Origin of the sequence: Bradyrhizobium sp. SRL28 (genome assembly GCF_018596315.1) — a bacterium.
Lineage (GTDB): Bacteria > Pseudomonadota > Alphaproteobacteria > Rhizobiales > Xanthobacteraceae > Bradyrhizobium.
The window spans coordinates 57,056-114,726 of sequence record NZ_JAHEAG010000016.1 but is presented as its reverse complement, the minus strand read 5'-3'; the positions used below and the strand labels follow the sequence as shown (position 1 = coordinate 114,726).

49 protein-coding genes and 2 pseudogenes (1 of these 51 cut by a window edge) are annotated in these 57,671 nt (G+C 60.6%); 32 read left to right on the top strand and 19 right to left on the bottom strand.

Annotated elements, in window-relative coordinates:
- Window positions 1–262: 262 nt before the first annotated feature.
- The 7 genes from KIP88_RS26635 to KIP88_RS26605 all read left to right on the top strand — a co-directional run bounded on the left by KIP88_RS26635 (window position 263) and on the right by KIP88_RS26605 (window position 8,895).
- Entirely contained in the window at window positions 263–1,063 is an 801-nt protein-coding gene (locus KIP88_RS26635; protein ID WP_214491050.1) for an acetoacetate decarboxylase family protein, read from the top strand.
- A 141-nt stretch (window positions 1,064–1,204) separates the two neighbouring features.
- Entirely contained in the window at window positions 1,205–2,008 is an 804-nt protein-coding gene (locus tag KIP88_RS26630) for an acetoacetate decarboxylase family protein (RefSeq protein ID WP_214491049.1), read from the top strand.
- A 175-nt stretch (window positions 2,009–2,183) separates the two neighbouring features.
- Window positions 2,184–4,136: an FUSC family protein gene (locus KIP88_RS26625; RefSeq protein ID WP_249791047.1), complete on the top strand. Its 1,953-nt coding sequence runs from the start codon at window positions 2,184–2,186 to the stop codon at window positions 4,134–4,136.
- The gene (locus tag KIP88_RS26620) at window positions 4,136–5,083 is read left to right on the top strand and encodes an HlyD family secretion protein (RefSeq protein WP_249791035.1); all 948 of its coding nucleotides are present in this window, start codon (window positions 4,136–4,138) and stop codon (window positions 5,081–5,083) included. Before KIP88_RS26625 ends, KIP88_RS26620 begins: the two co-directional genes overlap by 1 nt.
- Window positions 5,084–5,088: 5 nt before the next feature.
- Window positions 5,089–5,292 carry a DUF1656 domain-containing protein gene (locus KIP88_RS26615; RefSeq protein WP_214491046.1) on the top strand — a complete coding sequence of 68 codons (204 nt, stop codon included), beginning with the start codon at window positions 5,089–5,091 and terminating at the stop codon, window positions 5,290–5,292.
- 141 nt (window positions 5,293–5,433) lie between these two features.
- The gene (locus tag KIP88_RS26610) at window positions 5,434–6,018 is read left to right on the top strand and encodes a helix-turn-helix domain-containing protein (RefSeq protein WP_214491045.1); all 585 of its coding nucleotides are present in this window, start codon (window positions 5,434–5,436) and stop codon (window positions 6,016–6,018) included.
- 33 nt (window positions 6,019–6,051) lie between these two features.
- Window positions 6,052–8,895 (top strand): winged helix-turn-helix domain-containing protein, encoded by a 2,844-nt coding sequence (locus KIP88_RS26605; RefSeq protein ID WP_214491044.1) that lies wholly within the window; start codon window positions 6,052–6,054, stop codon window positions 8,893–8,895.
- An 89-nt stretch (window positions 8,896–8,984) separates the two neighbouring features.
- On the opposite strand, the gene KIP88_RS26600 is transcribed toward KIP88_RS26605, so the two are convergent.
- Both KIP88_RS26600 and KIP88_RS26595 read right to left on the bottom strand, forming a co-directional pair.
- Window positions 8,985–11,843, bottom strand: coding sequence for a winged helix-turn-helix domain-containing protein (locus KIP88_RS26600; protein WP_214491043.1), 2,859 nt, complete (start codon window positions 11,841–11,843; stop codon window positions 8,985–8,987).
- Between the two features lie 58 nt (window positions 11,844–11,901).
- A complete protein-coding gene (locus KIP88_RS26595; RefSeq protein WP_214491042.1) occupies window positions 11,902–14,730 on the bottom strand; it encodes a winged helix-turn-helix domain-containing protein in 2,829 nt (942 codons plus the stop codon).
- A 529-nt stretch (window positions 14,731–15,259) separates the two neighbouring features.
- Here KIP88_RS26595 and KIP88_RS26590 point away from each other — a divergent pair.
- The 10 genes and pseudogenes from KIP88_RS26590 (at window position 15,260) to KIP88_RS26550 (ending at window position 25,980) form a co-directional block, all read left to right on the top strand.
- Window positions 15,260–18,124, top strand: a complete 2,865-nt coding sequence (locus KIP88_RS26590) for a winged helix-turn-helix domain-containing protein (RefSeq protein ID WP_214491041.1) — start codon at window positions 15,260–15,262, stop codon at window positions 18,122–18,124.
- 80 nt (window positions 18,125–18,204) lie between these two features.
- Window positions 18,205–19,135: pseudogene (locus KIP88_RS46660) on the top strand (thiamine pyrophosphate-binding protein); the annotation flags it as partial.
- Window positions 19,136–19,147: 12 nt separating this feature from the next.
- Window positions 19,148–19,957, top strand: coding sequence for a thiamine pyrophosphate-dependent enzyme (locus tag KIP88_RS46655; RefSeq protein ID WP_374226519.1), 810 nt, complete (start codon window positions 19,148–19,150; stop codon window positions 19,955–19,957).
- A gap of 91 nt (window positions 19,958–20,048) precedes the next feature.
- Window positions 20,049–21,290, top strand: coding sequence for a threonine/serine exporter family protein (locus tag KIP88_RS26580; RefSeq protein WP_214491040.1), 1,242 nt, complete (start codon window positions 20,049–20,051; stop codon window positions 21,288–21,290).
- Between the two features lie 358 nt (window positions 21,291–21,648).
- A complete protein-coding gene (locus KIP88_RS26575; protein ID WP_214491039.1) occupies window positions 21,649–22,380 on the top strand; it encodes a sensor histidine kinase in 732 nt (243 codons plus the stop codon).
- 303 nt (window positions 22,381–22,683) lie between these two features.
- Entirely contained in the window at window positions 22,684–22,980 is a 297-nt protein-coding gene (locus KIP88_RS46650; protein ID WP_249791032.1) for a hypothetical protein, read from the top strand.
- Between the two features lie 115 nt (window positions 22,981–23,095).
- The gene (locus tag KIP88_RS26565; protein ID WP_214491037.1) at window positions 23,096–23,245 is read left to right on the top strand and encodes a hypothetical protein; all 150 of its coding nucleotides are present in this window, start codon (window positions 23,096–23,098) and stop codon (window positions 23,243–23,245) included.
- Window positions 23,246–23,803: 558 nt separating this feature from the next.
- Window positions 23,804–23,989 (top strand): hypothetical protein, encoded by a 186-nt coding sequence (locus KIP88_RS26560; protein WP_214491036.1) that lies wholly within the window; start codon window positions 23,804–23,806, stop codon window positions 23,987–23,989.
- Window positions 23,990–24,154: 165 nt separating this feature from the next.
- Window positions 24,155–25,489, top strand: a complete 1,335-nt coding sequence (locus tag KIP88_RS26555) for an NAD(P)/FAD-dependent oxidoreductase (RefSeq protein WP_214491035.1) — start codon at window positions 24,155–24,157, stop codon at window positions 25,487–25,489.
- 41 nt (window positions 25,490–25,530) lie between these two features.
- Window positions 25,531–25,980, top strand: a complete 450-nt coding sequence (locus KIP88_RS26550; protein ID WP_214491034.1) for a hypothetical protein — start codon at window positions 25,531–25,533, stop codon at window positions 25,978–25,980.
- Between the two features lie 81 nt (window positions 25,981–26,061).
- On the opposite strand, the gene KIP88_RS26545 is transcribed toward KIP88_RS26550, so the two are convergent.
- The 16 genes from KIP88_RS26545 to KIP88_RS26470 form a co-directional block, all read right to left on the bottom strand.
- On the bottom strand, window positions 26,062–26,847 hold the full coding sequence (locus KIP88_RS26545) for an enoyl-CoA hydratase (RefSeq protein WP_214491033.1): 786 nt from the start codon (window positions 26,845–26,847) through the stop codon (window positions 26,062–26,064).
- Window positions 26,848–26,925: 78 nt separating this feature from the next.
- Window positions 26,926–28,152 carry a CaiB/BaiF CoA-transferase family protein gene (locus KIP88_RS26540; RefSeq protein ID WP_214491032.1) on the bottom strand — a complete coding sequence of 409 codons (1,227 nt, stop codon included), beginning with the start codon at window positions 28,150–28,152 and terminating at the stop codon, window positions 26,926–26,928.
- 10 nt (window positions 28,153–28,162) lie between these two features.
- Window positions 28,163–29,098: an alpha/beta fold hydrolase gene (locus tag KIP88_RS26535; protein WP_256473444.1), complete on the bottom strand. Its 936-nt coding sequence runs from the start codon at window positions 29,096–29,098 to the stop codon at window positions 28,163–28,165.
- A gap of 32 nt (window positions 29,099–29,130) precedes the next feature.
- Window positions 29,131–29,883, bottom strand: coding sequence for an enoyl-CoA hydratase-related protein (locus KIP88_RS26530; protein ID WP_374226518.1), 753 nt, complete (start codon window positions 29,881–29,883; stop codon window positions 29,131–29,133).
- 155 nt (window positions 29,884–30,038) lie between these two features.
- Window positions 30,039–31,259 carry an acyl-CoA dehydrogenase family protein gene (locus KIP88_RS26525; protein ID WP_214491029.1) on the bottom strand — a complete coding sequence of 407 codons (1,221 nt, stop codon included), beginning with the start codon at window positions 31,257–31,259 and terminating at the stop codon, window positions 30,039–30,041.
- A gap of 193 nt (window positions 31,260–31,452) precedes the next feature.
- Window positions 31,453–32,430, bottom strand: coding sequence for a 3-hydroxyacyl-CoA dehydrogenase NAD-binding domain-containing protein (locus KIP88_RS26520; protein ID WP_214491028.1), 978 nt, complete (start codon window positions 32,428–32,430; stop codon window positions 31,453–31,455).
- A gap of 1 nt (window position 32,431) precedes the next feature.
- Entirely contained in the window at window positions 32,432–33,262 is an 831-nt protein-coding gene (locus tag KIP88_RS26515) for a 3-hydroxyacyl-CoA dehydrogenase (protein ID WP_249791031.1), read from the bottom strand.
- A 364-nt stretch (window positions 33,263–33,626) separates the two neighbouring features.
- Entirely contained in the window at window positions 33,627–33,935 is a 309-nt protein-coding gene (locus tag KIP88_RS26510; protein ID WP_214491026.1) for a hypothetical protein, read from the bottom strand.
- Window positions 33,936–34,442: 507 nt separating this feature from the next.
- On the bottom strand, window positions 34,443–34,682 hold the full coding sequence (locus KIP88_RS26505; RefSeq protein WP_214491025.1) for a hypothetical protein: 240 nt from the start codon (window positions 34,680–34,682) through the stop codon (window positions 34,443–34,445).
- Window positions 34,683–34,711: 29 nt separating this feature from the next.
- A complete protein-coding gene (cyoD, locus tag KIP88_RS26500; RefSeq protein ID WP_214491024.1) occupies window positions 34,712–35,107 on the bottom strand; it encodes a cytochrome o ubiquinol oxidase subunit IV in 396 nt (131 codons plus the stop codon).
- Window positions 35,104–35,736, bottom strand: a complete 633-nt coding sequence (gene cyoC / locus KIP88_RS26495) for a cytochrome o ubiquinol oxidase subunit III (RefSeq protein WP_214491023.1) — start codon at window positions 35,734–35,736, stop codon at window positions 35,104–35,106. The genes cyoD and cyoC overlap by 4 nt, the downstream gene beginning before the upstream one ends.
- Complete coding sequence (cyoB, locus tag KIP88_RS26490; protein WP_214491022.1) at window positions 35,733–37,715, bottom strand: cytochrome o ubiquinol oxidase subunit I; 1,983 nt, start codon at window positions 37,713–37,715, stop codon at window positions 35,733–35,735. The genes cyoC and cyoB overlap by 4 nt, the downstream gene beginning before the upstream one ends.
- The gene (gene cyoA / locus KIP88_RS26485) at window positions 37,712–38,590 is read right to left on the bottom strand and encodes a ubiquinol oxidase subunit II (protein ID WP_214491021.1); all 879 of its coding nucleotides are present in this window, start codon (window positions 38,588–38,590) and stop codon (window positions 37,712–37,714) included. The genes cyoB and cyoA overlap by 4 nt, the downstream gene beginning before the upstream one ends.
- Before the next feature lies 1 nt (window position 38,591).
- A complete protein-coding gene (locus KIP88_RS26480) occupies window positions 38,592–39,608 on the bottom strand; it encodes a heme o synthase (RefSeq protein ID WP_308163646.1) in 1,017 nt (338 codons plus the stop codon).
- Between the two features lie 1,796 nt (window positions 39,609–41,404).
- Window positions 41,405–41,746: a hypothetical protein gene (locus KIP88_RS26475; RefSeq protein ID WP_214491019.1), complete on the bottom strand. Its 342-nt coding sequence runs from the start codon at window positions 41,744–41,746 to the stop codon at window positions 41,405–41,407.
- A 295-nt stretch (window positions 41,747–42,041) separates the two neighbouring features.
- Complete coding sequence (locus KIP88_RS26470; RefSeq protein WP_214491018.1) at window positions 42,042–42,251, bottom strand: hypothetical protein; 210 nt, start codon at window positions 42,249–42,251, stop codon at window positions 42,042–42,044.
- 122 nt (window positions 42,252–42,373) lie between these two features.
- Between KIP88_RS26470 and KIP88_RS26465 the strand changes: the two genes are divergently transcribed.
- From KIP88_RS26465 to KIP88_RS26455, 3 genes are all read left to right on the top strand, one after another.
- Window positions 42,374–42,718, top strand: coding sequence for a hypothetical protein (locus KIP88_RS26465; RefSeq protein ID WP_308163645.1), 345 nt, complete (start codon window positions 42,374–42,376; stop codon window positions 42,716–42,718).
- 85 nt (window positions 42,719–42,803) lie between these two features.
- A complete protein-coding gene (locus KIP88_RS26460; RefSeq protein ID WP_308163644.1) occupies window positions 42,804–43,160 on the top strand; it encodes a hypothetical protein in 357 nt (118 codons plus the stop codon).
- Window positions 43,161–43,171: 11 nt separating this feature from the next.
- On the top strand, window positions 43,172–43,843 hold the full coding sequence (locus KIP88_RS26455) for a TetR/AcrR family transcriptional regulator (protein ID WP_214491016.1): 672 nt from the start codon (window positions 43,172–43,174) through the stop codon (window positions 43,841–43,843).
- A 1-nt stretch (window position 43,844) separates the two neighbouring features.
- On the opposite strand, the gene KIP88_RS26450 is transcribed toward KIP88_RS26455, so the two are convergent.
- On the bottom strand, window positions 43,845–44,507 hold the full coding sequence (locus KIP88_RS26450; RefSeq protein WP_214491015.1) for a TetR/AcrR family transcriptional regulator: 663 nt from the start codon (window positions 44,505–44,507) through the stop codon (window positions 43,845–43,847).
- Between the two features lie 246 nt (window positions 44,508–44,753).
- Between KIP88_RS26450 and KIP88_RS26445 the strand changes: the two genes are divergently transcribed.
- The 12 genes and pseudogenes from KIP88_RS26445 to KIP88_RS26395 all read left to right on the top strand — a co-directional run.
- A complete protein-coding gene (locus KIP88_RS26445) occupies window positions 44,754–45,584 on the top strand; it encodes a sensor histidine kinase (protein ID WP_308163643.1) in 831 nt (276 codons plus the stop codon).
- Entirely contained in the window at window positions 45,581–46,714 is a 1,134-nt protein-coding gene (locus KIP88_RS26440) for an efflux RND transporter periplasmic adaptor subunit (RefSeq protein WP_214491013.1), read from the top strand. Before KIP88_RS26445 ends, KIP88_RS26440 begins: the two co-directional genes overlap by 4 nt.
- Window positions 46,711–47,781 carry an efflux RND transporter periplasmic adaptor subunit gene (locus KIP88_RS26435; protein ID WP_214491012.1) on the top strand — a complete coding sequence of 357 codons (1,071 nt, stop codon included), beginning with the start codon at window positions 46,711–46,713 and terminating at the stop codon, window positions 47,779–47,781. Before KIP88_RS26440 ends, KIP88_RS26435 begins: the two co-directional genes overlap by 4 nt.
- 2 nt (window positions 47,782–47,783) lie before the next feature.
- Entirely contained in the window at window positions 47,784–50,936 is a 3,153-nt protein-coding gene (locus KIP88_RS26430; protein WP_214491011.1) for an efflux RND transporter permease subunit, read from the top strand.
- Window positions 50,937–50,949: 13 nt separating this feature from the next.
- Window positions 50,950–51,468, top strand: coding sequence for a hypothetical protein (locus tag KIP88_RS26425; RefSeq protein WP_214491010.1), 519 nt, complete (start codon window positions 50,950–50,952; stop codon window positions 51,466–51,468).
- A gap of 230 nt (window positions 51,469–51,698) precedes the next feature.
- Window positions 51,699–52,850, top strand: coding sequence for a DUF3734 domain-containing protein (locus tag KIP88_RS26420; RefSeq protein WP_214491009.1), 1,152 nt, complete (start codon window positions 51,699–51,701; stop codon window positions 52,848–52,850).
- 34 nt (window positions 52,851–52,884) lie between these two features.
- The gene (locus KIP88_RS26415; protein ID WP_214491008.1) at window positions 52,885–53,676 is read left to right on the top strand and encodes an acetoacetate decarboxylase; all 792 of its coding nucleotides are present in this window, start codon (window positions 52,885–52,887) and stop codon (window positions 53,674–53,676) included.
- Between the two features lie 94 nt (window positions 53,677–53,770).
- Window positions 53,771–54,559, top strand: coding sequence for a 3-hydroxybutyrate dehydrogenase (locus KIP88_RS26410; RefSeq protein WP_214491007.1), 789 nt, complete (start codon window positions 53,771–53,773; stop codon window positions 54,557–54,559).
- A gap of 150 nt (window positions 54,560–54,709) precedes the next feature.
- Window positions 54,710–55,072, top strand: coding sequence for a hypothetical protein (locus tag KIP88_RS26405; RefSeq protein WP_214491006.1), 363 nt, complete (start codon window positions 54,710–54,712; stop codon window positions 55,070–55,072).
- Between the two features lies 1 nt (window position 55,073).
- Window positions 55,074–55,228 (top strand): annotated as a pseudogene (locus tag KIP88_RS46645) (glutathione S-transferase family protein); the annotation flags it as partial.
- 133 nt (window positions 55,229–55,361) lie between these two features.
- Entirely contained in the window at window positions 55,362–55,829 is a 468-nt protein-coding gene (locus tag KIP88_RS26400) for a metallophosphoesterase family protein (RefSeq protein WP_214491005.1), read from the top strand.
- 1,086 nt (window positions 55,830–56,915) lie between these two features.
- Window positions 56,916–57,671, top strand: the 5' portion of a protein-coding gene (locus KIP88_RS26395) for an ABC transporter substrate-binding protein (RefSeq protein WP_249791042.1). 519 nt of this gene lie beyond the right edge of the window; the window shows 756 of its 1,275 coding nt (coding positions 1–756); the start codon lies at window positions 56,916–56,918; its stop codon lies off the right edge, out of view.

The window sequence follows — 57,671 nt, the reverse complement described above, 5'->3', positions numbered from 1 at the left end:
CGAGCGGTGGTGTCACTGAGTCTGCCTCGGCGGCGCATGCTCCAATCTAGCCGGGGACGCGGGGCGGCCGCTTGTTCGTGCACGCTCCGACTTGCACGTTCGTGCGGCGATTGGGTTGCTTTCACGGACAGCGACGTCGCATCAGCAGAAATCTTCAAGTTGTCGCACGGGCTTACAAGCGACAGGAACCCTGCTGCGCCTAAGCTCTTCAGGGACAATGCCGGGTGACGTCGCGACCAGGCTGTCGGGGAAGGTTCTTCAGATGCTCAAGGGCTTTACGGTCCCGCGGTCACCTCTGGGGACGGCGTCGTTAACACCGCCACCTCCATGGCACTACGCTGGTGAGGTGCTGGCCGTGGAGTTCTGGAACGACCCGGATGTGTCGGCTGACATTCTTCCCAGAGGCGTCAAGCTGGATGCCCTCTGCTGGGGGCGCTCTGTCGCGCTCTTCGTCGATTGTCAGTTCACCGCGAGCGGCGACGAGTACCTTGATCCAGCGCGATATCAGTGCCGCGAATTCATCGTTCTCCTCGATGCAACGTGGCAGGGGTCACGAATAGCCTGGTGCCCGTACGCCTACGCCGACAACGATGCGGCGATCATGAGAGGCTGGATCCAGGGTTATCCGAAGAAGTTAGGCGTCGTGCACCAGACCCGCAGTTTTTCCGCCGCCAGCGCGGCTTCGGCACCGCTCGCCAGCAAGAGCAGATTTGCCGGTTGCGTATCCTCCCGTGGACAGCGGCTGGCAGAAGCTCGCGTGATACTGCGCGAAAGGGCAGATCATCTTGTTGGCCTGCTTGATCGGCCGATTGTGGCGCGTCGATATTTTCCGCGGCTTTGTGCTGGCATGCACGACAAGCCGGCCGTGGATGAGCTCGTTCGGTGCATGATGGACAATTTCCTGATCTCGAACCTATGGGTCGGTGAAGGAGAGCTGAGTTTTCCTGAAGCTCACGGCGAAGAGCTCGACATGTTGGGGCCGATCAAGGTCGGTCGCGGCTTCCGGTTCTCGTTTTCCTGTTCGATCTCCGATTGCGAGATTTTGGCCGACTTGACCGTCTAGCGATCGTCTTGCCGGCCCAAACAGGGAATGCACTGAAAGCAGTTCTTCTAACCGCAAGAACAGACAAGCCGACGCAAGCCGATAAAATCAATTGCGGCTGGCTTCGATAGGCTATCCGTCGATAATGCGCAGGAGTTGAAAATGCTGAAGGGCTTTACCGTTCCCAAGTCGCCATTCGGTCAGGCGGCACTGACCCCACCGCCGCCCTGGCACTACTCCAGCGACGTTGTGGGTGTTGAGTTCTGGACCGACCCCGAGGCGACGGCCGCGACGCTGCCGAGCGGTCTCACTCCCGATCCGAAGTCGAACGGCCATGCCGTCATAATGTTTCTGGATTGGCAGTTCACCGCGCAGGACGACGAATTTCTCGATCCGGCCCGTTATCAGTATCGCGAGGCATTTGTGCTGCTCGACGCGATGCATCGCGACACACCCGTGATGTGGTGCCCTTACATTTATGTCGACAACGATGCCGCGTTGGCGCGAGGGTGGACGCAAGGCTTTCCCAAGAAAATGGGTAGCATTTTCCAAACGCGCACATTTGCCGCGGCAAGCCCTGCCGCAGCGCCGATCATGCCCGGTGGCCGATTTGGCGCGAGCCTTTCCGCGCACGGCCAGCGTCTGGCGGAAGCCTGTATTACCCTGCGGAAGCCTGTCGAAAACGGATTGTCGCTTCTGAACCGGCCGACGGTCCTGCTGCGATATTTCCCGAGCCTGGCTGCCGGATATCAGGACAAGCCGGCGGTCGATGAGCTGGCGATGTCGCTCACAGACAATCTCACGGTCGCCGACGCATGGGTAGGGGAGGGTGAATTGAATATTCCTGACGCGCAAGGCGAAGAGCTGCACGCCCTCGAGCCAAGGCGCATCGAGTCCGGATTCCGTTATTCGCTCGCCTACTCCGTCACGGACCTGACGATCCTGGGGGACCGCACGCGCAAATAGCCTGAACAACTCTCCCGCCTTGCGGCGAAGCGTGCAGTCCCCTCGCTTTGCCGGGACGGCCTCCTCGGATCCCCCGTCCCAAGGAGGCCCTCCGCGAGGGAGTGTTTCTGGAAAAAGGATAACGCGAACGGCGCCCGAATACCTGGTCGACGGTTCATTCACGAAAGAAGCGCAGATGGTGATACCAGTTCACATATGGGGACATGCGCTGCGCATATGGCTGGCAGCGGTGACTGCGCTCTACGTGGCGTTCTGGCTGCAGCTTGGAGGAGCGGCATCGGCCGCAGTGACTGTCGCTATCCTGGCGCAGCCCACACGCGGGGCCGCACTGGCGAAAGCCGTCAACAGGATTGCCGCGACGTTCATCGGCGCTGCGATGTCAATCGTGATCGCGGGTCTCTTTCCCGGCGAGCGTGTCGGCCTGCTTGCGGCTTTCATTCTCTGGATATGCATTTGCGTCTTCGTCGGGAGCTACTTCCGCGGCTTTCGGGCCTATGCCGCCGTTTTGTCCGGCTACACCGTCGGAATTATTACCGTCGTCAATATCGATACGCCGCAAAAGGTGTTCACAACGATGACCGATCGCGTGGCCGCGATCACGATTGGTATCCTTTGCGTGACACTCATCAACGATCTCTTCGGTTCGCCGCCGGTGTGGCGAGGGTTGGATCGCCGGATCACCCAGGCCTGGCATGATGTGCGCGACTACGCGCGCGACGTGTTAGGCGGAGCCAGGGACGATTCGGAAAGAGCAGGGGTGCTTTTCGCACAGATTGCCGGCTTGAGGGATGAGGTGGATATCGTCGCTCACGACATGGCAGATGGGCGACATCGGGCAGGTGGCGCCCGGAGCGCGATGCTGGCGCTGGTCGAGATTGTCCAACAGGTTCGATTGCTGGGCTTGCTTGAGCGTGGCGATCCTTTGGCCGTAACCATCAGAGACCAATGTCTTGCTGCGCTCGATGGCGATCGCTCAGAGGCGCTGGCGTTGCTGGCCAGGCTACGCGACGACGAAACGTCGCGTCCTGACGTGACTATCGCGGCCATAGGGCAGATTCAGCAGGGCCTTCGCTGCGTGGAAGCCATGGCTCAGCTCAAGGACGGGCAATTATCCCTGCGCGAAGGGAGCGAGCCGGCTCGTGATGTGCGATTGCCACATCGCAAGGAGTTCTTCTTTGCGCTGCAAAATGCGATTCGTATCGGGATTGCGGTGTCAGCGGGAGCGCTTTTTCTCGTGCTTGCAGGATGGCCGGCGTCCGTTTCGGCTTTGATGATCACCGCAAACCTGTGTGCTTTGAGCACGACAATGCCAAATCCGTCGAAATTCGCGGTCGCCGCCATGGTGAGCTTCGCGCTCGCCGCGCCAAGCGCCGGTATCGTTCACTTCTATCTTCTCACCGACTCACAGGACTTTGTCCGGCTTGCGATTGCGATCGCGCCGGTGCTGATTTTTGGCTGCCTGTTCAGCGCCAATCCGAAGATCGCTGGTATCGGAACCACAATGAACGTCATTTTCCTGGTTTTGTTGGCGCCATCCAACCCTCAATCGTTCAACGCGCTTAGCCTCTTTTCGCAATGCATGTTCGTGGCGTTTGCCCTCGGCGTCGTATTTCTGGCGTCCCGCCTGGTGTGGCCAGTATCGGAGCTCGACAAGCAACGGGCCGTCGTCAGGGCGACGAAGGAAACATTGGCGGCGTCGATGACCGGCAGGAAATACAGCCTGCCGGTGCTGAGCATGGTGCTGGCCTCCAGGATTTCCGACTATGTTGCCGCGGCCACTAACAAGGATAGGTCGCATCCGGAAGTGCTTAAGGGCCTCCTCGCGACCAACGACCTGTCGCTCGCGTCGGCTGCGGCCTACGCTCACCTGGAGCAGAGCTCGGACGATCCGGCCATCCGCTCCGGGCTTGGCCCGTTGCAACGGGCTCTTCAGGCCGGAAATAGCCGGCGCCTTTACGCCGGCGCCAGATCAATTCTTCGACGCAAGCGGGAAGGCAAGGCCGGGCTGCAGGAAACAATGTTGGCCGCGGTAACTGACCTATGGTCCGCGGGCGTGGTGCTGGAGCGCGAGGGGCGCAGGATCCGGCATTTCGCCGGCCGGGGCTTCGTCAACAAGGGAGAGGGGTGATGGGCGTAGCGACAAAGAAGCGAATAGCGGTCAACCTGCTCCGATATCTTGCGACCGGCGTGCTTGTCGCAGCAGCGCTTGTTGCTGCGGGCTATGGCTGGCGCGTTTATGTGACGGCGCCATGGACGCGCGATGGTATGGTCCGTGTCCAGGTCGCAAATGTGGCGCCGCAGATTTCCGGCAAGATCGTGGAGATACGAATCTCCGACAACCAGCACGTCCACAAGGGCGACATACTCTACGTCATCGAAAAATTTGATTTCGAGGTCGCGCTGGAGAATGCAAAAGCGACCATCCTGAGCCGTGAGGCTGACCTCGAAGTCAAGAAGGCACAGAACGCCCGGCGGGCGATTCTTACGACACTGTCCACCTCGATTGAGGAGAAGCAGATATTCGACGGCAATGCGAAGATGGCGGATGCCGCCCTCTTGAGCGCCAAGGCCGCGCTTGCGCAAGCCGACATCAATCTCCAGAGGACGGAGGTGCGTTCGCCTGTCGACGGCTACGTCACGAACCTCCTGATGCGGGTCGGCGACTCTGCGCGGGCCGGAACGCCCAATGTTTCGGTGATCGACGAGCATTCCTACTGGATCGACGCGTACTTCGAGGAAACGAAGATCGCCAACATCCGTGTCGGAGAGGACGTCGAGGCGACGTTGCTTGGCTATGAAATGCCGATCAAGGGCGGGATCGAGAGCATCACGGGCGGTATCAGTGCCGCGAACGCCGCAAGCAGCACGCAGGGCCTTCCGAACGTTGATCCGATATTCACCTGGGTTCGTCTCGCGCAGCGCATTCCGGTGCGGATCAGGATCGACCAGGTCCCGCAAGACGTGCCGCTCGTTGCAGGAATGACCTGCAGCGTTTCCGTTGTCGGCAGGAAGAAAGCTCCTGCACCGAAGCCCGATCGAGGAATCTTCGATCGGCTCATAAGCCGACTTGGGTGAAGCCGATGCGTGCGCCAAGGGATATCGAACTGGGCGGCGTCCTGATTGACCCCTTTGTGAGGTGTCTGTTCCTCGCCTTGATCATCCTGATCGTAATCCGGTTTGTCGTCGGCCGCCTCGGATTGAGGTCGATGTTCGCCAACCCGCCCCTTGCGGAGGCGGCCCTCTACGTCTGCATCCTCGTCGGCCTTATGGCGTCCTGGATCTGAGTGCAGCCTGAGGGCAGGCTAAATAGCTCCTCGGCTTGTCGTCGACCGTTTATGCTATTGATATTTCGACGTTATTTTATGTTGCGCTGCAATTAATAGTTCAGAACGCTACTTAACAAGCCAAACAGGACCGCTTGCACCATGCTCTTGCCGGGCCGGAATTCTCGTCGAGGGATTGATATGGAAGGGTCGCAGAGTACTGCATCGAATTCTTCGCCAGCCGCTCTCCGGTTCGGCTATCTGGCGGGCAGCCTGGCCCAGCTCCTTGAAGTGGTGAGGCGCGAGTTCGAGCACGATCGCGAGGCGGCGAAGGCGTCGCTGGCCACGGCATCGACCATCCTGCAATCGGAGATCGAACGCCATTCCGGCGCGAAGCGATCCAGGACGGCCGGGCTGGCCGGCTGGCAGATCGCGCGGGTGCGAACCTTCATCGAAAAGAATCTGCACCGTACCATTCATACCCAGGACCTCAGCGCTGTCGCGCGGCGGACCCCGGCACACTTCTCGCGGTCGTTCAAGCTAACCTTCGGAGATCCGCCACATGCTTACGTGGTCAAGAGGCGGTTGGAGAGAGCTTGCCATCTGATGCTAACCAGTTCAGCCTCGCTGAGCGAAATCGCGCTGGGCGTTGGATTTTCGGATCAGGCGCATCTGTGCAGACTATTCCGGCAAGCCTTTGGGCATAGTCCAGCCAGTTGGCGCCGCGAACACGAGATAGAGCAGTGAGGTCAGAGAGTCAGCGCGGATGAGAGACATCCCATGAGCGGTCAGAACCGGAAAGTCCTGAGCTTCGGTCCTTTTGAGTTATCGATCGGTAACAGGCTCCTGACCAATGGCACAAAGGTCGTGCCACTCGGAGCGCGGGCGATGGACGTCCTCGTTGTCCTCGTCGAGCAAGCGAACAAAGTCGTCAGCAGAAGGACCTTGATCGAGCGCGTTTGGCCAAAGCGGGGAGCCGATGAGGTTAGTCTCCGCGTGCACATCTCGGCGCTGCGCAAGGCGCTGGCTCAAAATGACCCCACCAGGCGATACATCGCGAACGTGCCTGGCCGCGGCTACCGTTTCATCGTGCCGATAACGTCACCTTCTCTCGAGACGCCGGAGATCGACTTGGCTGCGACGTCATGGCTACCCGCCCGTTTGACGCGCATGGTTGGTCGAAAGGACGCGATCGCCACGATCCAGGCGAAGCTCGCCGCGCAGAAGTTCGTTACGATCGTTGGCCCTGGCGGTATCGGCAAGACTACCGTTGCAATCTCTGTTACGCATGAGATGCGCTCCATCTTCGACGGGCGGGTTCGCTTCGTTGACCTGAGCTCTCTTGGTGACGCCTCCCTCGTTGCGTCCGCGGTGGCGAGCTCATTCGGACTGGCGATACAAACCAACGATGTTGTGCCAGCCCTGATCGATCACTTGCTGGAAGCTCCGACGTTGCTCGTGCTCGACAGTTGCGAACATCTAATCGATGGAGCGTCCGCTCTCGCGGAAAGGCTGTTTTGCCGCGTGCCAGCATTGCACATACTCGCGACCAGCCGGGAAGCGTTGCGTGTCGAAGGTGAGAATGTCCACGAACTCGCCGCGCTTGCATGTCCTCCGGACGATCAGGGGATATCGGCGGCGCGTGCGCTTGAATATCCAGCCGTTCAGCTGTTGGTCGAGCGCGTGCGGGCCGTGCGAGGTCAATTCGAGCTGGTCGATGCTGATGCGCCGATTGCGGCCGGCATCTGCCGGCGTCTGGATGGTATCGCCCTGGCGATCGAACTCGCGGCCTGCAGGGTCGTCATTTACGGTCTTGGCAAGACTGCGAGCCTGCTTGACGACCACCTCAATCTGACATGGGCAGGCCGTCGGACCGCTGCGGCAAGGCATCAGACCTTAAATGCCACGCTTGAATGGAGCTATGGCCTGCTCGATGAGCGGGAGAGGCTCGTGTTGAGCAGGCTTGGCGTTTTCTCGGGCGGATTCACGTTCGAGGCGGCGATCGCAGTTGTCGCCGATGAGAAGGTTGATGAAGCAAGAGTATCGGATTGCGTTTGGGAGCTTCGGTCGAAATCATTAATCGCAGCCTATGGACACGAATCGCGTCTGCGGTTGCTCGACGTCACGCGCGCTTTTGCCTTGCAGCGCCTGCCTGAAAGCGATGGGCAGTTTTTCCGCCGCCGTCACGCCCTTTACTTCAGTGACTTGTTCAGACGGGGCGCCGCGATGGATGCGTCGGGCTGGCCCAAGGCGCTCGGGATCGAGGTCGACAATCTCAGAGCCGCCCTGAACTGGACGTTTTCCGCTGCGGGTGATGCGGAAATCGGCATCGAACTCGCCGCAGCATCGGCAGGCACCTGGATGGGTATGTCGCTGCTCACCGAATGCCGCGAGTGGATGAGAAAGGCCATAAGTCGCCTCGACGACGTGAATTCGGGCACACGACAAGAGATGGTTATTCAGTCGGCCCTCGCGAGTTGCATGATGTTCACCGGTGGCATGACCGAAGAGTCCTACGCGACCTGGGCCAAAGCACGCCTTCTTGCCGAGGGCCTCAAGGATGCCGAACACCAGTTGGTCTCCCTGCTTGTTCTCTGGGCGCACCAAATTCGCGTCCCAAACTATCCCGAGGCCACCAGATTGGCCGACCACTGCGGTGATGTCGCGGAGCGGAGTGGCGATCGCGGCGCCATCGCAATGGCCAACTACATGCGCGGAGTCACCTACCACCACACAGCGCGGATACTGGAGGCCGAAGGCTGTCTCGAACTATCTCTGCATCGCGATGACGAAGCCTCGCGACAGTCTCTTATCAAGCGATTTGGCTACGACCGTAAAGCCGATGCTCTGGGCGTTCTGGCCAACCTGGTTTGGCTGCGTGGCTCTCCCGACCATGCGCGCCGGCTTAATCGAATGTCGATCGCCGAAGCACGCCAACTCGATCACGCGGTGCCCCTGTGTGTGGCGCTGACCTGGGCGAGCTTCAACATGTATCTGACAAGCCCGGATGATGATGAGACCGAAGCGCTTGCCAACGAACTTGTTGAACACGCCCGAAAATACGCCGTTGAAAGCTATCATGGGTTCGGCCTCGCCATGCAGGCCCTCGGCAGGGCAAGGCGCGGCGAAGCTGAAGCGGCGGCCGCGACGCTCTACTCCGGTCTGGAGAAGCTGTCGGCGGCGCGCTATGGGGTTTTCAACTGGTTCCTGCAGGCAGAACTCGCGAGATCCACGGCCGCCGCCGGCCGGCTGCGGCTGGCGCTCGACATCTTCGAAACGGCGAAAATCAACCTTGATGAAGGCCAATGGTACGCTCCCGAATTGCTCCGTATCAGGGGCGAACTGGCCTTGAGCAACAACGAAGGCTTGGCTGTTTGCAGAGACTATTTTCTTCGCGCGCTCGACTTGTCCGCCAGGCAAGCGAGCTTGTCATGGGAGCTCCGGGCTGCCACCAGCCTGGTGATCGCTGAGAAGTCGCTTGAGAAAAAGGAGGCGGCGTCGAAGACGTTACAGGCTGTTTACACGAAGTTCCGGGAGGGGTTCGACACACTTGACCTGCAGTTGGCCATACAGGTCTTGAACGGATCATCTTCGCAGGCTGACGTTGTCAGGGTGGTCCGCTGAGCGCCTCTGCCGGTCTATGCTTCGGTTGATACGTGATCGGTGGCACATCTTCGCAACCGGCGTCAGCTCGACCGCACAGAAGCGCATGTTCACCGGATGGTGCCGGGATCGTTCGCTTGATCCAGAATCTGTTTGGCCGCGACAAGATCGGCGGTACCAAAGCCCTCCGTGAAGCGATCGTAAATCGGCCGGAGGCAGGCGATGGCGTCTGCAGGGCGGTCTTGAGTGCGCAACAAGCGGGCGAGGCTCGTCGCCGCTCGCAATTCCCATGACAGGGCTCCTTGCTCGCGCGCCCCATCAAGCGCTTGCCGCAAGAGTGCCTCCGCAAATCCAGCGGCGCCGGGCACGTCCTGTTGCATGGTAAGTTCGCCCTTGAGGCGGATGAGTTCCGGCGAAAAGCAGCCGTCTTCGAACTGTCCGACGTCGGCCTCGAGCGCCGCCAGCCCTTCGGTAGTGCGCCCGGCTTGGCCAAGGGCTTCCGCCAGCTGCGTGAGTCCACTCAAGGAGCGAAAGCTGAAGTTGGGCGCGGTCACTTCCTCCCGCCTGCTTGGCCGCCTCCGCGATCCGCCGTCTCGGTCACCAGCCTTGATGACGAGGACTTGTTCAAACCGCGCGCCGAAAGCGGCCCAATGCGGCAAGGCGTGCTGTCGCGACAGCTCAACCAGCTTGGCAGTGTACTTGGCAGCGGCGACTCGGTCGCCAACCCAGAATGAGATCGGACATGAAGCGAGGGCAAGGACAAAGCACTGTGAGATGGCGTGGCCAGTCGCGTCAGCTTCCTGGAGGCTCTGCTCCGCCATCCGCATGGCTTGATCGGCAAATCCCTGCAGCCAGAGCACTCGCGCCAGGAATACGGTGACCTGGAGGCGAAAGTCCATGCCGAATCGGACGACATATCGAAAGCGGACGACGTCCCGTCCGAGATCGCCAGCGGCACCCTGCGTCAGCAGTTGCTCCAGCTGGCTACGCGCACTCACCTGATCGCCGACATAGTGCTCGGCCACTGCTACCATGCTCTTGCCGAACATCTGATCGTTCCGATCCGAGCCGCGCAGGGAAAGTGAGTGGAACTCCAGCGCGAAGGGTTGCGCGGTCCGAAAGCGGCCGATGCCAGTGTAATAGTAATACAATCCCCAGAGGGCGCGCAGCTGGTACTCGACATCATCCAGGCGCTTGGCCATGTCGAGTACCTTGGTGAACGCTGCGACCATCTCGGAAGCCTCAGGCGTCGATGCGCCCAGCGCGGCTTGCAATTGCATTGCCTCCCGCGGGTTCTCAGTCGGTGCGACTCCGAGCGCTTGCCGGGCTCGTCTGCAGCACTCTTCGAGCAGTGATAAGCGAATCCAGAGCGGGAGTGCCGCAGCCGTCAGTGCCACACCGGTCGATGCCTCGCCGCCAGATGAGAAGGCCCAGTCGAGCGCCGCGCGCAAATTGTCAACGTCTTGGGTGTAGTCGGCCAGCCAGTCGCTCGTCGCTCGCACCGGCGCTTCTGCTGCTGCCCGCTCGAAGAACTGACGGTAGTATGCGGCGTGCCGGCGCGCGATATCCCGGCGCTCACCGCTTTCGTCGAGCTTTTCGATCGCGAAGGCGCGGGTCGTTTCGAGCAGCCGGAAACGCGGATTGGTGCCACTGACATCCGCAACGACCAGCGATTTCGTCACCAGATCGGCCAAGCGGTCGATTGCCTCGCAGCCTGTCGTTGCCGAGTCTATCACCACCGCTGCGGCCGCCTCGACCGTAAAGCCGCCAGAAAATATACTGAGAGCCCTGAAGAAAAGTTGCTCATCCTCGCCCAGCAGGCCGTAGCTCCAATCGATGACGGCCCGCATCGTTCGGTGCCGCTGGACCCGCCCGCGACGGCGCGAACCCAGGAGCGGCAAGCTGTCCTTCAGGCGGGCGACAAGGCCCTCAAGTCCAAGCACCTCGACGCCAGGTGCGGCGAACTCGATGGCCAGCGGCAAGCCATCGAGCCCACGGCAAAGTTCGAGCACCAGCTCCGTATTCTCGTCGGTCAACGCGAAATCTTCGACGATCGCGGTCACCCGCTCGACGAACAGTTGCACGGCCGGAAAGGTCGCCGCCTCAGCGGCCGTCAGCCCGGACGAGGCCGGTGGGCTTCCGAGGGGTCCCAAGCGATATTCGTTTTCACCCGCGACCCGGAGCGACTCCCTGCTCGTAGCCAGAATATCGACATCCTTCGCTCCGCCGATAAGCGCCGTCGCCAGCCTCGCCACCTCGTCGATGACATGCTCGCAGTTGTCGAGGAGAAGGAGCATTCGGTTGTCTCTGACGGCAGCGACCAAGCCGTTAATCGGGTCTTCGGCCGGGATTTGAAGGCTGAGCACGGTCGCAACCGCGCTCGGCACGAGGCGCGCGTCAGCGAGCGATGCCAGGTCGATCAGCCAGACTCCATTCTCGTATTCTGTGATCACTCGCTCGGCGACGGCGAGGGCGGCCGTCGTCTTGCCGATCCCTCCGGGACCGACGATTGTCACCAGGCGCTGGCGCGACAGCCGCGAGATGAGCGCCTCCACGGCCTCTGCGCGGCCAATCATCCGCGTCGCGGTCAGCGGCAGGTTGTGTACCCCCACCGACGGGGCGACTTGGGGCGGCTGGCTCCGCGATGGTTCGTCGACGCGTACGGGCGCAACGAAATTGTAGCCCCGTCCTATCACGGTGACGACGAAACGATTGCCGCCCTGGCCATCGCCAAGGGCACGGCGCAAGGCACTGACCTGAATCTTCAGGTTCGCCTCTTCGACGAACGTTTGCGGCCAGGCGCGAGCCATCAGTTCTTCCTTGCCGACCACCTCGCCGGCGCGCTCGATCAGAGCGGCGAGAATGTCGAAGGCGCGGCTGCCGAGTCGCACCGGCTTGTCGCCCTCGAGCAGCATCCGCTGCTCCGCAAGGAGCCGGAACGGGCCAAACAGGATCGCGCGTCCGTTCATCGAAGGAAGCCTCCGGATCGATCATCCGTGATCGGCTCGGCCTCACAGAAGCGCATCTTCACGGGATGTTCCCGAGATCATCCGCTTCATCCAGAAGCTGTTTGGCCGCGACCAGATCGGCGGTGCCGAACCCCTCCGTAAATCGGTCATAGATTGGACGGAGGCAGGCAATCGCTTCGGCCCATCGACCCTGATCGCGCAGCAAGCGCGCGAGGCTTGTCGCAGCACGCAGCTGCCAGGACAAAGCGTCTTGCCGGCGCGACTCGTCCAGCGCCTGCCGGAAGAGGCCCTCTATCGTTTCCACGGCTGCAGGCGTGCTCTGCAGTAGCAAGAGCTCGCCCTTGAGGCGTAGCAACTCCGGCGTGAGCCAGCCTGTCTCGCACTGCTCGATGCCTGCTTCGAGCAACGCAAGCCCTTCGCCGATCCGCCCAGCGTGGCCCAAGGCTTCCGCTTGCTCAGTCAGGCCAGTCAAGACTCCAAAGCTGGCGTTCGGATCGACGATCTCACGCAGCGGCCGCGATCCCGTGTCGAGATCGCCACCCTTGAGTGCGATAACTCTTTGAAACCGGGAAGCAAACGTGCTCAAGAGCGACAAGCCATGCTGTCTCGATTGGTCGGTCAGTATTCGCGTATAGTGTGCTGCGGCAGTTTGGTTTCCTACCCATAGCGCGATCGGGCATGCCGCCAGAGCCAGGGCGTAGCAAAGCGACGTTGCGTGACCGATCCCCTGCGCTTCTCCAACACTCGCTTCCGCAGTTTGCATCGCTTGATCCGCAAGCCCCTGCATCCAGAGTACCCGCGCAAGGAATCCAAGCAGCGATATTCGCAGGTCAGTTCCGAAGCGGGTAACATCCCGTTCTTGTTCGGTAGCAGCATAGTGAGCCAGCGCTTTCTCGAGATGGCGCCGAGCACTTATTTGGTCGCCAAGAAAATGTTTGGCCGCGCCCACCATGCGCTCGCCCAAGAGCTGAGCATTCTGGTTTGCTGCCAGATCATGGAATCTCTGCGCAGACTGCAGCGCATCCCGGTATCGACCGCTCCCGGAATGATAGAAATACAGGCCGTGGAGAGCGCGCAGCTGATACTCCCGGTCGCCAAGCCTCGCCGCGATGTCGAGTTCCTTCGTGAATGCGGCGCCCATCTCGCCGGCCTCGGTTGCCGAGACGCCGAGCGCGTCGTGCAGCCTCATTTCCTCGCGCAGGTTTCGGGTCTCTCCGGTTCCAAGAGCGCCAAGCGCCTGCTTTGCGCGGCTCCCGCGCTCCCCAACCAGCGATCGACCCATCCAGAGCGGCACCGCGGCAGTGGTCAGTGCCACCCCGATCGATCCATCCCCGCCTGGCGCAAAGGCCCAGTCGAGCGCCGCGCGCAAATTGTCGATTTCACAGGCGTATTCGGCCAGCCATTCGCCCGCAGACCGCGCTCCTGCTTCGCCCTCGGCGCGCTCGAAAAGCTTGCGGTAGTACTCGGCGCGGCGGCGCGCGAGCCGTTCGCGCTCCCCGCTCTCGTCAAGCTTTTCGACCACGTAGGCACGGGTCGTGTCGAGCAGTCGGAACCGCGGTTTGGCGCCGCTGACATCCGCGACCACCAACGATTTCGCCACCAGATCCGCCAAGCGGTCGATCGCATCAACGCCAGTTGTTGCCGCATCCATGGCAACGGCTACGGCCGCCTCCACGGTAAAGCCGCCCGCGAAGATGCCGAGAGCGCGGAAGAACCGTTGCTCGTCCTCGCTCAGCATACCGTAGCTCCAATCGACCACGGCCCGCATCGTGCGGTGCCGCGTCGTTGCTACGCGGCGGCTCGTCCCCAGCAGCCGTAAGTTGTGGTCCAGGTGGGCGGCAAGGCCTTCAATGCCAAGCACCGCGACGCGAGGAGCTGCGAACTCGATCGCCAACGGCAAGCCGTCAAGCCCACTGCAAATTTTGACCACCAGTGGAGCGTTCTCGTCGGTCAGCGCGAAGTCTTCGACGATCGCGGTCACCCGCTCGACGAACAATTGCACGGCCGGGAAGGCCGCCGCCTCGGCGGCGGACACCTTCGAGGAGGGCAGGGGACTCCCGAGCGGCCCCAGGCGGTACTCGTTTTCACCCGCTACTCGGAGCGGTTCCCTGCTGGTAGCCAGAATATCGACACCCTTCGCTCCGCTGAGAAGCGCCGTCGCCAGGTTCGCCACCTCGTCGATGACATGCTCGCAGCTGTCGAGGAGGAGGAGCATTCGGCTGTCTCTGACAGCAGCGACCAAGCCGTTAATCGGATCTTCGGCGGGGATTTGAAGATTGAGTACGGTCGCAACCGCGCTCGGCACCAGGCGCGCGTCACCGAGCGATGCCAGGTCGATCAGCCAGACGCCATGTTCATATTCGGAGGTTATTCGCTCGGCGACGGCGAGCGCGGCCGTCGTCTTGCCGATGCCTCCAGGCCCGACGATCGTCACCAGTCGCTCGCGCGACAGTCGCGAGATGAGCGCTTCCACAGTCTCCTCGCGGCCAATCATCCGCGTCACGGCGAGCGGCAGGTTGTGCACCGCTGCCGGCGAGACGGTCGCAGGCGGCAAGGTCCGTGATGGCTCGTCGATGCGCACGGGCGCGACAAAGTTATAACCCCGTCCGACCACGGTGACGATGTAACGATTGCCACCCTGGCCGTCGCCAAGGGCGCGGCGCAAGGCGCTGACCTGAATCTTCAGGTTCGCCTCTTCGACGAACGTTTGCGGCCAGGCGCGAGCCATCAGCTCTTCCTTGCCGACCACGTCGCCGCCACGCTCGACCAGGGCGGCGAGAATGTCGAAGGCGCGGCTGCCGAGCCGCACCGGCTTGTCGCCCTCCAGCAGTATCCGCTGCTCGGCAAGGAGTCGGAACGGGCCAAACGAGATCGCGCGTCCGTTCATCGAAGGAGGCCCCGGATGGATCACATCTTTTACCAAATTTTACTTGACGGAGGCAGCCCCGGGTCCGCAAGCGAACATTAGGGGCAGCAGCATCGATCAGGGCCGGCGGTCATTGCGGTGATGCCCGAACCGACCGCAGTTCGGCTCGTTGCGCGACTTAGTCATTGTAGTGACTGGGATTTGCCGTGTTCGCGACCCGGCGGGCGGGCATCCCTCGCGGAGTGCTGGACTCTCCCGTTCGGAAGCTCTGGCCCGACCGCGGCGCCAACCTCGTCAAGTGGTCGAATATCGCCTGCGGCGGCGTGCCAGCAGCGGACGCTATGCCAATTTACCGGGTCAAATGGACATTTGACTGGTGGGAACAGAGTTTGTGAACATATGCTTCAGCCATGAGCGAATGCTCAGGAAATGTGGCCGTTTGGTTATGAGAGAGCTGCGCGCACTATCTTGCGCACGGGAACCGAAGCAGGCCCACGTCGAGAGTGTGCATGCACCTTCGTTTTGCCCTTACTGAGTGAGCATCGCGACCATGGATGGCGATAGTGTTCACAAAGAAATGAAGTTTGGCCCTTTTGAGCTTTCGGTTAGCGAGAGGGTCCTTCGGCGCGATGGTGTGGTGCTCCCCCTTGGCAGCCGGGCGCTCGACATTCTGATTTATCTTTCCGAACACCCGGGCGAGGTCATCTCAAAGCAGCAACTACTTGATCACGTCTGGCCCGATGTGACCGTCGAGGAGGGGAGCCTGCGGGTACACGTGGCCGGTATCCGCAAGGTGTTGGGAGACGGCAAATTCGGCAACCGGTATATCGCGAACATCCAGGGACGGGGCTACTCATTCGTCGGGACTGTCGCCGGGGTCGACGACGGTGCGGCCGACACCGCCCCTCGGCGATACCAGGGCGCAATTCCCCCGCGGCTGCGCAGGATGGTCGGGCGAGAGCCGGTGCTCAGCGACGTCATGGACAACCTCCGAGTGGAGCGCTTCGTGACCCTGCTTGGACCCGGTGGCATCGGCAAGACGACTATCGCCGTCGCCGCAGGCCACGCCGTTGCCGAGGAGTTCGGCGGAGACGTCTACTTCGTTGACCTGGGAAGCCTCAGCGATTCGGATCATGTTGTGCGGGCCATCGGGACGTCCTTGGGACTTGTGCTGAAATCGAACGCAGCGAGCGTGGAGCTCATCGATCTCATCCGTTCGAGAAAGCTGCTCATCATCCTCGATAATTGCGAGCACGTGATCGAAGCAGTCGCCTCGGTCGCCGAGCAGCTCTTTCAAGAAGCCGGGCAAGTCCATTTGCTGGCCACAAGTCGCGAATTGCTAAGGGTGGAGGGCGAACATTGCTATCGTGTCCTTCCGCTGGATTTTCCGCCCGCCGATGCGGAGCAGACGGCGGACGCCGTGCTGCGTTATCCGGCAGTGCAGCTCTTTATCGAGCGCGTAACGGCGAGAGGCGGCAATTTCGTTCTCACGGACCGTGAGGCACCGTTGGTCGCCGATATGTGCCGGAGATTGGATGGTCTACCGCTCGCCATCGAATTGGCCGCGGGACCAGTGGCCGCGCTGGGCGTCAGGGGCACGGTGGCGCGCCTGGTATCTCGGCTGGAATTGCTGAAATTGGGCCATCGGACGGCGGTCCCCAGGCATCAGACGTTCAAGGCAACGCTGGATTGGAGCTACGATCTGCTGACGGGTGCGGAGAGGATTGTTTTCAGACGAATTGCCCGGTTTGTAGAACAGTTCAGCCTTGAGGGAGCGAGGCATGTCGCGGGCGAAAAAGGCTCCGACGATGGAGAGATTTGTAACGCAATCGCCGGTCTGGTTGAAAAGTCGTTGATATGTACTCAGCTTGACCATGGAGAGCCACAATATCGGTTGCTCGACACGACGCGCGCCTATGCGCTCGAAAAATTGGAGGAGCATGACGAATTCAACGCGATCTCCCTGCGGCACGCGGAATACGTCACCCGACAGCTCGAATCGCAAAAAGAGATGCTATCGGCTCTGCCGAGGGCAGAAAGGGTTGCGGCCTATTCTAGCCAACTCGGCAATGTTCGGTCGGCGCTGGAATGGAGCTTTGGACTACACGGCAACGACGAGATTGCGACGAGACTTGCGGCCGCTTCAACGCAGCTATTCATGGAGCTGTCGCTATTGATCGAATACCAGAGCTGGGCAGAACAGGCGATAGCCCGGCTGGGAGATCAGCATAAGAACACCCGCCGCGAGATGGAGATTTGCGCATCGCTGCCGCTGGCATTGATGCACACTGAAGGCAGCAATCCACACGTCCGCTCGGCCTTTTCTCGGGCGCTCGACGTTGTGGTAGTGCAGCAGGACCTGGCCTACGAGCTCAGGCTTCTGAGCGGGCTCTTCATGTATTTGCGTTGGACAACCGACATTCCGGGCGCGCTCGATATCGCCATCCGAAGTCAAAAAGTGGCTTTGAAAACGCAAGATCCCGGCGACATGGCACTTGCTGAAGCGATGCTGGGCGCCGCCAATCATTTGGCGGGAAATCATCTTGTTGCACAGAAGCATTTCGAGGCTGGCCTGCGCCACTCGGCGTCCGGCTGGCGCTTGCGCGATGGACACCATTTGTTTCATCACACCAGCCTCTTGCTTGTCGGCTTGGCGCGTTCGCTGTTGTACAGGGGGCAGCTCGACCAATCACTGGACTACGCAAGGCTTGCGATAGCGGAAGGAGAAAAATCCGGCCATCCAGCGACATTGTGCCGGTCGCTAAGCCTGATCATCCCTATCTATCTCGCGTTGGAGGATTGGCAGAGATCAGAGCAGCACATTGGGCAACTGACCGTCCTTTCCGCAGCTCACTCCTTGAAGCCATACCGTGCGGTCGCGACCGGGTTGCGAGGTCGGTGGCTTCTCCTTCAAGCCAATATTCGCGACGGCGTCCCGTTGCTGAAGAGCGCGCTGGAAAAGCTTGAGGCTCAACGTCACGAAATGCTGAATATGGATTTTGTCTGCGATCTCGGCGCGGGCCTTGCTGCCTTGGGCCAGCACGGGGAGGCGCTGGCGCTGGTGGTGAATGCCCTCGATGTCCAGAAGCGCGGAGGAAAATTCTTGTATGTGCCGGCCCTGTTCAGGGTGAAAGGCCTTATCCTGGCGTCCAGGTCGGCCGAGGACTATCCCGAAGCAGAAAAGAGCCTGCTGTCGTCGATCGAGTGGGCAAGGCGTCAGTCGGCCACCTTGTTCGAACTAAAGTCGGCGATCGATCTTGCCGAGCTGTTGCTGTCACAGAAGCGAACGGCGGTGGCATACAAACATATCAGCGCAGCTCTTAATCGGACGTCAGATGGGATCGTCTCGCCGGTTCACGATCGCGCTCGACAAATCCTCAGCCGGTTCCAGTCCGGCGCCATGGCTGCTGGCTAGATCGACTCCGGACCGGTAATTCGTCTTTAGCGCAATCGCGTACAAATCCTCGCAATCACCTGCAAGCCCGCTTCAGGGGTATGGCGCATGCTGTGACACAAATAGCCACAGCAGGGTCGCATGCCATGAGCAAGAAGGTTGCGGATATCATAGTTGAGACCCTGCAGAGCGCAGGCGTCAGGCATTGCTACGGTGTCGTGGGCGACACGCTCAATCTGATCGCTCGCTCGCTCGAACGAAGCAAGATCGAGTGGGTCTCGGTGCGCCACGAAGAAGCTGGCGCATTCGCCGCGCAGGCTGAGGCACAGGTGACGGGTCACTTGACGGCTGTGGCCGGAAGCTGTGGCCCCGGCAGTCTGCATTTCATCAACGGTATATTCGAGGCCAACCGCAACCGCGCGCCCGTCGTGCTGATCGCAAGCCAGATCATCCGCGACGAGCTGGGCTTTGACTTCATCCAGGAGGTCGACTTCAAGCAGGTCTACCAAAGCTGCAGCGTCTTCTGCGACATGATCTATACGGCGGAGCAGGCGCGCCGCAAAACCGTCATTGCCTGCCAAACCGCTTTGGCGAAGCGGGGTGTCGCCGTTCTCATCGTGCCGGCGGACGTGTCGGCCTCAACCGTGCATGAGGACGTGCCCTATTCGATCCATGTCTCAAATCCCGTCGTCCGGCCGAGCGACGCCGACCTCACGGAAATGGCGGACATTCTCAACCAGGGTGAAAGGATCGCCGTGTATGGCGGATCGGGTTGCCAGGAAGCGCACAAGGAGATCCTGGCTGTCGCGGAAAAGCTGAAGGCGCCGATCGCGCACACCTCGCGCGCGAAGGATTTCCTCGAGCATGACAACCCCTACAACATTGGCATGACCGGAATGCTCGGCAAACGGCTATCACGCGCTGCTCGACTGCGACACGTGCCTGATGTTGGGCGCTGACTTCGCCTGGCGGCAATTTTATCCAGGCAAGGCAAAGATCGTGCAGATCGATATCGACCCGACGCATCTCGGACGGCGTCATCCGGTGACGAAGGGCGTCGTCGGCGATGTCAAGGCAACGCTGGAAGCGTTGCTGCCCAAGCTGAACGAACGCAGCGATAGCTCTTTCCGCACCGCATATCTAGGGCGCTACGCGAAATACAAGGAAGCGGAAAAGGAAAAGATCGTCGCCGGTCGCGACGGCAGCATTCCCGGAAGCTATTTGACAAGAGTGATCAGTCAGCATGCAGCAAAGGACGCGCTGTTCACCGCCGACGACGGGACCCCGGCCGCCTGGGCCTATCGCCACATCGAAGCCAACGGTCAGCGCCGAATCTTTGCCAGCCTTCTGCACGGAACGATGGCGAACGGCATGCCGTCATCCATAGGACTGCAGAAATCGCAACCTGATCGCCAGGTCGTCTGCCTGGCAGGCGACGGTGGAATTTCCATGCTGTTCGGCGACCTTATGACCATCGTCCAGCAGGAATTGCCGATCAAGATAGCGGTGTTCGACAACGGCAAGCTTGGCTTTGTGGAGATCGAGCAAAAGGCCGAGGGCATGCTCGATACCTTCACCAAGTTGAAGAACCCTAATTTTGCGGAAGTAGCACGGGCGATGGGTCTATGGGGCCGAACGGTTTGCAAGGCGGACCAGCTCGAGGGCGCCGTCAAGCTCTGGCTGTCCCAGCCGGGACCTGCGCTCCTGCACGTGCACGTCAATCCCATGCAACTCGTGATGCCGCCGTTCATGACCGTCGAGCCGGCTGTCGGAATGGCGCTCTATTCGGCTCGCGCCGTGCTGCACGGCCGGGGAGACGATGTCTGGGAGATGGTGAAGGAGAATTTCCTCTGATCAGGCGTCGTCATGATCGATGATCAAGGCGCTTGTCCGGTAATAACTCGTCATGGTCAGCGTCAATCAACCATCATCGCGACCTGAACCAATGCCACTGACACGCGAAGCGGTATTGGACGCAGTTGCGCTGGCGGCAGCGCTTTTGTTTGCTCACGGGCAGACCACGGAACGAATAGTTATTGCTGCCGAGCGGCTTGGCCGCGCCCTCGGCGTGCCGGTGACGGCGCTGCCATACTGGGGTCAGCTCACGGTTGAGATCGACGGCACAACGCTGTCACAAATTGTTCCCGTAAAGCCGCTCGGCGTCGATATGGGCAAGGTCCTTGCTGTCACGACCGTGGTCGATCAGGTCTGCGATGGCAAGCTGGAGGCCGGCGCCGTGCGGTCCGCACTGGCGGCGGCAGGCCACCTGCCGTCGGTATCGACGCTGCGATTCACGTTGTTGGCGGCCGTTGGTGCGGCGTCGCTTGGCGTCATTTTCGGCGCGGTCGATGCAATAAGCCTGCTGCTGATTGCCGCGAGCGCGGCGATCGGCGCGCTTGCGCGCCGATCGCTGTCGGGCTTCAGCAGTAATCCCTTGATCCAGCCGCTTTGCGCTGCAACCATCGCCGGTGCCGTGGCTGGCGCCGCCGGCCGCTTGCAACTGTCGGAGGCGATAACGTTGATCGCGTTCTGTCACTGCATGGTGCTGGTGCCTGGTCCGCATCTTCTCAACGGCGCCATCGATCTCGCGCGCACGCGCATCGCACTCGGCATCGCGCGCCTGGCCTATGCGAACGTCGTGGTGCTGATGATCTGCGCCGGCCTATGGTTCGGGCTCGTCGTCACCGGCGCAACTCTTCCGGCTGGCGGGTCGTCGGCGCCGACGCCGCTGGTTGCTGACGTGATTGCGGCAGGATGCGCCGTCGCCGCGTTCGGCACCTTCTTCTCGATGCCATGGCGTCTGCTGCCGGTCCCGATCGGGGTCGGCATGTTAGCGCATGCGGTGCGCTGGGCTGCGATCTCGATGGCATCGGCAAATGTTGCAACCGGTGCCTTCGTCGCCTGCATCGTCGTCAGCGTCATCGTCACGCCGGTTGCCGACCGGCTGCATCTGCCGTTCGCGGCAGTCGGCTTCTCCGCCGTCGTCTCGATGATGCCGGGCTTCTTTTTGTTCCACGCCGCGAGCGGCCTTGTCGAGTTGGTTTCGATCGGGCCGCGCGCGCCGGCGGTTCTGCTGACCAGCGTCGCCGTGAACGGGGCCACGGCGTTTCTGGTCATCCTGGCCATGACCCTGGGGTTGATCCTGCCGCGCATGCTGTACGAGCACTTTCTGCCCGGGCCCGAATGAAGCGCGGCAAGGATGTTCTATGGATCGCAACGCCGTTCAATATACGTCGGGCGCGCCGCGATACCAATGATCGCGCAGAGACGGGCTCTCGTATTGGGAGTAATGCTAGCATGACCGAATACCTAATCGCCGCGCGCGCGCTGTGATCATCCTCTGGACTAATCTTGCAGTGATGCCAGTCGAGATCGTCTTTGACGCGATTGAAGCCGAATTGGAACACCGCGGCGTCGAACTATAGACGCTCCTGTCTGAGGCCATTCGTTGCGCGAGCTGCCTGGAACGGCATTGCTATCCGAACGAAACTGCGGCGGACGCTAGCGTCAGTTTTAGCCAGAGCGAACAAATCGTGGAGCACGCAATGACAAAGCACCTTGTACAGTTACCGAATCCCGATGCATCATTGCTTCTTCGCGAGTTGAACCACAGAATAAAGAACGAACTCACTTCCGCAATATACGTTGTTTCGGCAAAAGCGGTGCGGTCAGATAGCGCGGCGGTCAAGGCCGCGCTCCTCGATGTCGTAGACCTCCTGCATCATTGCGCCGATGTTCATCGGGCGCTGCGCATGCCGGATCAGGGGAGCCTCACCGATGCCGCGGCGTACCTCCAGCAGCTTTGCTTCTCCATCACGAAATACCGATTGGACCGTCTGGCGATACGTGTCTTGTTTTCAGCGGATGATCTGAAACTTGAAGGAGAGCGCTGCTGGAAGCTTGGGCTGATCATTTCCGAGCTACTGACCAATGTGGCACGACATGCACAATTCGACGATAGACATCCAGAATTGCGAGTGGAGCTGAAGCTTGCGGGCAACGTCGTAAAGTGCAGCGTCTCTGACAATGGCTCGGCACCTGAATCGATCCGGCGCGGTCGAGGGCTAGCGATCATCGGCGAGCTGGCCAACAGTCTGGGCGGCCGCGTTCATACGTCTTGCGCCGCGGAAGGATCGTCCTTCCTTCTCACCTTCCCATTGACTGAGGCCGAGCAACGCGCCGCCGCCGCGTCTCATGCTGTTCGGTTGAAGCGGAGGAGGATGCGCCGGCCTCAACAGTTGCAGGCGGCTGGAACCCAGGATCTGGGGGCGAGCTAGGCGACGTGGCGTTTTCGGATCGAAGCTGCCTCGGCTGACTTGATCGCCAGACGATAATTCTCGTTTCAGACCACGATCGGACTCAACTCGCAGAGCCACACGGATCAACCGGTCTACGACGAACAGCGGAAAGGCCTGCGGCTGGCTGGCCTGCCCGAGGTCTGAAGAGCGGACGCTCAGTCTGCGGCACTGTCAGCGGATGGCTGCATAACGAGCGACGCAGGGATGCGAGATTCACCATGGCGCGAAGCCTTGGCCGACTGTATAAATCCGTAGCTTCTTCCATGACTTGAAGAGGCTGACATGAACGACTTGCACTCGTGGCTTTCGCAGCAGCATCACGGCTTGCGGACCTTCCACACCTTCCAGCAAAAAATCGAAACCTTGATTAGGGAGGAGCCCGGGCAACGGGCCTTGTGCCGGTTGCTGAGCTCTTTGGTCGGCGGCTACATCGAGGCTTTTGACGAGGAACCTTTGCCTGTCGCGGTTGCGGATCGCGCCTATCAACGCCTGCTCGACTTGGTCGCGAGCCTCGATTTTCGAGCCAGTGCGGAGCACCGGCTGGCCGACCTCGATCGTGTTGCAGCGTGCCACCTCTGACATTGACTGTGGGAAGCATGGCAGACGTGACGCCGAGGGTTAACGTCGGTCGCCTGTGCTCGAACATACGTGTCGGGTAGGCGCTTGCGACAGCGCCGCGAGCGCCCTTGTCGAGTTGGTCTCGATCGGGCCGCGCGCGCCGGCGGTCCTGCTGACCAGCGTCGCCGTGAACGAGACCACAGCGTTTCTGGTTATCGGGGCCATGACCCTGGGGCTGATCCTGCCGCGCCTACTGTTCGAGCACTTTCTGCCCGCGCCCGAATGAGAGGCGGCAAGGATGTTCTATGGATCGCAACGCTGTTCAATATGCGTCGGCCGCGCCGCGATACCAAGGATCGGGCAGGGGGCTTCGTGGGCACACTATCAGGACACCATTGACGGGTCCTGTTTCGGTTTGGGGCTTTTCGAATGGGTGGAGACAAATCGATGCGACTTGGGTTGAAAGCGTTTGCGCGCGTTGCTTGGCTAGCATTGTTGGCTTCGCCCGCTTCTGTATTCGCGCAAGGAACTCCGGAGGAACGACGCGCGTGCACCCCCGACGCGCTTCGCCTTTGTAGTGCGTTCATCCCCGATTCGGACCAGATCACTGCCTGTCTTAGACAAAAGAATGCGGAGCTCAGCGAGCCATGCAGGCAGTTCATCCTGGCGGGCATGAAACCGTCCGACAGTAGCGGCAGCGTTGGAGCCCGAGGACGTATCGCACGATGACGCGGGTAGCGAAAACGACCTGAGGACAGCCATGAATTTCGTGTTGGTGAACCACAGAACTCTGCGCAGGCCGTCCTGCTGCGCAGCGTGCTCGCGGCCGCTTCAGCGAAGCTACTTGCGCGATCTGTCCACCCATAGCCGGTATTGCAGCGTCGAGTGCTATGCCGGTCGTGCAGGCGGCAGCACGGTACGATCGCTCGCAAAAGCGGATCCCTTCGATTTCGTTTTTCTGTTCATGGTGCTGCCGAAGTTCACCATCGATGTCGTGTCAGCAGCCTTCGACGGCGCATGGCGCGATTGAACCGGCTCCTTCGAACATCGCCCGTCATCCCCAGTCGGACACCCTGCAATCGTCTCGCACATCAACGTGACAAGGACGTTCTATGCATCGCAACGCAGTTCAAGAAGTGGGCTGGACATCGCGATAGGAACGAACGGGGCGCATATAACATCATCGGGTGCACCATTGAGTACTGTTCTGACCAAATCCTTTCCGCAGGAAAAGCCTGCAGAAGCAAATGAGATCCCGCGGAAGAAACGTGTTGTGATTATTGGCGGCGGATTTGCCGGCATTGCAGCGGCGCATGCGCTGAAGCGGTCCAATGTCGACATCCTGCTGCTTGACCGGCGCAACCATCATATCTTTCAGCCGCTTCTGTATCAGGTCGCGACTGCAGTACTGGCGCCTTCCGAGATTGCGGCGCCGTTTCGCCAGCTTGAAGCGAAGCAAAAAAATCTCAGCGTGTTGTTGGCCGAGGTCAAGGCCATCAATCCGGCAGCTCGCGCGGTCGAGGTGATTTGCCCCGGCGTCGGCAGCCGAAAAGTCGAATACGATTTTCTGGTCGTGGCCACTGGCATGCGTCCGAGCTATTTCGGCCATGACGAGTTCGCGCGGTTTGCGCCAGGCCTCAAGACCCTCAACGACGCTGAAACGATCCGAACCAAGATCCTGAGCGCATTCGAGCTGGCTGAATCGACCGACGACGAGAAGGAACGCGCCCGCCAGATGACCTTCGTCCTGGTGGGCGCCGGCCCGACCGGCGTCGAGCTTGCTGCCTCGATCGCTCAACTCGTCTCGGTGACCCTGCGCAAGAACTTCCGCAACATTGATCCGGCCGAGAGCAGGATTGTGTTGCTCGACGGCGGCGCTCGCGTTCTTTCAACCTTCGCGGAATCCTTGTCGAAAAAGGTCGCCAGGCGGCTTGATAAGCTCGGCGTTGAAGTCTTGACTGGGGTGAAGGTCGAGAGGGTCGACGATCAGGGCGTTATTGCGGCCGGTGAACGGATTCCGAGCGCGACCGTACTCTGGACCGCAGGCGTTGCCGCTTCACCAGTCATCAAGATGCTCGGCACCACCATGGACCGGGCTGGACGTGCATTGGTCGGTCCCTTTCTGCACATTCCCGAGGCGCCCGAAGTGTTTGTGGCGGGCGATGCCGCCGCCATAACCCAGGACGGCCATCCCGTGCCCGGCGTCGCGCAAGCTGCCATCCAGCAGGGACGCTTTGTGGGTCGTTTGATTGCCCACCGCGCCAAAGGACGCAAGGACGGCCGCCCCTTCCGGTACCGAAACAAAGGTAACATGGCGGTGGTCGGCAAGAATTTTGCGGTCCTCGAGGTTGGTTGGCTACGCACTGGCGGCTTCTTGACCTGGCTGGTCTGGGCGGCGCTGCACGTGCTTGCGCTGCCGCAGCTACAGAACCGGTTTCGTGTTCAGACGCAGTGGTTCTGGTCGTACCTGACCGGGCAGCGCAGCTCGCGCCTGATCTCGGAAGCGCCGCGGCCGCCGGAATCCCGCTAGTCGGCTGCCGTCAGATCGCACTCCTGGTCAAGGATTGCTCCGTGGAAACTTCCATCACCTCCGCCCTGGCTGCGCTGGCCGGTACCACGATCGGAGGGTTGACAAGCGTGGTCGCGAACTGGCTGAACCAGAAGAGCCAGATTCGCGCCCAGTGGCTTCACCACGAGAGGAACCGCCGGCAGATCCTCTACCGGGATTTCATCGACGAAGCCGCAAAATGCTACATCGATGCGCTCCAGCACAATGAAGCTGACGTTTCCAGCCTTGTCGGTCTCTATGCAAAGCTTAGCCGGATGCGGGTATCGTCCTCCAAGCCGGTGGTGCAACGGGCCGAAGACATCGCCCGAAAAATTCTCGATACCTATCTGGAGCCGGACAGGAGCTTTGTCGAACTGCACGACATGGCGATCAATGGCTCGATCGACCTGTTGCACGAATTCAGTAACGCATGTCGCGACGAATTCGAACAGTTGCGGGCTCGGCAGTTCTAAAGTAGCGCCGGCGATAGGATCAATGGAAAGCGGGCCCGCCGACGAGGCGGGCCCGCAATGCCAAACCAGCGCTTTCGTCGTCTATACGGTCGCTGGAGATTTGATGGTCCTCGTGAAGTCAGGCGCGCGCTTCTCCAGAAACGCTGTGAGCGCTTCTTTTGCGTCCGCCGAACGAACCTGCGCGCTGAACTCTTCGTTCTCGGCCTTCATTGCGGCCGCGATCTGCTGGCGGAATGGCTGCTTCATAAGCCGCTTGCTGGCTTGCAGGGCGCCAGCAGGCTTCGCTGCCAGCTTCTGTGCCGTCGCAATCGCGATCGACAAGAGGTCTTGATCGGGCACGACCTGGGTGACGAGACCCAACTCGAGCGCACGGCTGGCATCGTAGGGCGATCCCAGCAAGATCAACTCTGATCCACGGATATGCCCGATCCTTGCGGGAACGATGGAGCTCGATCCGAATTCCGGCACCAGGGCGAGATTGATGAAAGGCATCTGGAATTTCGCGCTTTCGCCGGCATAGACGAAGTCACAGTGCAGCAGCATGGTCGTGCCGCCACCGATGGCAGCGCCCTGAACCGCGGCGATCAGGGGCTTGTCGAAATCGATCAGCGCATTCATGAGCTGCGCCTGCGGAGATTCTCCTGGCCCAGGAGGATTCTTGAGAAAATCCTCGATATCGTTGCCCGCGCAGAAGGAATCGCCTGCGCCATGCCAGAGCACGACACGGGTGTGCTCGTCCTTGGCTGCGTTCTTTAGGATGTCCGAGAGGGCCACGTACATGGCCGAGGTCATCGCGTTCCGCCGTTTCGGACGGTTCAACTGGATACGAAGGATGCTTCCTGCGCGCTCGGTAACGATCTCATCCATTGTCGAAGTCCTTGTGCCTTTGGTGAATTTCACCGCGAGGTTTCGGGGCGGCTCCCGCCGCCCCGACAGTTCGTCACGCTAAGCCGCATGCTCCTTTGCTTTCGGAATGGCACCGCTTTCATGCAAACCATCGATTTCGGTTGCGCTAAATCCAAGCTGCCGGAGAACTTCCTCGTTATGCTCTCCAATCTTTGGGGCGCGCTTCGCGGGCACTTTGGCGACGCCATGCACCTGAAGCGGGCTGCTGATTGTGGACGTCAGCTTGCCGCCGGCACCGTTGAGCGGAACGATGATGTCGTTCGCCTGGAGCTGGGGATCGTTGATCACCTCTTGCGGTCCACGCACCGCTCCGAACGTCACGTGAACGCCGTTGAACACCTCGTACCAATGCGCCATCGGCTCGGCACAGAAAGTCTCGTCGAGGATCGCCGTGAGCTGCGGCATATTCGCCATCAGCTTCGCCGGATCGGAGAAACGCGGGTCGGTCAGAAGGTCGGGCCGGCCGATGGCTTTGGCGACGGCTGCCAGCTTGTCAGGTGTGATGATGAGAACGAACCAGGTGTCATCCTTGGTGCGCCAGACGTTCATCGCCGCATTTGCAGGATTCTTGCGATCGTGCAGCCCGAAGAATTTCGCATCGCATAGCGCGGCCTGGATCGAGACGCTTGCGGACCACACGCCTTCGGCGAGCAGCGACGTCGTGACGTGCGCTCCCTCGCCGGTGCGCTCGCGGCGATAGAGGGCGGTGACGATCGCCGAATAGAGCCCGACGGCGGTGGCATTGTCGCCGCTGCCGGCCACCGGCCAGGTGGGGGGTGCCCCGGCATCGCGCGTCATCGACAACAAGCCGCTACGTGCCCAGTATGAAGTGATGTCGAAGCCGGGGAGATTTGCGTCCGGCCCCTTGTCACCGAAGCCCGAAATGTCCGCGTAGATCAGTCGCGGATTCCACCGCACCACATCCTGATATTCGAGCTTCAATCGCGCCCGCGCGGGATGTGGTGTATTGACGATAAGCACATCAGCCCATTTGACGAGCTTTTCGAGCACGTGCTGCGCGCTCGGGGATTTCAGGTCAAGCGCGATGCCGCGCTTGTTACGATTGGCCAGATGCCAGGGATAGGCATCCTCCGCGACCGGCTGCGGGGGCATTTTGTTGGCATGCCTCCAGAGCTCGCCGCTCGGCGGCTCCACCTTGATGACGTCGGCGCCAAAGTCGGACAGGATCACGGCAGCGCTCGGACCGGCGATGAAGCTCGCGAGATCCACCACCTTGAGTCCGGAAAAAATGTTGTCGTTCGGCATTTTTGTCTCCTTAGCGTTGAAGTTCAGGCACGATTGAAACGCGACGATCGTCGTCGGTCAGTTCTTCCAGGGTTTGGGAGATCCAGCCGAGCAGGCGGGTTTGAACCTCCCGGCGGTTGGTCTCGTTCAGCATCTCGTGTCGGCCGCCCGGATAGAAATCGAAAGCGATGTCGCGCAGTCCGGCATCGCGGTAGCGGCCGATCAGTGTGTAGAGTCCCCGCAGTTGCTGTCCGATGGGATCTTCGCTTCCGGAGAGCAGATAGATCGGGAGATCGCCCCGGATCTTGCGGAGTGCGACCGGATCGCACAATCGCGGCGCAATGCCGAGGAAAGACGCAAGAGAGTCGGGGTGAAGGTCTTTGAAGCAGTCGGGATCGCCCATGAACGCATCGACGGCCGCCCGATCGCGGCTCCGCCAGTCGAAGGGCGTGCGCGCGGGTTCGAATGCGGCGTTGAGGAGATTTCGGCCCACAAATGCCAGAAGCGAGGCGCGCGCCAGTCCGTCAAGCGCTCCCGACCCCGAGAGAATCAAACCATCAATCTCCTGGCTGTGATCGATGACGTATCTCTGCGCGGCAAAGGATCCCATCCCGTGTCCCAGGAGGAACAGCGGCAGGTCGGGATTTTCTTCTCTGGCGATCTCGCTCAGGCGGACCATGTCCTGGACGAGAAGTTCAAAGCCGCCCCTGCCAAGTTCTCCCAATTCCGAGTGGGCCGAGAGGCCGTGCCCGCGATGGTCGTTGGCATAGACGGAGAGACCTGCCGCAATGAGCGCATCGACGGTGTCGGCGTAGCGCCCCACGTGTTCGCCCATCCCGTGGGCGATCTGAACAACGGCGCGGACCGGGCCGCGGCTTCCCCAGCGAGCGCACGCGATGCACAGTCCGTCGGAGCTGGTCAGCCAGAACCGTTCTTTCGGAGCTGGGGCAGGAGGAGGCGTTATCATGGCAGATGTCCAGTTTCGGTTGCGCTTGGGAGTCACCGTCCGTGAAACTGTGGCGCGCGTTTCTCGAGGAAGGCGGAGGTGCCTTCCTTCTTGTCTTCCGTCGCCGCGCAGATGCCGAAATAGGACGCTTCGAGCGCAAACCCCTCGGCCTGGCTGGTGTCCATCCCCTTGTTGGCCGCCTCCAGTGAGAATTTTACGGCGATCGGCGCGTTGGCGGAGATCTGCTTCAGGATCGTTTCGGCGCGAGCGATGAGGTCGGCCGCTGGCACGACCTCGTTGACGAGGCCAATGCGATAGGCTTCCTGGGCAGAGATCGTCTCGCCAGTGAGGATGAGTTGCAGCGCGCGGCCCTTGCCGACCAGGCGCGGCAGACGTTGCGTGCCGCCACCGCCCGGCAACAGCCCGAGCTTCACCTCGGGCTGCCCGAACTTGGCATGTTCGACGGCGATCCTGATGGTGCAAGCCATCGCCGTTTCGCAGCCGCCGCCAAGCGCAAAGCCATTGATAGCTGCGATCACCGGCTTGCCGAGATTTTCGATCAGATCGAGCACGCCCTGACCGAACCGGCTGGATTCCTCCGCCTCATAGGCATCGACGTGCGCGAGTTCGCTGATGTCGGCGCCGGCGATGAAGGCCTTGTCGCCGGCGCCGGTGAGGATGACGCCATGCACGGACGCATCAACCTTTACATCTTCGAAGGCTGCCTTCAAATCCGTCCAGGTTGGCGTGTTGAGCGCGTTGAGCACTTTGGGCCGATTGACCGTCACGTAGGCGATCGGACCCATTTTCTCGTACTGGACGTTCGCAAGCGCCAACGCTGCTCTGGGCAAGGGGTTGGATACCGTTGCCGACGAAGGTGCCAACGATGCAGTTTCTGAAACCATAGTCATCTCTCCTGGATAAGGGCAGCCGGCGGCGGAGCGCCGGCGTCGCTGGGATGTCACACGAACGCGCCGTGACCGGTGATGGCTTTGCCGACGATCAGATTCTGCATCTGATACGTACCTTCGTAGGAGTAGAGTGCCTCGGCATCGGCGAAGAAGCGCGCGACATCGTAGTCGGCAACGATGCCGTTGCCGCCTAGGACCTCGCGGCCCCATGAAACCGTTTCGCGCGATTTCGCTGTGCAGAACGCTTTCGCCAGTGCCGCATGGTGATCGCCGAGCTTGCCTTCGTCGTCGAGCTGGGCAAGGCGAAGCATCATGCATTGGCACGCGGTCAGATTGCCGAGCATCTTGGCGAGCAGATCCTGAATCAGCTGGAACGAAGCGATCGGCTTGCCGAACTGCAGTCGCTCCTGGGCGTATTTGAGGGTTGCTTCGAATGCGCCCATCTGGATGCCGGTCGACGCCCAGCCCACCATGTATCGCGTCATCCGCAGTACACGCGCGGTATCGCGGAATGAATTGCCGCCCTGCAGGCGGTTCGCTTCAGACACCCGCACATCCTTGAGGGTAATCTGGCCGTTCTGGACCACTTTGAGCGCAATCTTGTGCTCGATCTTCTCGACGCTGAAACCGGGCGTCGACTTGTTCTCGACAATGAAGCCCTTGACCTGGTTGTCCGCGAGATCGCGCGCCCAGATGATGGAGAGGTCACACCATGGCGCGTTACCGATCCACCGCTTCTGGCCGTTGAGGATCCAGTTATCGCCTTCACGCTTCGCCGTCGTGGTCAGACCGCCGCTCGTTCCCGAGCCGACCAGCGGCTCGGTCAATCCGAAACATCCGATCTTTTCGAAACGCGCCATTTGCGGTAGCCATTTCTGCTTCTGCTCCTCCGATCCATCGAGATAGATCGAGCCCATCGCCAGGCCGCTATGCACGCCCCAGAACGTACAAATCGACGCGTCGATGCGCGCGAGCTCCATGGCGACGAAGCCGAACTGCTTCTGGCTGCCGCCGGCGCAGCCATAGCCCTCAAAGCCGAGCCCGCCGATGCCGAGTTCCTTGAACGAGGGCAGCAGCTCGAAAGGAAACGCGTCGTCGGCCCAGTATTTGTTGATGATCGGCTTGACGTTGGCTTCCAGATAGGTACGAACCTTCTTCACCAGCGCCAGTTCGTCGGGGGCCAGAACCTCGGCGAGCTGATAGAAGTCGCCGTTCGGGACGGGCACCGGCTTCGGGGCATCAGTCTTGCGGGCTGTGGTTGCTGTGGTCATGTCTAGTCTCCAGAGTGAGGCAGTGATCTTGACAACCAATTTGATGCGGAAGCGCTCAGCGTTCTTGAAGCAGCTTGCGGTCTCGGGGACGTTCTTGCCCTGTTGTCTGTTCACGCTTCTGCGAGTCTTCAAAACGAAAAAGCCCCGATAGGCGGTTGCCTTTCGGGGCTTTGATTGGATCAGTCGTCAGGTCCTAGAGAACCCGCTCTCTCAATCTCGGAGAGTTTGCTTTTCCGGCTTGTCTGCGCAGCTCGATGAGGCCCAGCAGGATCTCGTCGCGCTCGGTTTCCAGTTCGCTGATGGAGCGCGATCCGGCTTCAGCGTGGACGCTGTCGATAAGCTTCTTTTGCACTTCCGGCGTCAGCACCGGCGAGCCGAGGGTCTTCCACCAGGCCGTCATTGGGCCGGTGAACTGCTGGAAGAAGTGTTCGATGCCGCCCGGACCGCCGCCGAGATGGTTGAGCATCAGGTTGCCCATAACGCCCCAGCGCAGGCCCGGGCCCCAGGAGAGAGCCGTGTCGACATCGGCGGCGCTCACGACGCCCTCGGCAACGAGGTAATAGACCTCACGCGCCAACGCAGCTTGGAGGCGGTTGGCAACATGCCCCGGCATTTCCTTATTGAGGCGCACCGTGCGTTGCCCGATCGACGTGTAAAATTCCGCTGCGCGCCGGATTGTTGCTTCCGAGGTCTTTGCCCCGCCGACGATCTCGACCAGTGGGATCAAGTGGGGCGGATTGAACGGATGGGCGATGACGCAGCGCTCGGGATGGGACGCGGCGCCCTTCTGGATTTCGCTCATGGTGAGCCCCGACGAGCTCGACGCCACGATCACGTCGGGCGGCAGCAGCTCGTCCAACTGCCCATAGAGCTTCTGCTTGAAATCGATCCGCTCGGGCCCATTCTCCTGGACGAGGTCAGCACCGGCGAGCGCCTGCGCGAGGTCGGTCGTGAACGTCAGGTTCGACTGCGACGCTCCGGGCGACAGGCCCAATCGCTTGAGCGCCGGCCAGGCGGTCTCGACGAATTTCCTCAGCGCGGCTTCTGCGTTCGGCGCGATGTCCGTCGCGACGACCTGCAGTCCCTTGGCGAGAAACAGCGAGCTCCAGCTCGCGCCGATCACGCCGGTGCCGATGATGGCGATGCGACGAATGGGTTTGGTTTGCGACATATCACTTCTCCTTCGGGATTTCGGCATAGGCGATGCCGGTGAGGTTGCCCTGGGCGTACAGGAAGTTGCGCTCGCCGGATCCGTCGAGGCGAGCGGAGTAGATCGAGCCGGCAAAATCAGTGACGAACATGCGATCGCCGGGCACATCCAGCGCGATGCCGATCCCTTCCATGAGATGGGTCACGACGATTTCGGGCTCAGCCGGCTTGTTGTCGATGGAAGCGCGGCTCACCGTGTTGCCGCGCGGCGGATCGCCGCGGTCGGTCCAGTAGATGACGCGGTTCTTGTGATCGAGCTCGATGTCGATCGGCTCCGGCAGCGCGTCGAAGAAGACCTCGATATCGGCGCGGTTGGTTGGCGTTTCGCCGGCGGGTATTTCAACATTGGCACGGAAGAGCGAGCCGCGCCCGGCGTTGTCGGGGCCCTTTTGCGTCCAATAGATCTTCCCGTCCTTTCGATCGATCGAGAGCCCGACACACCATTTTGTCTGATCGCGGCGGTCGGCATCTCCACGCCCCGCTTCGATAAGCGTCTCTAGTTTCGATCCGTCGAGATCGCAGCGCATGACGCGCATGCCCTCGCGGTCGCACCAGTAAAGCTTGCCGGCTTTCTTATCGAGAATGATCTGCTTCGGGGTGTGGGTGTCTCCAACTGCAACAATGACCTTGCGGTTCTTGCCGTCGAGATCGGCGCGTTCGACGGACCCGTCGTTCAGGTTGGGAACGCCCATATTGGTCCAGTAGATATGACCGGCCTCGACATCAACGACGATGCCGTCGGGAAGGTGACAGCCTGTCACGATGGTCTGGCGGTCGGAACCGTCCGTGTTCATCACATGAATTTTCCCCGCGTTTATCTCAAGAACGAAGAGGCGAGGGATCGTTGTTTGCGTGCTTGCGTTCTTGACGATGTTCAAGGCCACTTTGGGCATGGGTTCACCTTTGTACGTTTTCATCCGAAGTGAGGTCGATCTCGTTCAGGCCTGACTGTGACGCAGCGGCTCTGCGCCTTATTGAATGGGATTGCCGTCGTCGGGACGGTCTTGCTCTGCTTTTGGTCCTGCATCAGCAATCAAAGCTGGCTTCCGCTCCGGAAGGAGCGTGGAGGCGAAGACCTGAAGCCAGATCCAGAACGTGATAAGTGGAAAGAGGATCATCGGATCAACCTCTCGAGAACGAAGGCACCGCGGCAACCGCTCAGCCGCCGCACCTGGTCGCCAGCAGATCGTTGAAGGCGTTGATCTCTGAATCGAGCGCGGTGATATCCGCATCACCAGTGCAGCCGGCAGCCGCCTGACGCGTCGTTACCGATTCATAGAACGAAGCCGCGTAGGCGCGGCATGCGGCTTCAGGGTCCGTGGCCTTGCTGAGCTGACTGCGTACGGCAGCCCAGTGCGCCCGAATGGCGGCGATTGCGGGCGGCGACACGCATTGCGAAGCGGCGGCGGGAACGGTGGACGCATTGATTGTCGCCGACGCCAGTAGAATGGCAAGTCTGATCATCATGGGGCAGCTCCAGTGTTGCGGGATGCTGCGATGACTTTTATGGCTTCAGCGAATCGATCGCGCGAATGTCTTTGCCGGCTTTGGGACGTGCTTGTTCGAAAGGCATTTGCGAGACGAGGTCTGTGTGCCCCCAAGTCGACAGATGCGGATTGCAACTACAATTCGAGGCAGGTTTGTATAATAGGCGAGCGTCTCGCTCTGTTAGGGTTGATCGCGTCGGATCAACCTCGACGATAGCCCTCGAATCGACGAAGGCTCCGACATTTGACCTGCAAGATTGAGCCAGTCCTCCCGAGACGCTCAGGTATTGACGCCGGCACACGGACCACGACGTCGACCAGATCGTTCAGGCCGATAGAACGCTATCGGCCTTTTTTGTGCGGGCGTGGCCATTTCATTCGCTGCGCAATTGCGCTGGCCTCTGCGACCACTTTGATCTCGTCGGTCTGTCCTCCGATCGCATCGGAATTATCGCTGCGCGAGGGCGCAACTTGCCATAAAGCGCGGTTAGTTGATCGCGGTGAAGAGCAGCATCAATGGTAGGATGAATGTGCCTGCTGCCAGTAGCACGAAGGCGAGCTTCGAGTGAGGGGTCGCGACCTGTTCGATCGAGAAGGCGAACGGGAGCAGGTATGGCCAGAACAACGAGATCGCGAGCATTCCGAGAGCCGCCGCAAAGGTAAGCGCGGCCAGCAGCCCATTGCATGGCAGGTCACGATCCAGGCTGCTGAAATTGGCGCACGCCATCGGTGCTATCTCCATCCATTTAATCAGTTTCAATGCTGCATCCTCATGCTCATCGGCTCGCCCGACGGCATCGTCATGTTCGCGTTCATATCGGCCACAATCCACATTGTGCCGGCGACCACCACGAATACGATAAGCACGCCAAAGGCGAGCGCGAGTACGTTGTTGGTGCTTTCCGGCCCGCTGGTGATGTGCAGGAAAAACACCAGGTGAATGCCCATCTGGGTAATGGCGAGGACAGCGAGCCCGAGGAATACGCCGCCTGGCCAAAGCAGTGTCGTGTTTGCAGCCCAGAACGATGTCGCGGTGAGAAGCACCGCCACAAATAAGCCGATCGTGTAGACGAGAAATTCGGATGGAGCCGATGGATGCATCTCGCGGCTCGGCTTGTCTCCGGGTGCGCGTTCGTGTCGAGCTTCGGTCATGAGCTAACTCCCATCAGATAAACCACCGTGAATACCCCGACCCAAACGATGTCGAGCGCGTGCCAGAACAAAGAGAAGCAGAGCAGGCGGTGCTGCACCCTCGCAGCAAATCCGAATACCGAGGCCTGCACCATCATCACGATCAGCCAGATCAGTCCGAGGGTGACGTGCAGCCCGTGGCAGCCGACAAGCGTGAAGAAGGCGGAAAGAAAAGCGCTGCGCTGCGGCGTCGCGCCGCGAGCGATCATGTCGGCGAATTCGCCGATCTCGAGTGTAAGAAACGCAGCGCCGAGAGCGAAAGTGATCACGGCACCTAGATACATCCCAACACGATTTCGCGAATTGATGGCGAGCGACATCAGTCCGCAGGTGTAGCTCGAGACGAGCAGGCAGGCGGTTTCGATCGCAACGGTGGCCTGATTGAACAGCTGGGCGCCGCTCGGACCGCCTGCCGTGGAGCGCACGAGGACCGCGTAGCTCGCAAACAGCGCGGCAAACATGACGATGTCGCTCAGCAGGAAGATCCAGAAGCCATAGGCGACCACGATCCTCTTCGGAGCGGGCCCCGCTTCACTTGCGCTTGGCAGCGCCTCTAGCGGGACGCTATCGATTGCGGTGGCGATGTTCATACTGCAGCTCCTGCCTGGTGGGCCCGTTCGAACTGAGCAATCTGCTCGGCGGGCACCTCGAATTCAGTGTGTCTGCGGAATGCAAAGGCAAGCAGCGTCACGAATGCACCCAAGAGACCCAGACCTGCCATCCACCAGATGTGCCAGATCATCGCGAAGCCGATGACAACGGCGAAGAAGGCGCTGACAAAGCCGGTGGCGCTGTTTTTCGGCATTTCGATGGGCTCGTACGCACGTGATGGCCCCGGCTTGCCCTGCTTTGCCTGCTCCCGCTTGCTGGTCCAGAAAGCGTCTTTTCCGGTAACATTCGGGGCGAGAGCGAAATTCCAGGCTGGCGGCGGCGACGCCGTCGCCCATTCGAGCGTTCGGCCATTCCATGGATCGCCGGTAACGCGCAACTTGTCCCGGGCGCGGATCGATACGACGAGCTGCACGACCTGGCAGACGATCCCGCCCAGGATAACGACGGCGCCGACCATCGCTACGATCAGCCAGGGCTGCCAAGCCAGATTGTCGTAATGCTGCAAGCGCCGGGTCATGCCCATCAGGCCTACCAGGTAGAGCGGCATGAATGCGAGATAGAACCCGATGAACCAGCACCAGAACGAGGCTTTGCCCCAGCGTTCGTCAAGCACGAAGCCGAAAGCCTTGGGGAACCAGTAGTTGTATCCGGCCATCAATCCGAACACGACGCCCCCGATGATGACGTTATGGAAGTGCGCGATCAGGAACACGCTGTTATGCAGCTGGAAGCTGACCGGCGGCACTGCGTGGAGCACGCCAGTCATGCCACCGATGACGAAGGTCACCATGAAGCCGATCGACCACAGCACAGGCACCGTGAACCGAACCCGGCCGCCGTACATCGTGAACAGCCAATTGTAGATCTTCACGCCCGTCGGCAAAGCGATGACCATACTCATGACGCCGAAGAAGCCGTTGACATTCGCACTGGCGCCCATGGTGAAAAAGTGGTGCAGCCAAACCAGGAAGGAGAGGACGCAGATCGTCATGGTCGCGGCCACCATCGAGCGGTATCCGAACAGCGGCTTGCCGGAGAAGGTCGCGATGACCTCGGAAAAGATTCCGAACGCCGGCAGGACCAGGATGTAGACTTCCGGGTGTCCCCAGACCCAGAACAGGTTGGCGTACAACATCTGATTGCCGCCGGCGTCGTTCGTGAAGAAGTGGAAGCCGAGATAACGATCGAGCAGCAGCATCGCGAGAACCGCGGTCAGCACCGGAAAGGCCGCCACAATCAGCAGATTGGTGGCAAGCGAAGTCCAGCAGAAAACCGGCATGCGCATGTAGCTCATCCCAGGCGCGCGCATCTTCAGTATGGTCGTGACGAAGTTGATGCCCGCCAGCAAGGTGCCGAGACCGGAGATTTGCAATGACCACAGATAGTAGTCGACGCCGACGCCGGGCGAATACTGTAATTCGCTGAGTGGCGGATAACCCCACCAGCCGGCTTTCGAGAACTCGCCGACCGCCAACGAAAGGTTGATCAACAGCGCGCCCGAGGCGGTCAGCCAAAAGCTGACGGAGTTGAGGGTGGGGAAGGCGACATCGCGAATGCCAAGCTGCAGCGGCACCGCGAAGTTCATGATTCCCACCACGAATGGCATCGCCATGAAGAAGATCATGATCGTGCCGTGCGCCGAGAAGATCTGGTCAAAATGTTCGGGCGGCAGATATCCCTGTGCACCGCCGGCGGCAACCGCCTGCTGCGCGCGCATCATGATCGCGTCGCTGAAGCCGCGCAGCATCATGACGAGCGCCAGTATGCAATACATGACGCCGATGCGCTTGTGGTCGACCGAGGTGAGCCATTCGCGCCATAGATAGAGCCAGGCTCCCTTCATCGTGATGAATCCGAGGACAGCCACCACGACAAGGACCATGAACGCTGTTGCGCCCATGATGATCGGCTCATGGAGGGGAATCGCGTTCCAATCAAGCTTGCCAAGGAGATTCATCGTTCTGCCCTCTGCGATGTTGAACAAATTGATAGAGAGGATTCTTGTGTGCCCATGCCAGCGTTGACGATGCTGCCGAACAGACCGGAGGCGACGGCGCGATAGGTGAATGGAGCGACCGCCTTGCTCGGTTTGACCAGGTCGGCATAAGCCTGCTTATCGAGTGCCGAACCAGTCTCGCGGGTCTGGCGAACCCATTGCGCAAATCCGTCGTCCGTCACTGCATCGACCGTAAAGTGCATGTCGGCAAAGCCGTCACCGCTGAACATGGTGGATAGCCCTGGATAGGTTCCGAGATGGTCGGCCTGCAGGTGGAGGCGCGTCGCCATTCCGGACATCGTGTAGATCTGGCTGCCGAGCTGAGGCACGTGGAAGCTGTTCATGACGCTCGATGAGGTCAGTTCGAAGCTGATCGGCGTGCCAACCGGTACGACCAGCTTGTTGACGCTCGCGATCCCCTGCTCGGGATAGATGAAGAGCCATTTCCAGTCGAGTGAGACAACCTGAACGGTGATGGGCGTGACCGTTGAACTAATCGGCTTCCCTGGATCAAGGTCGTGTGAGCCGACCCACGCGACGCCGCCCACGAGCAGCACTGTCATGGCGGGGATCGACCAAACCAGCAGCTCGAGACGCCCGGAATACTCGAAATCCGGCAAGTAGGCTGCGCGCCGATTCGATGCGCGAAACCAGTAGCCGACGGCGAGCGTGGCGAGGATCGTCGGAACAACGATCGCCAGCATGATGCCGAGCGAGTTGAGCAGAATTTGTCGCTCGGCGAGGGCAATCGGCCCTTTTGGGTCGAGCACGCCTTCGGTGCAGCCACCGAGCGTCGCGGCACCGATCAGGACCACAGCAAGCAAACCATATCGCATGTTAGACCTCGCTTGTGCTGAGGTTGATGAAACTGTGCGTGCTGCGAACGGCGCCTGGCAGGAGCTCGGCATGCACCGATCCGACGATGTAGCCACTAAGCGACGACCGCATGGGCGACAATGAGCCACCACCGTGGTCGACCAGGAGCGCTGCAAACAGCACGAACAAGTAGGGGATGGAGAACGCGAATAGCCTATGAGGAGCACGGCGATCGGTCCCAATGCTCCTGTTCAGCTGAAGTGCGAGCAGAAGGAAAAGCGCGCCGCAGATCGCGGCGATCGCGCCATAGATGGTCCCTGCAAATCCGAGCACCCAGGGCAGCTCCGAGGCAAGAACCAGGAGACCGCTATAGATCAGGATCTGGCGCGTTGTTGCAGCACGTCCGGCGACAACCGGCAGCATCGGCACGCTTGCACGCGCATAGTCGTCGGTGCGATTAAGCGCCAGGGCCCAGAAATGGGGGGGCGTCCAAAGGAATATAATGAGGAATAGCGTAAGCGGCTCGAGCCCGATTTCTCCCGTTGCCGCGGCCCATCCGATAACGGGCGGCAGCGCACCGGCGGCACCGCCGATGACGATGTTCTGTTTCGTGGCGCGCTTCAGCCATGCCGTGTACACGACAACATAGAAGAGGATCGTGCAGGCCAACAGCGCGGCTGCCGCGAGGTTCGTCGCGAGAGCGAGAGCCACGACTGCGATAGTGCCAAGGACAACTCCAAAGACGAGTGCCTCGACCTTCGAGACCCTGCTCCGGGGAATTGGCCGCATCGCGGTGCGGGTCATGACCGCATCGATATCGGCGTCGTACCACATGTTGAGCGCGCCAGCGGCTCCGGCCCCGGCGGCGATGCAGAGAACCGCAATAAAAGCGCGCAAGGGATCGAGCTGATCATGTGTACTGATCAGTCCAACGACCGCGGTGAAGACAGCGAGCAGCATGACGCGCGGTTTGGTGAGCTCGAAGAAGTCGGACAAACGCCGATGTTCGGCGAGACGGTCCGCGGAATGAGAAGACACGGGAACAGCCGGCCTTTCGCAAAATTGGTCAGCGATGGTCTTGACGTTCATTGCGCTTGCTCCGGTTGATCCGAAAATGAGAGACGTCATCGTCGCACCAGACGAACGGTGGGGAACCACTGGTTCCGCATATGCGTCTAGAAGAGTTCATGGTGGCTCGCGCATGCATGATCGACTGACACGAACTCGCTAAGAGCTCCGCAGCAATGTGATGCGAATGCTGGCGATGGTCTTGAATGCGATTGCCGCGGCTGGAACAGCTTTGTCCTCCAGGGGACCTACCAGCTGCTGGCTATGGCCGATCCTCTTCCGGGGCGGCCGCCATGCTGCGATGTCCGCTCCCTAGGCGGATGCAGGCCCCTCCAGACGGCGCGCTGGCCGAATGGAAGGTCAACGAGCACCAGCTGGTTTGATCGACGCGATCCTTGACCCGAGGGCCCTAGAGTTTTTGTATCCCCGGCCAAATCTGGTGACCGCACCGGATGACCGGCTGAATTTGCCTGTTATGTCGTGACGATACCCAATTAACCTAAAATATTTCCCTGTTAGCTGGAGTAGGGAATTGACGCGAAGCGCTGCAGTGCAGCTGCTTTCTTGGCTACACGTCATGTCTCCGAGCCGCCAAAACCGGGCGGTTTCCCTGTAGAATTCCCTGTTAGCAGGGAAACTGCCTGGAGACAGGCGCGGTCACCACTGCGTCGCCAGCCAGCCATTCCTGTTTTTTAGAGAATTTCGTTTTCTTGACGAGAAAGGCCCACCAAATGCGGGCTTTTCTTATCCTGGAAAGTCTCCGGAGACCGGCGTTCGCACTTTTTGGCCAAAAATTCCCGAAAGTCTCCAGCCGAATCTAGGAAAACTCCCGTTTTTTGGAGACCCGCCTTGGAGACCGAAGAATAAGTCCACTGCGCGCTAGTGGTGGCATTGAGTTTCAGTCTTGATCGTTCGGTTTCAGGTTGTCGCAGCAGTGACGACGCAGATCGCAATGTTGCAGGTAGTCTCGTGACCTCTTTGCGCCCCCTCAGAAATGTAAGCCGATCAAGGAGCGCTGATTCCGGTGGCCTCGCCACAGCGCGTTTTCTATGCTAACGTCGCCGATTCCTCGATGGCTCTTCACAGCTCTAGGCGAGACCAAGACCATTGCGTTATTTTCAGTATCGATGGATCAAATCATCGGTTTGACGGTGGGATCGAATGGTCGTTGGTGTCCAACGATTCGCGGCATGACTCTTGTTTGGACCATCAACGCGCCGGACGCAGGAGCTGATCGCATGCTCTCGATTGAAGATATGGTCTGGAACAGCCAGAGGACGTTAGTATCAGCCACCGGCGATCGGACGCTCGGTCAAAGCCAGGGAGCCTCCCGGCAGGTTCGCATGCGCGGGTGCGGGCTTTGGGATGATCTCCAAGCGTCACCTTTTCAAAGGCACTTTTGGGGTCGAAATGCACCTTATGCCTTGACAGATCCTTGCAACCCATTGAAATCGCAACAAATGCGTGCGCCCTCCGAGCGCACCAGAGTCATAAGTCATTGATGCGAAAAATCTTTTCGCGATCGCTTCCCCCATATTGTTACCCGCAGCGGACATTTGTTCCGCGCAAATCGTCCCTACCTAGTCCTGCACCCATTGATTGAGCGCTTGCTCTTGTGGTCGTCGCATCTCCATTTGAACCAACACCCCGCGAAGGAAAACCGCTATTTGCCCCCGAGAGGGCGGCGGCGTGCCCCAGCGTAGAAATCGGCGGACTCGTCCTCTCATCCTTCAGCGCTACTGGTCTTCAGAACTGGTTAGGCGACTTTACCCCGCCGCTCTGATCGCGGCCGACCATCGACGTTCGACGTCTCTCACCGCCTGTTTCATGCTCGTCAGGTATTTTTGCGGCTTGCTCGGACAATGAAGCGGGCGACTGTCGTACAGCATCGGCCACATCAGAGCCGAGCGGCGGCGACGGGCCGCGGCAATCTCCTTGTCCGGCAGTATAGGCAGGAAGCCGGGCTGGCTGGTATTGATGACAACTGCTTCCGGTCCCTTCAGCTCGGAGGTGATCCGGATTGGCGGAAGCGTAGAATGGGATTCGATGAGCTTGCTTGGCAGGGGCGCGGGCAGCAGCGAATCGGCTGCAAAGAGCAGCGCGAGCAACGCTCCGCCGACCCACAGAAAGTAACCCCGCAGGGGAGTTTGAGCATCGACTAAGCCGCGCGCACGCATTGACAAAACGGATGTTCTGCTCACAGCGCCCGGCCCCCGCGCTGAAGCCCATTAAACGCGATCCAGGGCCGTTCGTCGGCTGTTCGGCCTGATGCGGGTGGCTTGTATTGCTTCCGTTTCGATTTCAGAAGGCGGACGGCCGCCGATGCAGCTGCGTGAGCTTGGCGTGGCACGAGCCAGGCGTTGACCGAATAGATGATGCAATCGCGAGCGAGGAGGGCTGACGTCATGGAGTGGCCCGCCGCCGCTGGGCTTGCCGCTTGATCGGCACCGCCTCTCGATCGACGACCGCGTGCAGCCAGGCAACCAAGGATATTGTAACGCCCAGCAGCAAGCTCAGGCCCACGAGAGACAGTGCCACGACCAGGTTCAGGGATGCGAGCGCAAGCCCCGGCCACGGATTTTCCTTCGCGAGCGACCACAAAAGTGTTGACATTCTCCGACCTCGAAATACACTAAACCGTATAGTTCATATACATCCCGAACTGCGGGATGTGTCAAGAGCGAAGACTCACAAGCGCGTGTTCAGACTGTTTTGAAGGGCGGGGGAATCGGAGCGTGACGCTGCGTTTCCCGTTCGAAAGAGCGATGCCTCAGCAGAAGAAAGGATTCTTTATGTTCAAGTACACATTAGTCGTCATGCTGGCGGCGTTGTTCGGCAATGGGACTGCCTTTGCGCAGGAGAACCGCGGCACTCCCGAACAGAGGGCCGCATGCGCGCCTGACGCCTTCCGGCTGTGCCTTAGCTACATCCCTGACGCCACGAATGTGGAGGCCTGTCTCAGGCAAAGAAAATCAGACCTGAGCGATGCTTGCAGAGCCGTCTTCGATCACGCTGCGGAAGCTGCTTCGGTCAGGACCATAGGATCGCGCCGGTACCGGGGCGCAAGGGACGAGGAATGATCGCATGAACTTGATTTATATTCCTGCTGTCGCCGCGTTCGGGGGCTCGGCCTTCGGAGCGATCTCCACGATCGTGACTGGATGGGTGACCCGGCGCCGCAGGCTTGGCGAGCGCCACTACGCCCGCTCGATTTCCAAGCGCGAGCGGCTCTATCGAAGCTTCATCGAGGAAGCCTCCCGACTCTACGCCGACGCGCTTGTCAGCGACAAATCCGAGATTCCGCAACTGGTCAATCTGTATGCCCTGATAGGGCGGATGAGGATTCTGTCCAGCAATCAAGTTGTTCAAGCCGCGGAGCGGGCAGGTCGCGTGATCATCGAAACCTACCTGTCACCCAACCGCGAATTTGTCGATCTGCCTGAGTTCATGGAGGAAATGGATCCCTTGCGTGGCTTCGGGGAAGCCTGCCGACGTGAATTGCATTCGATCCCATCTCGCTGAGGTCCCAAGCGATGCAGCAGCGGATAGGCCAAGGCGGATCGTCGTGCATTCGTCGGCGGATCGTACAAGCAGCGATCCGATTGCACCGCGAGATCGGTTTCAAGAAGACCACCGTCGCCGATATCGCTCGCGGAGCGTCGATGTCGCCCGCTAACGTTTACCGCTTCTTCGCTTCAAAGCAGGCGATCGAAGAGGCGGTCGTGGCGGATCTGTTCGAACACGTCTCCGCGGCCGCAACGCTTGCGGCTCGCAGCGGCTCCGCACTGGAGCGCTTAACGGCTGCTTTGAGGGCGATCTCGCGGCTGCACGAACATCGGCTGGAGAACGACAGCAAACAACACGAATTGGCCGCTGCGGCAGTACGCGAGAACTGGGCTATCGCCCAGTCTTACGCAGACCGGATCCGGGGACTTGTGCGCGTGATCATTGCTGGTGGGCAGGCGAGCGGCGAACTGCGACCGGGAAGTCCGATGGCGATGACCTGTTGCCTGCTTGAAGCAATGGACGGGTATCTCAATCCGTCGCGGATCAACGCGGCTACCGTTCGGCCCGCGTTTGACGAGATGATGGATTTCTGTGCAGGCGCCCTGCGTCATGCTCCATGGGGGCAGTCGATCGACCTGGCCGCCGACTTGAGTCCCAAAAGCCGTGGCGCAAGGATAGCGAGCGGGGTCTGTGGCTGATTCACGGCCTCCAGTCGGCCTCGCAAGCCGCAAGAAAGAAATTGACCCGTTCGTGCAAGAACGTCGGCAGCTCTTTTCTGAGATCCTTCAGTTCCTCACCCATCAGAGATCTCATAAGCATCGGAAGCAGGATGAGATCCATGAACATCTGCGCGGTCGCAACGCTCCGCTTTGCGCTGAAAGGTCCTTTAGATGAGCGCGCGATCCTCTGCGTTGCCTCGTTCAAAAGGTGCGAAACTGCCCCGGCCGCGCGGTCGCGCGCCGCGTCGTGAACATTTCGGCTCAACTCGGGAAATCGCCGCGCCTCGGCGATCGTCGCGCGCGTGAGGTCCAACGTGTCCTCTACGAATCTCTCCACGATTTCGATTCCGAGATTGGTAAGCTTTTCCTGGATGGTGCGGCCTGCCGGCGTGAATCCCTCGAAGTCTGTCAATCCGTTGATGGTCCGGGCCACCACAGCCACGAACAGTGCCTCCTTGCCGGGGAAATGGGCGTAGATGGTCGGTTTGCTCGCAGGGGCCAACTCGGAGATATCGTCGATGCTGGCACTCCGAAAGCCTTTCTCGAGAAAGAGCTGCTGGGCTGCATCGAGAATCCGCGCCTGGACGTCGCCAGCAAGATCCTTGGGCGGCCTGCCGCGTTTCGGGCTTTTGTTCTTCGCCATCACCGTCTCCTAATCACGAGTTTGTGCGTGCCTAGATCCCACTTGACACGCTCAAGCAGGAAATGCAATGAAAAGAAAATATACGGTATAGTTTACTTTAACTTCGTCGAGGGCCGGCTTTGATTGCCAGGCCTGCGACAGCTCATCCGGATGACCGGCCGGCCGCCACATGCGCGTTCGGCCCCCGCTCATCCGGTGCAACCTGAGGAGATTGTCGTGACTGTGTGCAGGCCGGACTCGCCAAAAGTGGAGCAGGGCATTCTGCTGCGCGAATTGAATCACCGGATCAATAATGGGCTCGCCTTGGCGATCAACCTGGTCTCGGCCGCGGCCGTCCGAGCTGAGGGGTCTGAGGCCAAGCGCGCCTTAAGCGACATGGTCGAACTGTTGCATGGTTATGCCGATGTGCAGCAGGCGCTCGAAATGCCCAGGGGCAAGGCGCTGATCGACGCCGCGACATACATCCGCATGATGGGCTGCGCCATGCGCCGTTCGTTGCTGGATCGAATGAATATCCGGCTGGCACTCGACACCGAATCTCTTCCGCTCCAACCAGAGCGATGCCGGCGGCTGGCATTGATCGTCCACGGGCTCGTAACCGAGGCCGCGAAGCATGCGTGCTTCGAGGCGCGGACCGGAGAAATCAAGGTCAAGCTGACACGAATCGGCGCGGTGGTGAATTGCGTCGTCCTGGACAATGGATCGCGGTCGGTACGGGGCGCCGCGGGACGCGGAGTCCGGATCAGCAATGATCTTGCCAAGGGCATCGGCGGCCGGATCGAGCACGGCTTCGGCACGGATTTCACATCCGTCGTCCTATCGTTTCCGCTGACAGAGCGTGAGCGGCAGGCGAACTGGGCGATGGCGAAGCGTCGCATCATCCGGTCGTCTAGCCGGTCAAAAGTCGGCCCATCCGATGCCTCGGCGCTTTACCCAGGCGCGAAGTGCCCGGATCGGGGCAGCCGCCCCGTTGCAACTCGACCGGATCCGAATCCCGCTCGCGGAGCCCAACCGATCTCTGCCCGTCCAGCGCCGGATGCGCTGCGGGAGTTGTTGTCACCTGGTCACGTGTCATGAAACATCACTCTGAGATCCAAACTGAAATCGTTAAAACCGCCCGCAACGGCAAGCTGACAGGGTCCAACGTCCTGGCGGCCGCGCTTGTCGCAATCGCGCTGAGTGGCTGCAACGATCATACCGCTGCTCCCGTCACGCGTGCCGCGATCGTGCGCACGGAGGTCGTGCAGCCGCGGGACCGACAAGCCTCTGTCACCCTGACCGGCGAAATCCAGGCCCGTTTCCGCGCCGACCTCTCGTTCCGCGTAAGCGGACGTGTGCTCGCGCGCTATGTCGATGTCGGCGCCCGCGTCCAGGCTGGTGAGGTCCTTGCTCTGCTCGATCCCGCCGAGCAGCAGGCCGACGTCGATGCCGCAACTGCGGCGGTGCTGGCCGGAGAGTCTCAGCTACGCGTAGCCAGGGCGACCTTCGAACGGCAAAAGGCGCTGATCGCAAGCGGTTACACCACGCGGACGGTCTACGATCAGGCGCAGGAAGGATTGCGAACCGCAGAAGGTGCGCTTGAAGCAGCAAAAGCGGAGCTCGGAACGTCGAAAGACGCCCTTGGCTTTACCGCGCTGCGCGCCGAAGCGACAGGCGTGGTCACCGCACGCAATTTGGAAGTCGGCCAGGTCGTACAAGCCGCGCAGCCCGTCTTCTCGCTGGCGCAGGACGGTGAACGGGATGCCGTCTTCGACGTCTACGAATCCCTCTTCTTTGGCGATCTTGACGACAGCCACGTATCGCTGGCGCTTGTCTACGACGCAGGCGTGACGGCGAACGGACATGTAAGGGAAGTCTCGCCCGCGATTGATGCGAAGAGCGCGACCATCCGCGTCAAGGTTGCCATCCAGGATCCGTCGGCAGCGATGACGCTTGGAAGCGCTGTTGCAGGAACCGTCAAAGCGAAGGCCCAGCGGCAGATCGCATTGCCCTGGAGTGCATTGGCGGCGGCGGGATCGAAGCCCGCGGTCTGGACCGTCGATCCGGCGACTAAAACGGCTGCGCTCAAGCCGGTGACGATCGGCGGTTATGAAGCCCGAGAAGTGCTGATCAAGGCGGGCCTCAAGCCGGGCGAGCGCGTCGTGATCGATGGCGGCAAGCTGCTGAGCGTTGGCCAGGCCGTGACATATGAGGGAGACCGGTCATGAAGAAGCGCGCTATGATTGCAACCGGCACGTTTATTTCCGCGCTGGTGCTGGCTGGATGTCAGCAGGACGCGAAAGCGCCCGAGCCCGTGCGGCCCGTGCTGTCGATGGTCCTTGAGCCGAGCCGCACGGACGGCATCGTTGCCGTGGGCGTTGTTGAGTCGCGGTACAAGACTAATGTCGCGTTCCGCGTCTTGGGACGTCTGATCGGGCGTCCCGTCTCCGTTGGCGACCTCGTCGGTGAAGGGCAAACTGTCGGTGTGATCGATTCCACGGCTCTGGAGCTTGCGGTGCGCTCGGCCAAGGCTGAGCTTACGAAGGCCGAGGCGCTGCTGGCGACTGCAACGGCGACAGAGCAGCGGCAGCGAACCCTCATCACAACCGACGCCACCACAAAGCAGACACTGGACAATGCCGAGCAGGCGCGGGCCGGCGCCGCCGCGTCGGTGGCGCACGCACAGGCGAATCTGTTCAAGGCCATCGAGCAACGGGGCTATGCACAGCTCAAGGTCGATTTCGCCGGCGTCATCACTGCGGTGGGTGCAGAAGTCGGGCAGGTGGTCTCTCCTGGCCAGAATGTCGTGACAGTTGCGAATCCCGACATCAGGGAGGCGGTGGTCGATATCGGGGAGGATTTCCCGGTGCCGCTTGAAATTAACTTGCCATTCACCGTCGGCTTACAGCTGCTCCCCGCCGTTCAGGTCGAAGGCAAGGTTCGCGAGATCGCCCCGCAAGCAGACCCCGCGACACGCCTGCGGCGAGTCCGCATCACCCTGAACAATCCCCCTGAAAGCTTTCGCTTAGGCACGACCGTTACGGCGAAGCTCGGCAAAGAGCAAAGTCCGACATTGCGCGTCCCCACCTCGGCGGTGGTCGCCAAGGATGACGCTAATTTTGTCTGGGTCGTCGATCAGCGCGAGAGCACCGTGTCGCTGCACAAGGTCGATCTCGCCGGGGACCCCGCAGATGCCCGCGTCGCCAGCGGGCTTGCTCCCGGTGCGCGCATCGTGACAGCCGGAATCCACAGCCTCACGCCGGGGCAGCACGTCCGTATCAAAAAGGATCAGTAGCCATGAAGTCGTTCAACCTTTCCGACTGGGCGCTCGAACATCGTTCGCTCGTCTGGTATTTCATGATCGCCTTCATGGCGGCAGGCTTCTTTGCGTACCTTCAGCTTGGTCGTCAGGAAGATCCCGACTTCACCATCAAAACAATGGTGATCCAGGCGCAGTGGCCGGGCGCATCGCCCGAAGAAGTGACGCGCCAGGTCACTGACAGGATCGAAAAGAAGCTCGAGGAGCTGGAATCCCTCGACTACACCAGGAGCGTGACGGTCGCGGGCCAGACCACCGTATTCGTCTATCTGCGAGATACGACAAAGGCGGCTGACGTCAAGCCGACCTGGGTCCGCGTCCGCAACATGATCGCGGATATCAAAGGCGATTTTCCGCAAGGAGTGATCGGACCGGGCTTCAACGATCGTTTCGGCGACGTGTTCGGTAACATCTATGCCTTCACCAGCGACGGCTTGACCCAGCGCCAGCTGCGCGACGAGGTCGAGGGTATCCGCGCCAAGGTCTTGACCGTGCAGGACGTGGGTAAGGTCGACATTCTGGGAACGCAGGAGGAGGTGATTTACCTCGAGTTCTCCACGCGGAAGATCGCGGCCCTTGGCCTTGACGTCCACTCGATCATGACTTCCCTGCAAGGACAAAACGCGGTCGCGCCGTCCGGTGTGCTCCAGGAGGGGCCCGAGCGGATCAGCGTGCGGGTGAACGGCCGTTTCACGTCGGAAGCAAGCCTGAACGCGGTCAATCTCCGTATCAACGACCGCTTCTTTCCGCTGACCGACGTCGCAACCATCACACGCGGTTATGCCGATCCGCCCAAGACCTTGTTCAGGTACAACGGCCAGCCTGCAATCGGGCTTGCCATCGGCATGAAGACCGGCGCAAACCTGCTTCACTTCGGCGAGGCGCTGAAGGAGGAAATGTCAAAGGTCATTGCCGACCTGCCGATCGGCGTCGGCGTTCATCTGGTTGCCAATCAGCCCGTCGTCGTCGAGCATGCCGTGTCGGGCTTCACCCATGCGCTGTTTGAGGCCGTGGTCATCGTTCTCGCCATCAGCTTCCTCAGCTTAGGCATGCGCGCCGGGCTGGTCGTCGCAATTGCGATCCCGCTGGTTCTCGCCATTACGTTCGTGGTGATGGCCTATGCCGACATTTCATTGCAGAGAATTTCGCTGGGTGCATTGATCATCGCGCTGGGCCTTCTGGTCGATGACGCCATGATTGCCGTCGAAATGATGGTGGCCCGACTGGAGGCCGGCGATCCCCTGGAGAAGGCGGCGACCCACGTCTATACGTCGACCGCTTTTCCCATGCTGACGGGCACGCTGGTCACCGTCGCGGGCTTCATCCCGATTGGGCTGAACAGCAGCAATGCCGGCGAATTTACCTTCACCCTGTTCGTGGTGATTGCGGTCTCCCTGATCGTGTCGTGGATCGTCGCGGTGCTGTTTACCCCGCTGCTCGGCGTCACCATCCTGCCCGCAAAGATGAAGGGGCACCATGGGGAGAAGGGCCGGCTGGCGCAGATGTTCGCCCGCCTGCTGCTCGTCTGCATGCATCACCGTTGGATCACTGTCGGCGTGACGGTTGCCGCCTTCTTCGTCGCGTTGTTCGGCATGACGTTCGTGCAGCAGCAGTTCTTTCCCTCGTCGGACCGTGACGAACTGGTGATCGACTGGAACTTGCCGCAAAATGCTTCGATTGCAGACACCAATGCGCAAATGGCGCGCTTCGAGCGCGAACAGCTGCAGGGCAATGGCTCCGTGGAGCATTGGTCGACTTATGTCGGCACGGGCGCGCCGCGGTTCGTGCTGTCGTTCGACGTGCAGACGGCCAATTCATGGTTTGGCCAGCAAATAGTTGTGACCAAGGGCGGCATAAAGGCGCGCGACCTCGTCAAGGCGCAATTTGAGGAATATCTGAGGAAGACGTTTCCAGGCACCGACACCTACGTCAAGTTGCTCGAGGTCGGTCCGCCCGTGGGACGTCCCGTGCAATACCGCGTAAGCGGGCCAGACGTCGCGAAGGTCAGGGATCTCTCGCAGGAACTCGCCGGCATCGTCCGGAGCAACCCCGATCTCGGCAACGTCGTGTTCGACTGGATGGAGCCTGCGCGCGTCGTCAAGGTCGACGTTCTCCAGGACAAGGCGCGTCAGCTCGGCGTGACCTCGGAAGACATCGCCACGACCCTGAACTCGGTGCTCGAGGGCACGCCGATCACACAGGTTCGCGACAGCATCTATCTCGTCAATGTCACTGGACGCGCTACTGCGGTCGAGCGCGCCTCGATCGATACGCTCCGAGATCTGCAGTTAACCGGGCTCGGCGGGCAGGCGGTGCCGCTCGGGGCCGTGGCCAATCTGCGCTACGAGATCGAGCAGCCGACGATCTGGCGCCGCGCGCGGATTCCCACGATCACGCTGAAGGCTGGCGTCGTCACCAACGTTCAGCCGAAGACGATCATGGATCAGCTGGCGCCGAGGGTGGCGGAGTTCGCCAAACAACTGCCGGCGGATTATTCGGTGGCGATCGGCGGCTCCGTCGAGGAGAGCGCCAAGAGCCAGGCGCCGATCGTCGCCATCGTTCCGCTGATGCTTTTCGTCATGGCCACAATCCTGATGATTCAGCTGCAAAGCTTCCATCGCCTGTTCCTGGTGTTTGCGGTCGCGCCGCTTGCCGTGATCGGCGTCGTCATGGCCATGCTGCCGAGCGGCTCGCCTCTCGGATTCGTTGCCATCCTCGGCGTGTTGGCACTCATCGGCATTCTGGTCCGAAACTCCGTGATCCTGATTGTGCAGATTGAGGATCTGAGGAAGGAGGGGCGCCGAGCCTGGGACGCCGTGGTGGAAGCGACCGAAAATCGCATGCGGCCGATTATCCTAACCGCGGCTGCCGCTAGTCTCGCGCTGATTCCGATAGCGCGCGAGATTTTCTGGGGCCCGATGGCCTACGCGATGATGGGCGGCATCATCGTCGGCACACTGCTGACGCTCTTGTTCCTGCCGGCGCTCTATGTGGCGTGGTTCCGGATCCACCCCGAACACGACGATGGCCGGCCGACGAGTGAGACCGTTGATCCGGCGCACGACAGCCATTCGTCGAACCCGACTCTCGCGCCGGCCGCGCCGGTGCCGGTGCTCGAGACGCAAATCTAAAACGGAGACTATAATGTCCTGGAAGATACACTTGACGCTGTCTGTCAGCGCGACGCTCGCCACGATTTCCTTGGCGCCGACTGCGGTGTTTGCGCAATTCCCCGGTCCGCCTCCAATGGGGCCGGGCGGTCCTCCGCCGATCGCGGCCGGCGGTCCTCCGGCGTTTGCAGGTCCTCCTCCTCCCATGGGGCCTGGCGGTGCGCCCCGTGCCGGCTTCGGCGGTCCGGCTCCTCGCCTGGGCGCCGGCGCTGGTCCTCGCGGCGATCTAAGGGCGCTTGGCGGCGTACGCGCTGGCGGTCGTGACGGACCCGCGGTCGCTCGCTCGGTCCAGGCTCGCTCTGCATCGGTCAGCCACAGCCGTTCCGGAAGCTTCAGCCATGGCTATGGCGGGCGGCGATACGGTTATGGTGCAGCCTACGTCGCTGGCGCCTATGCCGGCTATACCTATGGCAACTCAAGCGGTGACAATTATTCCGATAGCGACTGCTACTACACCTACAGTCGCCACCAACGCGTTCTGGTTTGCAACTAACAATCACGAACTCCGAACCTTGGCGTTGCGTCAGCGTGTCCAATTGGTTGGGACAACAACGTCTGGCGAACGTGGGACTTAAGTAATTGGTTCCAGCACGAGCTTGTGAACGCGCTCGCTTGACAAGGCCATTAATAAACTATACCGTATAGTTTATTAAAACAGCGACGACCGCGCTCTCGACAGAACGGACGCGGGTTTGAGCAATCGCAAATCAAGGGCACCGAATCATGAATTTTCAGCCTCGACCTCACCTCACGACCGGCGACCGGCGCCCGCCATTCGATTGCATAGCGTTGCTATTGCAAGGCGGCGGCGCTCTGGGGGCTTATCAGGGAGGCGTCTACGAGGCTCTGGCCGAAGCCAACATCCATCCGGATTGGATTGCCGGCATTTCGATTGGAGCGATCAACGCTGCAATCATCGCGGGCAATCCTCCCAATTCCCGCGTTGACCGGCTTCGCGAGTTTTGGACGCAGGTGACGTTGGACGCGCCGTTCACCGATTTGTTGAATAGCGATCACACCCGCAATTTTCTCAATCAGGTGAATGCGAGCTTTGCGGCGGTGTTTGGCGCGAACGGATTCTTTTCTGCGCGGCCACTGGCGCCATGGCTGCAAGCGGGTGGAACGCTTGCCGCCACCAGCATCTACGACACGGGCGCGCTGAAGACGACACTGGAGCGCCTCGTCGATTTCGATCGTATCAACGCCGGCATGACGCGGTTCAGCGCGGGTGCCGTCAATGTGAGGACCGGCAATCTGGTCTATTTCGACACTGCCACGCATACGATTCGGCCCGAGCACATCCTGGCGAGTGGGGCGCTGCCGCCGGGCTTTCCAGCGATCGAAATCGATGGTGAACATTATTGGGATGGCGGCCTCGTATCCAACACTCCGTTGCAGTGGGTGATTGAGTGTGGCGCCCGTCAGGACACGCTCGTGTTTCAGGTTGATCTCTGGAGCGCACGCGGCCAGATTCCGCGCAATATGGCCGACGTCGTTACGCGTCAAAAGGAGATTCAATACTCGAGCCGCACGCGAGCGAGCACAGACCAGTTCAAGAGCCTGCACCGGTTGCAGCGAGAACTGGCAGCTCTCTTGAGCAGGCTGCCTGAAGATCTGCGCGAGCAAGAGGACGTCAGGCTGCTCAGGACGGCTGCCTCTCACAACGTGCACAGCCTCGTCCATCTAATCTATCGCACGCGGAACTACGAAGGCCACTCCAAGGACTACGAATTTTCCCGCCTCTCGATGCAGGATCATTGGCGCGCCGGTTATCACGATGCGCTGCGCACCCTTCGTCATCCCGAAGTGCTGGCCCGCCCGACCAGTGCGGACGGCGTCTCCACGTTCGATCTTGAGCAGAATGGTCGCGAATAGGCCAGCCGGTCATTCCCAGTCACAGGAGAATTGAATGCGCGAAAATGAAATCGTGAGGCGGGCGTTCGCGATGCCGCTCACCAGTCCGGCCTATCCGCCGGGGCCGTATCGCTTCGTCAACCGCGAGTATCTGATCATCACCTATCGCACCGATCCGGGGAAGCTGCGATCGGTTGTCCCGGCGCCGCTCGAACTCGATGAACGCGAGGCGCTGGTCAAATACGAATTCATCCGCATGCCGGATTCCAATGGTTTTGGCGACTACACCGAGAGCGGCCAAGTCATCCCGGTGTCGTTCCGCGGTCGCAGGGGCAGCTACACCCATTGCATGTTCCTGAACGATGAGGGACCGATCGCGGGCGGTCGCGAGCTCTGGGGCTTTCCGAAAAAGCTCGGCCAACCGACGTTGGGGACCGAGGTCGATACGCTCATCGGCACTCTGGATTACGGCCGGTTGCGGGTAGCAACCGGCACGATGGGGTACAAGTACCGCGAAGCCGACCTGGCGCAAGTCAAGGCCGCTCTCCAGGAACCGAACTTCCTTCTCAAGATCATTCCGCACGTCGACGGCAGTCCGCGGATCTGCGAGCTTGTCGAATATCACCTTGAGCAACTTGTCTTGAAAGGGGCGTGGACCGGGCCCGCGGCTCTCGCGCTGACGCCTCACGCCCTGGCTCCCGTGGCTGATTTGCCGGTTCTCGAGATCGTATCCGCAATTCACATCCGCGCCGACCTTACCCTAGGGCTCGGCAAGGTCGTTCACGACTATTTGCAACAGCCGATCCGACGCCCGCTCCGGAGCTACGAGAGAGCTCTGGTCACATGAGGGACGACTGCGATCCGCTGCGCGCGTCCAGAAACACCTGCGGCGACGAGCCGTAAGGCCGTCACTCGTTTTGAGATCAACAAGGAAAAGTGAAATGGGTATTCTGAAAGGTAAAGTCGCGGTTGTGACCGGCTCGACGAGCGGCATCGGTCTCGCGTATGCGCGTGCTTTCGCAGGCGCGGGTGCCAACATCGTGCTCAATGGGATGGATGCGCCGGCCGATGTCGAGAAGGAGCGATCTGCCGTCGAGAGCGATTTCGGGGTGAAGGCCGTCTATTCGCCCGCGGACATGGCCAAGCCGAGCGAAATCGCCGAGCTCATCACGCTCGCCGAGAAGACTTTCGGCAGCGTGGATGTCCTCGTGAACAATGCCGGCGTCCAGCACGTCGCCCCTATCGAGGAGTTTCCGGTCGACAAGTGGAATGCGATCATTGGGATCAACCTGTCCTCCGCCTTCCACGCGATCCGTGCAGCCGTGCCCGGCATGAAGAGGCGCGGCTGGGGCCGTATCATCACCACGGCCTCGGCGCATTCGCTGGTCGCATCCCCCTTCAAGTCGGCCTACGTCGCGGCCAAGCACGGCATCGTGGGACTCACCAAGACGGTGGCGCTGGAACTCGCCCGGTCGAAGATCACCTGCAACTGCATCAGCCCCGGCTACGTCTGGACGCCATTAGTGGAGAAGCAAATCCCGAATACGATGGAGGCGCGCAACATGAGGAGAGATCAGGTGATCAACGACGTCCTGCTCGCGGCCCAGCCGACGAAGGAATTCGTCACGGTCGAGCAGGTGGCGTCGCTGGCGCTGTTCCTGTGCAGCCAAGACGCCGCGCAGATCACCGGCGCCAACCTCTCGATCGACGGCGGCTGGACGGCCGCGTAGGGCCCACCGAAATGCACACCGGCTCCTGAAACGCACGGTGAAAGGAGATGGTCGACGAACAGCGACGATAGACCAAGAGAAGGCAACAATGCCCAACACCTACGACTGCTGCCTTACTGAACATCAACCAATTCCTATGGAGAGAACATCATGAACAAGCGACTGATGGCGAATTTCATTGGCTGTGCCTGCCTTACCATGGCGACGGCTGCCGAAGCCCGAACCTCTTACGACGGTCCCTGGAATCTCGTCTTCGTTACACAACGCGGAAGCTGCGATCCGACCTACAATTTCTCAGTGAATATAAACGACGGCGTTGTCACGCATCCCAATCTGGTGAAGTTCAGAGGGTCTGTCGGGAGATCGGGCGCGGTTCGCGCGTCGGTGACGGTCCACGAAAAATACGCATCAGGTTCGGGAAGGCTGACGCGAGACGCCGGCGGCGGGACCTGGAGCGGTCACGCAGGAGGCGGGCGCTGCTCGGGATACTGGACCGCGCAACGAAGCAGCTAGGCTGGTGTCGGTGCTGCTCAGGCCGAAATCATCGGGCATTCTGGACGAACATGCGAACCTGGCCACCTATGTCGCCGCGGCGAAGCGCGGCCCGCCTACAAGTGGGCTTTCGACGCTCAATTGGCGGTTTACACCGGCAAGCCACCGGCCGGCTGATTGAGGTCCGTCCGGGGCTCGAAGTCGTCATCCGAGTTTTTCGTTCAGTTTATGGGTCCTGACCCTAGCCGTGTTATGCGTGATTGAGATAGTCGGACACGCCGTTCGGTCGCGCATCGAGGGATACTGCGCAGTGCTGAAGATTGGAATCATCTCGGATACCCACGGGCTCCTGCGGCCCGAGGCTGAGCAAGGGCTTGCCGGGGTGGCGCATATCATCCACGCTGGCGATATTGGTCGCGCGGACGTTCTCGTCAGACTTCGTCGGATCGCGCCTGTCACTGCGATCAGAGGAAACATCGATACCGGCGACTTGGCGAAACGTTATCCCGACACTCAGGTGGTCCGGCTCGGTGAGCGCTCCTTCTATGTGTTGCATGACCTTCAGCAACTTCAGATCGATCCAGCAGTTTGCGGAATCGACGTGGTGGTTTCCGGCCACTCGCATCGCCCGCGGATCGAAACGATTGACGGTGTGCTCTATCTAAATCCTGGAAGCGCCGGGCCACGGCGTTTCAAGCTGCCTATCACGCTGGCTACTTTGGAGCTAACCGCAAGCGACCTTCAGCCGGTCATTCACGACCTTAGTCGCGCCGAGTGATGTGGATGAGGCCCGAGGGAGCACTGAGCAGTGTCCTCTCTAGGGATATTCCAGACCGTGCTGGAACAGGAAGACTAGAAAAAAGCCCGGCCGGCATCGCGGCTCGGGTTTTCTTTTTATCCTACAACCGATCTAGTGAATGGTACGAATCAAATGGTAGCCGACACCACCGGCAACGATCAGAGTTGGTACGGCCCAAGTATCAGTACTGGCATATTCGGCCCTATCTTCAGCCTCCTCACTGCAGCAAGCTCTATGCCGCGGTCGTATTCAGGATCGACGAGCGTCACGCCGCCGGTGCAGTCTTGGCGCTCCGACTGCTTCTCCCTTCCTTCCGAACGACAGCGCGAGATCCGAGGCGGCCTAAGGCGAAGTCCGCAGAATGTGTTGCAGCGATCGGTTGAACTCGCCGCGCAAAGCGGTCGTTCGCCGCAAAGCTCACGTCAGGTAAGCGTCCACGACCATGGCAGTCGCGGTTCTCGTTCGTTCATATTGGTAACGTAACAACTGAGTAGCCTCTTCAAGGGAGCGGCGTGGTGTACGGTTTGCGTATAGCTTTCGATCTGACCTTGGTCAAAAGCATAAGCAATGACAAACGACTCGTTCTAGCGACGGCATTTCGAATTGGCGCAACAAAATAAAATCGCCTTGGAATTGAAGCGCTCGGACGACACGCGCAATCGATAGCGCCATTTCGCCGACCGACGTGATTGCTTCGTGAGTTCTGTTCGATGCAATAAGCTTGTAGGCAATCATCATAACGGTCGCCTTGCTTCAATCGCCAGGCGTTACGCGAACATTGAAATGAAAGCCGGCGACAGCTCACTTGCAATGTTTAGTAAATTGTGTTTCACTAAACAAATCGAGCTTCGCCGGTCCTTAAGAATCCGGGTGGCGCGAGGAAACGTCAGTTCAGTCACTTAGCCCGTCAAGGACTGTGTCGCACTGCTCGAAAAATTCGAGCGGGCAGGAACGCCGCGCCATGTCGATGGCCGGTTCAAATGGAGGGAAATGCGCATGAAGAATAGCATGAAGGCGCTTTTTGCTGCAGGCGGCGCTCTCGCCGCTGCGGTCGGCATCGGAGCGATGACCACGCCCGCGCACGCGCAAGGCAAGACGATCACGCTGTGCTGGGCCGCATGGGACCCGGCCAACGCGCTGGTCGAACTGTCGAAGGACTTCACCGCCAAGAGCGGGATCGGCATGAAGTTCGAGTTCGTGCCGTGGACCAACTACGCCGATCGCTTCCTGAACGAACTCAACTCGCGCGGCTCGCTGTGCGATCTCATCATCGGCGATTCGCAGTGGATCGGCGGCGCTGCCGAGAACGGCCAGTACGTTAAGCTGAACGACTTCTTCAAGAAGGAAGGCATCAGCATGGACGACTACATGCCCGCCACCGTGGTCGGCTATTCGCAGTGGCCGAAGAACACACCGAATTACTGGGCGTTGCCGGCGATGGGCGACGCGGTCGGCTGGACCTATCGCAAAGACTGGTTCGCGCGCCCCGACGTGCAGAAAGACTTCAAGGCCAAATATGGCCGTGATCTCGCCGTGCCGCAGACGCTCGATGAACTCCGCGACATCGCAAAATTCTTCCAGGGCCGCGAGATCGACGGCAAGAAGGTCTATGGTGCCTCGATCTATACCGAGCGCGGCTCGGAAGGCATCACCATGGGCGTCTCGAACTATCTCTACGACTACGGTTTCAAGTACCAGGATCCCAACAAGCCCTACGCGATGGACGGGTTCGTCAACTCGTCGGGCGCCGTCAAGGGGCTCGAGGCCTACAAGGAGCTCTACAAGTGTTGCACGCCTCCCGGCGCCTCCAACTCCTACATG

What these genes read in the sequence shown, in the direction of transcription:
- KIP88_RS26525 (WP_214491029.1), bottom strand. Translation starts at nt 31,259, where the DNA reads ATGACCACAGCAACCACAGCCCGCAAGACTGATGCCCCGAAGCCGGTG.
- KIP88_RS26620 (WP_249791035.1), top strand. Translation starts at nt 4,136, where the DNA reads ATGGGCGTAGCGACAAAGAAGCGAATAGCGGTCAACCTGCTCCGATAT.
- KIP88_RS26415 (WP_214491008.1), top strand. Translation starts at nt 52,885, where the DNA reads ATGCGCGAAAATGAAATCGTGAGGCGGGCGTTCGCGATGCCGCTCACC.
- cyoB (WP_214491022.1), bottom strand. Translation starts at nt 37,715, where the DNA reads ATGAATCTCCTTGGCAAGCTTGATTGGAACGCGATTCCCCTCCATGAG.
- KIP88_RS26450 (WP_214491015.1), bottom strand. Translation starts at nt 44,507, where the DNA reads ATGGCGAAGAACAAAAGCCCGAAACGCGGCAGGCCGCCCAAGGATCTT.
- KIP88_RS46650 (WP_249791032.1), top strand. Translation starts at nt 22,684, where the DNA reads ATGAACGACTTGCACTCGTGGCTTTCGCAGCAGCATCACGGCTTGCGG.
- KIP88_RS26535 (WP_256473444.1), bottom strand. Translation starts at nt 29,098, where the DNA reads ATGATAACGCCTCCTCCTGCCCCAGCTCCGAAAGAACGGTTCTGGCTG.
- KIP88_RS26430 (WP_214491011.1), top strand. Translation starts at nt 47,784, where the DNA reads ATGAAGTCGTTCAACCTTTCCGACTGGGCGCTCGAACATCGTTCGCTC.
- KIP88_RS26575 (WP_214491039.1), top strand. Translation starts at nt 21,649, where the DNA reads ATGACAAAGCACCTTGTACAGTTACCGAATCCCGATGCATCATTGCTT.
- cyoA (WP_214491021.1), bottom strand. Translation starts at nt 38,590, where the DNA reads ATGCGATATGGTTTGCTTGCTGTGGTCCTGATCGGTGCCGCGACGCTC.
- KIP88_RS26505 (WP_214491025.1), bottom strand. Translation starts at nt 34,682, where the DNA reads ATGGCGTGCGCCAATTTCAGCAGCCTGGATCGTGACCTGCCATGCAAT.
- KIP88_RS26580 (WP_214491040.1), top strand. Translation starts at nt 20,049, where the DNA reads ATGCCACTGACACGCGAAGCGGTATTGGACGCAGTTGCGCTGGCGGCA.
- KIP88_RS26470 (WP_214491018.1), bottom strand. Translation starts at nt 42,251, where the DNA reads ATGTCAACACTTTTGTGGTCGCTCGCGAAGGAAAATCCGTGGCCGGGG.
- KIP88_RS26635 (WP_214491050.1), top strand. Translation starts at nt 263, where the DNA reads ATGCTCAAGGGCTTTACGGTCCCGCGGTCACCTCTGGGGACGGCGTCG.
- KIP88_RS26455 (WP_214491016.1), top strand. Translation starts at nt 43,172, where the DNA reads ATGCAGCAGCGGATAGGCCAAGGCGGATCGTCGTGCATTCGTCGGCGG.
- KIP88_RS26625 (WP_249791047.1), top strand. Translation starts at nt 2,184, where the DNA reads ATGGTGATACCAGTTCACATATGGGGACATGCGCTGCGCATATGGCTG.
- KIP88_RS26410 (WP_214491007.1), top strand. Translation starts at nt 53,771, where the DNA reads ATGGGTATTCTGAAAGGTAAAGTCGCGGTTGTGACCGGCTCGACGAGC.
- KIP88_RS26425 (WP_214491010.1), top strand. Translation starts at nt 50,950, where the DNA reads ATGTCCTGGAAGATACACTTGACGCTGTCTGTCAGCGCGACGCTCGCC.
- KIP88_RS26540 (WP_214491032.1), bottom strand. Translation starts at nt 28,152, where the DNA reads ATGCCGAACGACAACATTTTTTCCGGACTCAAGGTGGTGGATCTCGCG.
- KIP88_RS26610 (WP_214491045.1), top strand. Translation starts at nt 5,434, where the DNA reads ATGCTCTTGCCGGGCCGGAATTCTCGTCGAGGGATTGATATGGAAGGG.
- KIP88_RS26630 (WP_214491049.1), top strand. Translation starts at nt 1,205, where the DNA reads ATGCTGAAGGGCTTTACCGTTCCCAAGTCGCCATTCGGTCAGGCGGCA.
- KIP88_RS26515 (WP_249791031.1), bottom strand. Translation starts at nt 33,262, where the DNA reads ATGAACACGGACGGTTCCGACCGCCAGACCATCGTGACAGGCTGTCAC.
- KIP88_RS26595 (WP_214491042.1), bottom strand. Translation starts at nt 14,730, where the DNA reads ATGAACGGACGCGCGATCTCGTTTGGCCCGTTCCGACTCCTTGCCGAG.
- KIP88_RS26520 (WP_214491028.1), bottom strand. Translation starts at nt 32,430, where the DNA reads ATGTCGCAAACCAAACCCATTCGTCGCATCGCCATCATCGGCACCGGC.
- KIP88_RS26405 (WP_214491006.1), top strand. Translation starts at nt 54,710, where the DNA reads ATGAACAAGCGACTGATGGCGAATTTCATTGGCTGTGCCTGCCTTACC.
- KIP88_RS26600 (WP_214491043.1), bottom strand. Translation starts at nt 11,843, where the DNA reads ATGAACGGACGCGCGATCCTGTTTGGCCCGTTCCGGCTCCTTGCGGAG.
- KIP88_RS26545 (WP_214491033.1), bottom strand. Translation starts at nt 26,847, where the DNA reads ATGGATGAGATCGTTACCGAGCGCGCAGGAAGCATCCTTCGTATCCAG.
- cyoD (WP_214491024.1), bottom strand. Translation starts at nt 35,107, where the DNA reads ATGACCGAAGCTCGACACGAACGCGCACCCGGAGACAAGCCGAGCCGC.
- KIP88_RS26590 (WP_214491041.1), top strand. Translation starts at nt 15,260, where the DNA reads ATGGATGGCGATAGTGTTCACAAAGAAATGAAGTTTGGCCCTTTTGAG.
- KIP88_RS26510 (WP_214491026.1), bottom strand. Translation starts at nt 33,935, where the DNA reads ATGATGATCAGACTTGCCATTCTACTGGCGTCGGCGACAATCAATGCG.
- KIP88_RS26440 (WP_214491013.1), top strand. Translation starts at nt 45,581, where the DNA reads ATGAAACATCACTCTGAGATCCAAACTGAAATCGTTAAAACCGCCCGC.
- KIP88_RS26605 (WP_214491044.1), top strand. Translation starts at nt 6,052, where the DNA reads ATGAGCGGTCAGAACCGGAAAGTCCTGAGCTTCGGTCCTTTTGAGTTA.
- KIP88_RS26435 (WP_214491012.1), top strand. Translation starts at nt 46,711, where the DNA reads ATGAAGAAGCGCGCTATGATTGCAACCGGCACGTTTATTTCCGCGCTG.
- cyoC (WP_214491023.1), bottom strand. Translation starts at nt 35,736, where the DNA reads ATGAACATCGCCACCGCAATCGATAGCGTCCCGCTAGAGGCGCTGCCA.
- KIP88_RS26420 (WP_214491009.1), top strand. Translation starts at nt 51,699, where the DNA reads ATGAATTTTCAGCCTCGACCTCACCTCACGACCGGCGACCGGCGCCCG.
- KIP88_RS26615 (WP_214491046.1), top strand. Translation starts at nt 5,089, where the DNA reads ATGCGTGCGCCAAGGGATATCGAACTGGGCGGCGTCCTGATTGACCCC.
- KIP88_RS26530 (WP_374226518.1), bottom strand. Translation starts at nt 29,883, where the DNA reads ATGGGTCCGATCGCCTACGTGACGGTCAATCGGCCCAAAGTGCTCAAC.